The organism is Leptolyngbya sp. 7M, from assembly GCF_018128485.1.
Window position 1 is genome coordinate 2,152,501 of sequence record NZ_CP070897.1, and the last position, 57,671, is coordinate 2,210,171.

A 57,671-nucleotide genomic window follows, 5' to 3' on the forward strand; every position below is an offset into this window, starting at 1 on the left:
GCATTTTATGGCTGGTTGGCAACTGAACGCCTACGGGCGATGGCGGTTTCCGAGCGTTCGCGGAGTTTGATCGATCAAAAACTTGAAACGCTCCGACGATCCGGCGCCGATCCGTCTGTTCGTAAAAGATCGCTTCATTCAGCGATCCGATTGGTGGCTGATCCCACCGCCCGAAAGCCCTTTCTGGATGAACTTGCAAACATTTATTCGTCGCAAACGGAAACAAAGTTAGCAGCCCGCCTGTCTCAGGTCCCAAAAGGAAGAGCGGAGCTTCGCGATTCAGGAAAGCGATCACGGTCGGGGGGCAGCCGGATGTCTGCTGCCGATGAACTCTTGTTTTTGGGTCTGTACGATGAGGCTGCACACGAATTGGAAGCTGAGGGGCGACTGAAGGATCCGGCAGAAGCGGCGGCGGTATATCTGCGGGGTGGCTGGAGCAGCAGGGCGATCCGCTATGCAGAACCAGCCTTCAAGCTCACAGCTGACCATCAGATCGAACTGATACCTCAAAACGTCCGCGAAATGCTTTATCCGATAGCATTCCGCGACGAGCTTTTGCTACATACAGCGGAAAGAAGTGTTGATCCGCGCTTCCTGCTCGCAATAATGCGGCAGGAATCCCGGTTCGATCCCACGGTCAAATCCGTGGCGGCAGCAAGAGGGCTGATGCAGTTTATTCCTGACACGTCCGAACGTATCGCCCGCGATCTTAGGATCACTCGGTTTCGCCAGGATGACCTCTTCGATCCGAACATTGCGATAATGTTCGGTTCCGAATACGTCTCACAGATCTTCCGTATCTATCCCAACCAACCTTCGGCCGTTGCGGCAAGCTACAATGGCGGCGAAGACAATATGCAGCGTTGGATGGGCAGGGCAAAAGTAAGCGAACCGGAGCGATATGTTCCGGAAATAATGTATGCGCAAACAAAGGATTACGTATTGAAAGTGATTTCGGCATATCGCGTATATCTTGAACTTTATGACGAACAACTCAGGCCGAAATAGTTGAATGGTTATGATACTTTGAACGGGCCGATATTTTTCGAGATAATAGAAGCAAATCTGGTTTTCTCGGAACCTGAAAGTTCCGCTTTTTTATGCAATTTCGTTTACTTCTTCTTGTAGCCTTGCTTTGTTTGGCTATTTCTGCCTGCTCGTCCGGTCATGATCACGCGTCGGAATCGCCCGATGCTGCTCGGTATGAACTCCGTGGCCGCGTTATCAGTGTCGATCGAGCCACGAAAACCGCTCAGATCGAACACGAAGAAATCCCGGGCTTTATGCCGCGGATGACGATGGATTTCAAGATAAACGAGGATTGGCTCTGGGATGACCTGCTTCCGGGTGTTGAGATCCAGGGAACGCTCGTTTATGACAAGAACGCACCAGACCCTATGCGGCTTGAAAGGGTTGCTATCTCGGCCGCTCCGAACCCTAACTTGCCACAGCCTGAGCCCAAAACACCTCGGCAAATAGGACAAGAGCCTCCAGATATACCGCTTACCAATCAAGATGGAAAGCGTATCTCATTCAAGGATTTCCGCGGCAAGACGCTGGCCGTTACCTTTATCTATCGCGAGTGTCCGCTTCCAGAGTATTGCATTAAGATGTCGCAAAATTTCTCTGATGCTGCAATGAAGATCGCCGCCAGCGAAGAATATCGAAAAGACCTGCGCTTGCTCAGTATCTCCTTCGATCCGGCGAGGGATACGCCAGCGAAACTTAGGGAATATGGGTTGGGATATTTAGGCAATCCGGAGAAACCAGACTTCACTGTTTGGCAGATCGCGGTCGGACCTGACAAGGACGTGAGAAAGATCGCTGACTTCTTCGGTCTGAAGTATGAGGTGGATGTAGAGGACAAAACGCAATTTACTCATTCTCTGGTAACCGCAATAATCGGGCCCGACGGTAAGGTGACCCGAATGCTCCCGGGAAATCGATGGTCGCCCGATCAACTTTTGATCGATATGCGGCAAGCAGCCGATACCAACCAGGCAAAGGAATAAAATATAAGTAGGCTTAAGTCAGTGAGCTAGGTATTTCTATCCGGGATCGGTCGATCAAGACCGATCTTTTTATTCGCTGAATAAACGATCTCTCCCGCGACCATTGTGCATACAACGTCCCGCGCATTCGAAGAGAAAATGATCGCGGCCTCAACGTCATTGATTGGCTTTTGTGCAACATTGTCCAGCGATATCACGGTGATATCAGCAAACTTCCCGGGTGTAAGAGAGCCGATCTCCGATGCCATTCCAACTGCTCCAGCCCCGCCGAGCGTTGCGGCATAAAGTCCATCCCGTGCCGTCAAGAATCTTACCGGGTCCTGCATATTCCGGGCTGACAATACGGCGAATCTTGATTCTTCGATCAGGTCGCAAGTGTTATTGCTGGCAACAGAATCGCTTCCGAGCCCCGTCACGATGCCATTTTCCAGGAACTTCGCAAATGGAGCCGTTCCATGGCCGAATTTGGCATTCGATCTGGGACAATGGGCGATCGCAGAGCCATTGGAGGAGATACGGATCAGGTCTTCGTCCGTAACCCTAACACAGTGAGCCAGCAATGGCCTTGCTGAAAGGACTCCGAGCCGTTCTAAGTATTGTACGGGCGAGCAGAGCGGACTGTTCCATTCCACGCCGAACTGCTCATATACTTCAGTAAAAAACCCCTGGCCTTCGATGAATAGCTCCATCTCGCTTTTTGATTCCGCAACGTGGATAGAAAGCGGAATGCGGTTGATGATCGAATACTGTGCTATCAACTCAAATAGCTTGGAGCTTACTGTGTAAGGCGAATGAGGAGAAAGGCCCACATGCACCAGCGAAGAAGCACCGCCGTAAAGCTTCTCGAATTTCTCCGCCAAAGCCTTCATATCCGTCTCAGCGGTACGGTTGTCCGGCGAGAACTCGGTTTCCTGGAATACAATACCGCGAAGCCCGGAGCGAGCGAGTCCGCGCACTGCTGCATCGCCGAATCGCGCGATATCGGCGAAAAATGTAACACCGGCCTGTGCCCCTTCAATGGCTCCATTGTAGGCGGCATTCTCAAGATCTTCCGGCGTCATTTCGGCCCTAAGCGAATTCAGTTTCAAAAGCCATCCCCGGAAATCGTGCTCGTCGCGGTCCAGAGCTCCGCGTAAACTTGTAAGCTCAAGGTGCGAGTGGCAATTTACAAAACCGGGCAGGATCGCGGCCGTTCCAAAGTCCGTCACCGGGACACCCGGAAAACTTGAGACGAAAGATTCACGCTTGCCGACTGCTACGATCCGGCCGTCGTCAATGGCGATCACGCCATCCCGGATCGGTCCGGTGTCTATGGGCAGGAGGTATTCGGCAGCTAAAAGTTTCATCTTGTTGACCGCATAAGCGTAGCTGTGCGGTAGCGATCTAAGATAGAGGAAACATAGGCACGTGTTGATGATATTCCGATGCGATCGATGAATTCGGATTCCTTCAGCTCGAAAGTGTTGGCATCCCGGGTCCATTCCTCAACGCGGCTAGGACCCGCGTTATACGCAGCGAGGGTCATCGCCGTTTCTGCCGGACGATTTCTGTAGCGTTCACGGAGTTTTTCAAGATACCAACAGCCGATCTGGATATTCCTTTCCGGATCGCTTAGAAACCTCACAACGTCTGCCTCTATCTCTCTTTCAAATTGGCTAAGACCTGTTTCTTTCGCCCATTCGCGCGCGACAAGCGGCGTTACCTGCATCAAACCTACCTCGCCCACATCTCCGATCGACCCCGAACGGAAGTATGTTTCTTCGTAGATCACACTCCATACGAGCCGATCATCTATGTTGTAGATGCGTGCGTGACGAATTATCAGATCGTCGTAACGGTGTTCCCAATAATCGCGGAAAAAATGGTATCCCGCGGCCGAGACGACCGCCGCGATCAACAATATTGAGACAAGGTATCTGGCCAAGATCTATTAAAGTGTCCGATCGATGATCTCAAGAAACAGGCTCGCTTCCATCTTCGGGCTTGACTCTTCGACCAACCTAGAACGGGCTAAACAGGAGCAATTAAACGGATGGCTCTTCAGCCTGACTTTCTGCGTGAACTTTTATTCTCACTAACCTTATGCTCTTCGGACACCTGGTATTTCGACCTGGCCGGATCGTTCCGTCCGGAACGGACCAATTCGACAAAAAGATCGGTATCAAAGTCTGCCTCGCGCGCCATTTCCTGTCGAATATCGATCAAAACCTCCAGGAATTTCGAACGTCTGTACACATTGTTAAGTTTATCGCCGAGCGAACTGAAAAGAAATAAGGCACGGCCGAAAACGCAGCAACACGGCCGTGGAGCTTCTACATCAATCGTGAACAAGAAATTCCGGTGTGATTATCGCCGGTGAGAAAAATCCGGCAGCGGTATTGAAAAGCCGGATGCGGGCCTGCTTCCTTACATTCGCGAGATGGCCAAAATTCCACGTTACGAAGTAATCGATCTTGTGAAAAGAGGCTATAGCCACGTGCACGGCATCAGCAAGGAATCGCCGATGAAAGATCCCACGGGAAATGTAGCCTTCGGCGAGTATGCCGACCTCTTCGGAAAGTTCGAGTTCGTTAAAATTCGTGATCAGTTTTAGATATCCCGTCCTATGCGGTTCCTCGATCCGTTCAAGTTCGCGTCTAACCAACGTCGAAGAATAGGCATCATATTCGGCAAGTTCCCGCTCGAACCAGCGTATGGTAAGGTCGCGCCGGAAAGTATCACTGTTGTCCAGATAAGCTCCGATAACAGAGGTCTCAAGATAAACACTTAGTTTCATTGATGATCAATCAAGCGGATCGGATGTTACCGGCGTTTCCACGGTTATCGGCTCAAAATGGATACGTGCGTTCCTGAAATCGAATATCAGCTTGTAGCTCCGCAGGAAATTACCTCCGAGAATGCCGGCCTGTTCAAATCCAGAGGCCTCATTTATAAGACCAAGGTCGAGAGCAACTGCAGAAATATCCATTCGCGAATGGTTGCCAAACGAAAGTTTTGGAAGCAGGAAAGAGCGGACGTCTTCGGTTATGCCCGCCGCGCCAATAACCCGCATTCGCTCCGGCATTTCTTTTGACCGTATGGCCTCAACCTCGGCCAGATCCGTGGAGATGACCGAAATGCTTGCACCGGTATCTACAATAAAATTCAGCGGAGTATCAACGCCGTCGACCGTAACCAGCTAATACAAACGACTGAGCCTGCTCGCCGCTCATACATGCCTGGAATTACAGGTTTTAAGGTATTGTAGACGCCCTTTAGATTCGTTTCGATCACGGCATCCCAGTCTTCGATTGTCAATTTTGGGAAAAAGTTGTCACGGGTGATGCCAGCATTGGCAACCACGCCATAAATCGAACCTAGCTTTTGCTCTACCGTTTCGGCCACCTGTGCCATTGCAGTCGGATCAGTGACATCCGCTTGCAATGCTAAACTATTGTCCTCAATCATAGGTTGACTGCGGCAGGTGTAAGCAACTTGAGCACCCAAGTCTTTGAGCAGTTTGGTAATCGCTGCTCCAATTCCTCGATTGCCACCCGTGACCAAAATAACTTTGTTCTCTAATCCGAGGATTTTCATTGGTTATTGCTGAGTTTGTTTCTTCAAGGAAAATTACTTACGCCAATCGCTCGATTGCAATTGCAGTTCCACCGCCACTGCCATGACAAACGGCAGCCAATCCAAGCTGCTTGTCTTCTCCCTGGAGGGCATTGACCAGCGTAACCAAAATGCGTGCTCCAGATGCTCCAATTGGATGCCCCAAGGCAATTGCTCCACCATAGACATTTAACTTGCTGTAGGGCACTCCCAAAACTCGGTTGAACAGGACATTGCTGAGGGCAAATGCTTCGTTGTTCTCAAACAGGTCAAAGTCAGTAACTCGCATATTCAGTTTGTCCAACAGTTTTTTCACGGCATGAATGGGAACCTCTGGATATCGCCAATTTTCTCCACCCGCCCAAGATCCTTTGACAATTCGAGCGATCGGGTTTAAACCATGTTCTTCCACCGCCTTTGCACTCGCTAAGACAAGAGCGGCGGCACCATCCGAGATCTGGCTACTGTTACCAGCCGTAAACACTCCATCTGATTTGAATACTGGTTTGAGTTCAGCCAACTTCTCCCGTGTAGTATCAGGACGAATTCCTTCATCTTTTTCTACAAGCTGCACTCCTTTTTTCGTTTTAATCTCAATTGGCGCAATCTCTCTGGCAAGTAGTCGTTGCTGAGTTGCTAAACTAGCCCGCTCCTGAGAATACAAAGCGACCTCATCTAATTCATCCCGACTTACACCATAGGCGGATGCTAAACGTTCAGCTTGATCGCCCATCTTTTCGGACGTGATCGGATCGGAAAGACCGTCACAGACCAGCAGATCGATGAGCGGTTCAGACGGATTCATCAACAGTTTGCAGCCCCATCGGACGCGGTGCGATAGCATTAACCCGGTCTGGGACATGGATTCTACACCGCCTGCTAGAACGATGTCGGCTTCTCCCGCTGCGATTGCCGTTGCCGCGCTCATCACACTCATCATGCCAGACGAACATACCATATCCACAGCGTATCCATTTGCAGTTTCAGGAAGCCCAGCCTTGAATGCAGCCTGACGTGGCAGTAATTGCCCATGGCCAGATCGAAGCACATTACCAAAAACATATAGGTCGATAGATTCACCAGATAGCCCTGCCTTTTCTAAAGCAGCGCGCATGGATGTTGCGCCCAAATCTACCGGGGAGAGATCCGCCAAAAGCCCTCCAAATCGACCAATAGGTGTGCGTACTGCTGAGACAATATAAACTTGTTGCATCCTCTCACTCCTTATTAATGAAGTTCCGATTAGTTGGATAAAGTCAACTTGTACAAATTCTCATCCTGCAATGCTTCGCATACAAATTCTCATCCTGCAATGCTTCGCACTATGACTAACTAGAGGATCTCACAGCAATTATGCATCCGGCCTGCTGGCGGAAGATGCTCGCGCTACAGATTTATCAAATGGCTTGGTTAACTTACTGTTTTGTGTTCAATCGTTTTTCGTGAGCATTAGTAAAAAAATACTTAATTTTGTATGGATCACGTTCCTTTATATCTTACTTTCAAAAACTTCTGAGCTTGTTGCTTTCCGTCCTCAATCAGCCGATTGATAAATTGAGAAGTACGATCTAGTTTGCTTTCATAGTTCAAAACTTTCTGCAACTCAGGAGACATTTCAATAAGCTAAAACTAGGACTGCTCTGCCCTTGTCGCTAAAAACTGCCTTGCTTGCTTCTTCCCATCCTCAATCAGGTAGTTAATTCGAGCAGGATTGCGATCTAGCTTACTTGCGTAATTGAGAGATTTCTGCAAATCAGAGGACATTTCGATGAACGGAATATAGTAAGGTTTGTCGGGCTTTTCCACAAAAGAACGGGGAATTTTGATTGGTGCTGCAATTCCCAATCCCTGAAGATATGCCTGCGTGAAACCTCCTTGCAAGACAATGTTATTGAGTCGTTCAATGCTGAGGAGACTTTGGAATAACGATACATTCCCTTCCAGTTCATTACGACGATCTAAAATATCATCCACGGCAGTCGGAATCGTTTCTCTGCGAGTTGGATTCAACTTAATCACCCAAATTTCCTCGGGAATATTTGCAACACCCACATCTTCGGGATCAATCAACTCGGTGATCGGCGGATTGTCTGAAAAAATACCATCCCAATAGGCATCTTCGCCAATTTCAACCGCTGGAAAAATGTTAGGAATAGCGCAAGAAGCCAAGATATGTTCAACTTTAATCGGTTCATGTGAAGAATTAAACATCCATAATTTACCAGTCAGAATATTACTTGCACCCAAGAGCAAGATAGGAGCTTCTGGCTGCAAACCCCAAGCAGCGACTTCCTTGAAGTCTATGTGCGTCTCCAGCAACTCCCGAAAGTCGGTAAATCGCCTCCGCAGACCGATCGTTGCAAATGACAGCCACTGCTTCGCAATTGTGGACGAGGGGCTAGTATTGAAGACTGGCAATAGCCCTTTGTTTGTAAATTCAAGCGTTGTGATCAGAACGTCGTTAAACAGGCGTTCTTGCGGGGTTTGAGCTGTATTATCGCTCCAAAAATCGACTAGCTGCTTAACCGGATCTTTACCTTTCTTGAGCGCGTACCAAACTAAAGTTGCACATAGTGCACCCCCTGATGTCCCGCTGAGGCTAACGATATTGTACTTATCCTGGATACCACTCTCGAACAGGGCTTGAAGCGCCCCGCTAGTAAAGGCAGCGTGACTGCCGCCACCCTGACAGGCGATTGCGATCTTAGTCTTCATGAACAATGCTTCACTTCTGGAATCAATGCCAACTATAGTGGGTCTGGGACCGAATTAAATGTCGCTACCGCAACAAGAAGCCTCAACAATCAAAATAAATGAGGCTACAACTAGTATCAAAGCAGGTGATGAAATTGTTACAGAAAACACAAAAATAGGGAAATACTATGAATACTCCCAAGCGAACGTTATCCCAGCAGCTAAAGCTAGCCTAAGCCATAAAGATATGAAAGTGATATGAAAATGATTGTTAATCACGTAATACCAATTACATGTGAAGCTGCATAGAATTTACCCCACCGCCTACGGCACCTCCCCTTACCAAGGGGAGGTTGGGAGGGGTCTGATAATAAGCCGCTTCACAAAAAATTGGTATAAGTTCGATAGAAAGCTTTTGATACTCTATCTTCAAGGAGTGAAAAGTAAAGGAATTCGACTGATGCTTTGATTGGTATATTATTTCAGTTAGTGTATTGTTGAAGCATGTCTTCCCCCATCTAGCCAGCCAGAGAACTTCTGTAGAACTTTTCGTGAAGGAATGACCGATGGAAGAAGCAAACTTTTCAGAAGGCATTGTTAAGCCCTGGATTGAACTCAATAACCTCTGCTGGAATTTTGTATATGAGACTACGTTCAGCACCTTTGCCCAAATTCCTTTCCTAGGCTTAAACCGAGATTTTAACCATCAACTCATGCAGGTGATTGACGCATGGGTAAGACTCTATCCAACTAGTATCAACTATCAATTAGTGTTGACTGAGATTCAACTGACGGCCTTCGAAGAGTTGCTCCGCGAGTTGACAGCTTCAGCAATGAAAGGAGAACCCATCAGAGACTGGACTCAATTACAGCAACTCTGGAGTAGTATTGCAGATCGGGTGTTCGAAAAAACCTTTTGCTCAGAAATCAATCTCAAAATTAGAGGGCAGTTTTTGAATAACCTCAATCATTTCCAACGTTCTCAGCAGCAGATCCTGGAAAGGTGGATGAAGCTGATGCATCTGCCTAGCCGCAGTGAAATTGACGAAGTGCACAAAAATATCTACGACCTGCGTAAAGAAGTGAAGCGCCTGAAGCAGGCTCTAGCTCAGCATGAGGAGCTATCGAGCACCTATGCCCCCCATCTCTCTAATCCTCTTTAAACGACCAGAAATCATGTTGCCATTTTTTATGAGACCAGCTCAGTGGCAGGATGCTGTCGTCAATTACACCATCAAGTCCACTGAGACTGCTAAAAAAGTAATTGCAGGAATAGACAATTTCAGCCACTTGCGTGAGGCGGACATTGAGATTGGTATCACTCCTAAACAGGCGGTTTACCGTGAGGATAAGCTTGTTTTGTATCGGTTCCAGCCCCTAGTGGAGCAACCTTTGCCGATTCCTCTCCTAATTGTCTATGCGCTGGTGAATCGGCCCTGGATGGTTGACCTGCAAACCGATCGTTCCCTAGTCGCTAGCCTGCTCCGGTTAGGGTTAGATGTTTACTTGATCGATTGGGGTTATCCCACGCGGGCCGACCGTTGGTTGACGCTAGACGACTACATCAATGGCTATATTAACAACTGCGTAGACTTTATTTGTAAGCAGCATCGTCTGAACCAAATCAACCTGCTGGGCATATGTCAGGGCGGCACCTTCAGCCTCTGTTATAGTGCCATCTACCCAGAGAAAGTGAAAAACTTGACCGTGATGGTGACACCGGTCGATTTTCACCGCCCCGATGCGCTTTTGAATATGCAGGGAGGATGTACGATAGGAACAGAAGCTTTAGATATTGATTTAATGGTAGACACTTTGGGCAATATTTCCGGTGACTATCTCAACCTTGATTTTCTAATGCTCAAACCCTGGCAGCTAGGCGTTCAAAAGTACCTAGATTTACTAGAAATCATCGATAACAGAGATAAGCTGCTCAACTTTCTGCGCATGGAAAAGTGGATTTTTGACAGTCCCGATCAGGCAGGTGAAGCGTACCGACAGTTTCTCAAGGATTTTTATCAGGGCAATAAGCTAATCAGGGGTGAAATCGTCCTGGGAGACAAACTAGTTAACCTGAGCAACATCAGAATGCCAGTTTTGAATCTATACGCCGACAAAGACCATCTGGTAACTCCAGCCTCTTCTCTGTTCAAAAGTTCCCCTGAACCGTTTCCATTCTGAGACCTGTTTCGCTTTGGAGCTTCTTCATTTTCAGCACCGTTGGGCCGTTCTGCGACGCCGTCGTCGCTCTCAGGCTTTTCCGCGGCAATATCCGGAAGCTTTTCTTCATTTTCAGAACCTTCAACCGCGGCCTTTTCATTCCGCGATCTTCGAGGCGATGTTGTTTTCGTAGCCATTTGATTGTCGGTCAATACCGAAATGTTAGTGTTTATTGGTTATCCTACGCTTTACAGCTTCAAACCATTCGAACCGCTAATTCAGCGCGTGTCTGTTTTGAAAGTCGAAAGGTGGAGAAAAATTAGTATGGAAATTTGTAGTATTACAAAGACATCCCTTTGAGTTTCCTCAAAGAACCCTCGAGCTTTTTAGGGATAATTTCTTTTTACACCAAATCGGGAAGGAAAGCAACAAGAAAATCAGAAATTTTCTACTGCCTCATTTATTACACTCCATAGATTCTCGCGCCCTTTTCCGGTCTCTGACGAATATGCTATGACTTTCCCGCCGGCCAACATTCGCCCGGCTTCGTTGAGACTTTTGTTCAGCTTGTTAGCAGAAAGCTTGTCGGACTTCGTAGCCGTAGTGATAAATGGTTTTCCGTTATAAACAAGCCACTCGTGCAGATCCAGATCAAGTTTTGTCGGCGGATGTCTTGCATCGATCAAGTGTACCGCAAGCACCAATTCCGCACGGCCGGCCAAATATTCTTCCGCCATTCTCCCCCAGTTGGCCCTCATCGTTTTCGGGACCTTGGCGTAGCCGTAGCCCGGCAGGTCCGCGAACACGATCGAGTCATTGACCAAAAAGAAATTTATGCTTTGCGTTCGCCCCGGCGTTGACGATGTCCGTGCGAGGCCCTTCCGTAAAAGTAAAGAATTCAATAAGGATGATTTGCCAACATTCGAACGTCCCAGAAAGGCAATCTCCGGCAGTCCCAATTCGGGCCAATGCCCCCGTTCGAACGAGCTTTTTATGAATTCAGCCGACTTGATCTTCACCGGCACTAATGCTGCTCCGTCCCTAGCGGCAGGTCAGAGGCCGGAGATTCAAATTCAAGAAGCGGCGTATGAGAAAGGCCGTCGCTTACTGTATTAGTTTCAAGGGAGAAAGAAAGAACCTCATCGATCGAATCGACAAATCTTATCGCAAGGTCATCACGCACTTCTTCAGGGATATCTGCTATATCCTTTTCATTGTCTTTGGAAAGTATTATCTCCTTTAACCCGAAGCGATGTGCGGCAAGCAATTTTTCTTTAACTCCGCCGATCGGCAGCACCTTGCCGCGAAGTGTTATCTCGCCCGTCATTGCTACACTGTGTTTTGCCGGTGTCTGTGTAAGAGCGGAAACCATTGCCGTTGCAATTGTAATACCTGCGCTCGGCCCGTCTTTCGGGATCGCTCCCTCGGGCACGTGGATGTGAAGATCGTTCTCCTTGAAGAGCCTCTGATCGATGTTCAATTGATCTGCCCGCGACCGCACGCAGGTAAGGGCAGCTTTCGCAGATTCCTGCATAACCTCGCCCAATTTACCGGTCAGCGTGATATCACCCTTACCGGCAACCAGAGTCGCTTCCACCTGAAGCACATCTCCGCCCACCTCCGTCCAGGCGAGTCCATTGACCAAACCGACCTCGCTTTTACGGGCAATGTCTTGCTTTCTGAAACGGATGGTGCCCAACAGTTCCCTTACTTTCTCGGCATCAACGACCACTTTAAAGTCCGCACGGTCCTCGGTTACCACATATCGTCGAGCGACTTTGCGGAAACATGATCCTATCTCACGTTCAAGGTTGCGAACTCCAGCCTCCCGCGTGTAATGACGGATCGTCTCAAGTACGCCGTCATCCGTGAATTGAACCATTCCTAGTTCTAGTCCGCTCTGCTCGCATTGTTTTGGTATCAAATGGCGCTTTGCGATCTCCAGCTTTTCGCGCTCCGTATATCCCGAAAGATGTAGTATCTCCAGTCGATCTTGAAGGGCGGGCGGTATCGTATGCAGCACGTTCGCCGTAGCGATGAAAAAAACGTTTGAAAGATCGTAATCAACGTCCAAATAGTGGTCCCGAAATGTATGATTCTGTTCGGGGTCGAGCACTTCGAGCAACGCCGCGGACGGATCGCCACGGAAATCGCGGCCGAGCTTGTCCACCTCGTCTAACAGTATCACCGGATTGATCGTCCCGGCACGTTTCATTAGTTGAACGATCTGTCCGGGAAGCGCCCCGATATAGGTCCGCCGATGACCGCGGATCTCTGCCTCGTCGTGTACCCCGCCTAAGGCAAGCCGCATGAACTTTCGACCTGTAGCGTTCGCGATAGATTTGCCGAGGCTTGTCTTACCTACGCCCGGTGCTCCAACAAAGCAAAGGATCGTCCCCTTCGGATTCTTGACCAACTGTCGGACCGCAAGAAATTCAAGGATCCGCTCCTTTATCTTTTCGAGTCCGTAGTGATCTGAATTGAGTGTGGCCTCAGCCTTATTCAGGTCTTCTATCTCCTCGGAACGCTGTGTCCATGGCACATTTATAAGCCAATCAAGATAAGTTCGTGAGACCGTGCTCTCCGCGGACATCGGCGGCATCGCTTCAAGACGAGCAAATTCCTGCATTGCCTTATCTCGTGCTTCAGCGGTCATTCCGGCCTCTTCGATCTTTTTCTTTAGCTCTTCGAGCTCCGCCTTCTCATCTTTTCGGCCGAGTTCCTTATGTATCGCTTTTATTTGTTCATTCAAATAGTATTCGCGCTGATGCTTGTCCATCTGTTTTTTGGTGCGCGAATGAATAGTACGATCCAACTGGCGTTTTTCGATCTCATGTTCAAGGATCTCGGCGAGCTTTTGGAGACGCTCCGCGACCGAGAATGTTTCCAGAAGATCCTGTTTTTCTTCCACCCCGATCCTGAGATGAGACGACATAGAATCTGCGATCTGAGCCGCCGATATACCACGAAGGCTTGCGTGCAGCGCATCGGTATAAGCATCTGGCGAAACTCGAAGAAATTGTTCGACGAGACCGTGCAACCGTTGCAACAAGCCGTCTGTTCTATATCCAGATTCATCGACAGACGTTACTTTGCGAACATAAGCAAAGAACATCCCATCGGCATCTTTCTCTACCCGTACACAGCTTCCCCGTTCGCGCCCCTCAACAACCACCTTGATCTGGCCATTCTCTTGCCGCTGGGCCTGCAAGATCCGTCCCAAGGTCCCAACGGTGTATATCTCATCAGATTTGGGTTCATCGACGGTCGCATCGTGCTGCGTGGCGAGGAAGATATCCCGCTCTCCGGTCATTGCCTCCTCAAGTGCACGCACACTGCTTGGTCGGCCGATCTTGAATGCGACCTTTGTGAACGGAAAGATCACAACATCGCGGATCGGAACCATTGGATAGCGTTTTATGTCCGATGGCATCTGGTCTGAGAATTCCTGCATAATCTTGGGGTTAAATGCAACAATACGAAAATTCGGCGAATGAATTTATTTATGCAAAATAACAATTTAAATGCAATACCCTTGTCATGCGGGTATGGCAGAGACGATGCGACAAAACATTTGCGCAGAGTAAATGTCCAATCTTAAGAATATTCTAGATTTTCGGCAGAATGTTCTGGATCTTCGGCGCGATAATCTATAAAAAGCCGCACTGGCAATACCCAACAAACCCATTTGGTTTGCATTGCAGTACTGAACTGAACGCACTTTACGCCGCTTCTTCCATTGGCCGGACCAGGTCGAAAACCGGAGCACGACGCTCGATCATCTCGCGGGTAATGACAAGCTCTTTGACACGCTTTTCAGAGGGAAGGACATACATCGATTCAAGCAAAACCTCTTCCAATATCATCATTAGGCCCCGGGCTCCAACCTTACGCTGATGAGCCTGATGGGCAACGGCTTTCAAGGCATCATCTGTAAATCTTAGACTTATGTTGTCAAACTCAAACTTTCGTTGATATTGCCGGACCAAAGCGTTCTTTGGCTTAGTAAGAATTGTGATAAGCGCCTCTTCGTCCAGCGGCTGCAGAGTGCTGATAACAGGCAAACGGCCGACAAACTCAGGGATCAGACCATAGTGGATCAGGTCTTCGGGCTCGAGCTTTCCGATAAGTTCATCCTGACGCTGTTTGCTCGTCTTGACATCCGCCTGAAAACCAAGCGATTTATTTCTGAAGCGTTTCTCAATGACCTTTTCGAGCCCAATAAATGCGCCGCCGCAAATAAAAAGGATATTCGTTGTGTCAAGTTGGGTGAATTCTTGTTGTGGATGTTTTCGCCCGCCTGCAGATGGAATGTTGGCGATCGTACCCTCAAGTATCTTCAGTAATGCCTGTTGAACGCCCTCACCGGAAACATCACGCGTGATCGAGGGGTTGTCATCTTTACGGCAAATCTTATCTATCTCGTCAATGTAGATGATCCCCTGCTGAGCCTTTTCAACATCATTGCCTGCCGATTGAAGCAGCCGCAAAAGAATATTTTCCACATCCTCGCCGACATAACCGGCCTCCGTCAAGCTCGTGGCATCAACTATGCAGAACGGGACGCTCAAAATGCGTGCGAGCGTTTGGGCAAGCAGTGTCTTTCCCGTTCCCGTCGGACCGATCAAAAGAACGTTTGATTTTTGAAGCTCGACGTCCGAGCGTCGCTTCGCTAATTCGAGACGTTTGTAGTGCTGATAGACCGCCACAGACAGTCTTTTCTTAGATTCCTCCTGCCCGATCACATACTCATCGAGATGTTTCTTTATATCCTGCGGTTTGGGAAGACTTACACGAGATGACTGACTCTCCTGCTGATCGTCGTCGTTAATTATCTCATTGCAAATATCAATGCACTCATTACAGACATATACGCCGGGGCCGGCGATCAGTTTCTTCACGTCATTCTGTGATTTTCCGCAGAATGAGCAACAAAGAAGTTCATCTGGTCGTCTGAAATTTGCCATAATTTTCGTTCAAAGTCAGGCGATAGCGATAAAGCTCACTGTCCGCCCGATCAACACCGATCCATCTATTTCTCGCGGTGTTCGATCACCTCATCGATCAGCCCATATTCCTTTGCCTGTACCGGCGAAAGTATCCGGTCGCGTTCGACATCTTTTTCGACCTGTTCAAAGCTCTGGCCGCTATGGTTGGCGATTATGCGAGACGTCATCTCGCGCATACGAAGGATCTCCTCAGCCATGATGCGAACATCGGTGTGGTTGCATAAAACGCTAATTGACCTTGATTAGCGTCTTGCGCAACGGAATCGATCAGCTCATTTAATGCACTGGGTACAACGCCGTTAATAGATTGTTCCTTGATAGATTGTTGTTGCTGCATACTCATGATTGAACTCCTTGATTAATGAAAATGAAACAATTAAACTAGAATCATTTGGTTGAGGGGCACGAATACGGTGACGCTATTTTCATCAGCATTTACTTTAGGAAAACTGGGCTGCAATTGCTGAGATTTTGGCAAATCCTTCTCTGCTTAACGCTTGCACGCTCTCGACAAAATTGGGATGGGTCATACCAGAGCCTAGAAATACCTTTTGGTAGGATTTTTCCTGAATCTGCTGGATTTCGTGGCGTACTGACTTGCAGTCAGAGGAATCAGTTGTGGTTAAGTTCCGTCCGATGGCTCGCTCCAAGCTGATCAGATCAAGCTGTACCTGGGTCTTCAACCCCTCATTCAGGTATTGAATAATGGCGATATAGTCATCAATTGCCGCTGCGATGGCTGCTGCATCTAGAGTGCGGGCTAAATCTTGCACCATTAGTGTATCGAGACGGGCATGTTGAGCTTCTTCTTGCCAATGATGTTTCAACAAACTGCAAAACTGGGGATCGAGCGATTCGCCCTGATGGTTTCGCACGCTATCCAGGAAGTGTCGCTGTGTCATCCATTCAATATGTAGCGTGACTAATGCCACTCCCAACGGGCTATGCTGTAGGACAAAATCCGCAATCGCTGATGCCGGTCCAATTACTTCACAGGTATGCCCAAATCCGGCTGCAAACGCCGCTGCAAACTGGCGAAACAAATGAATGTGCTTGCTCTCTTCTTCAGCAAAACCGAGGTAAGCCTGGGTCGCTTCAATGTTGGCAGACCCAAGCGATTGCACATGCTCTACGACCAAAGGCAGAATGAACTCCTCAACCAAACCAAACAGATGTAGATAGCTATTAGCTCGGATATGGTTCAAAGCCAGTTGCTCATTAGCTGTTAAGCAAGTAATTGCGCCGGTATGGGCCAGTGCTTCCGGCAAAAAAGGTTTGCTAAAATCCAATGATTTATCAGCACCGATCAAATCTTCTACTCGCCAATTGATCTTAGCCGCATCCTTCAGAATTGCTGCATAGCTATACTTCGCTATTGCTGTAGCTGACATAATTCTCCTCTAAACATATACTGGCTTGCAGTCAGAAAAATCAGAAACATTTTTGTATACGTTCCTACAAAAGAGTAAGTACTGGATTGACCAGTGATGCCCAAGCAACCGGCAGGCAAGCTTTGCAGATCGCCTCAACATGGCGATGATCGGTACCACAGCAGCCGCCTAGCACAGTCAGATGGGGGAATTTGGCCCGTAACTCTCGATACTGATCGCCGAATTCTGCTGGGTTGCCGTCGTCTAGGGTTTCCGACTCGTTGAGTTCGGCATGGCTTTTGGCGGATGCATTGGCGCGCAGGCCGCGAATTCTTTCAGTCCAAGCTTCACCCGGTACTAGCGTAGTGGCAAAATGCGTAGGATGGGCACAGTTGATCATATAGTAGGCCGGGAACTGGTTCGTGGCTTGTTCCACTTGCTCAATCGCTGCCTTTAAGGTCTGTCCCGTGGGTAATTTGCCATCGGTTTCCACGGTAAAGGAAATGACGACGGGCATACCAACCGATTGAGCGGCACGAGCAATGCCAATCGCTTCTTCTATGTAATTCATGGTAATCGCCGTCACCAGATCAGCGTCGGCATCCCGGAATGTTTCAATTTGGGGGCGGTGATACTCTGCGGCGGCTTCTGCGGTCATCGCTTCTGCGGGAATGTATCCATCACCTCGGGGACCAAGGCAGCCACTAATCACCATCCGACTCTGTTCAGTTTCATAGTCCTGGCGAATTTCGTGCAAAAGGGCAATGGCTTTGTGATTCAGCTCAGCCAAGGCAGTGCTGGAGTAGCCTAGTTTTGTACCCCAATCTGGGTTGGCTCGCCAGGTTGCACTCTCTAAAACCAACCCCACTTGATAGTTTCTAGCCAAGCTAGCATAGGTGCGAAAGTAGGTTTTCAACGCTTGATAACCGCCCTCATGCCTCAACAAATCGAAGGCGGCGAAATCAGGTAAATCCAAACCTTCGCGAAAGATCAGCGTCGTTTCAATTCCACCGTCTGTGAGAAATAGATCGCTCGATAATTGGGGCAAATTATTTCTGTATTGCAACATGGTCGTTCTCCTGCGATGCAGCTTTACGTATCTGCACCTACGGTAACGACAGCAGCGATCCGAAACCGTTCCGAAACCGATCCACAACCTGGAGCAGAGCCAACCCAAAAAACAGAACTCACGGCTCTGACTGTTCAATCGCCTGAGCTATAAACCGCAAATTTTCGGAGGATAGTTCGCAGCCAGGAATAGCCGGGTTGGGGTCGGGAGCTATTCCACAACCAGGTTCGGTTGTTGGCCCCCAGTTTGAGTATTGAACTGATCTCCCCGCAGCAATCTCAACAAAGGGACTAATAGAGTCTAAATTTCCACGCATCATTTCGAAATAGGTAAAAACTGCCAATGCACAGTCTTGATAGTAGGTAATGCCAGCAAGTCGGTTGTTTCCTAAATCCATAGTTTCAACAAGCTTGACAGGGATCTCTAGCCCGCAGGCTTTATTATGGTTTGTAGTAAAAACAGTAGGTTTATCCTCAAACGGCTCATCATGTGCAACTGCAAATTGCGCTAATTCTGAAGCAGTCATTCCTTGACGAGAAGAGACTTGAGTGGGGGAGTCATTAGAAGCGGTTGTTACAACTCCACAACTGCTGATGATTAAACCAATCAGTAGGATAGAGGACTTAAGCATTGTCATTGCCTCCTTAATTTTCGATGCCTTACTATCTTAATTAACGAGCTGAGAATTCTTGTGTTCTACCTTTCAACCACTCTTCGTTCAAAATCTTGTGACTCAAAGCTCTCATAGTCACTTTGAGTCACAGTTACTGTTTAACCTCTTCAGTTACAACCTTGTAGCTGATGGTTGTCTTTCAATTATGTACTAACCCGTCAAGCATCAATTTATAAGTTACATTACAAAGACGATTCTGAGTGTTAGCCTGATAGACTGTCAAATCGCTTGCTTACGACAGTTCTAGAGGCATTGGCGATAGCTTGCCGTCAGGTATAGCGGCTTCTCGCAGAGTCACTGCTGTGACACAAACGATGACGCACCCTACACGATTCATGGTAGGCTGATTCCCTACTCGCAATGTTCCCCTCTATGCATTTTCCTGCTTCAAACTCATTTTGGCTCCCGCGTTTCAATCAAACCCGCAAACTAAAGTGGTTTGGTTTACAGACTCTGTTAGGATTTGTCTGCACTATATCCCTCCCCCTTCCTGGTCAAGCGGCAGAAACCGTTCATTTTAGCTATGGTCTGTTTGAGCGCTCGGTTGCGGTTGCTTCCCTCGAAGCCTATGCCGAAGATGGCACCGTTCATTCCGATCTCGCCTTTTTCCTGGGGTTTCTCACACCTGAAGTGCGAGAAGAGTTCCGCACAGCCCTCAGAACCTCTCATCAGCTCAGCCCGGTCGTGGTTTCCCAGAGCTTTTATGAACCAATGGGAGAAAAAGCGCTAGGCTATGTGGGCAACCTGATCCAAACCGGCAAACGTCAAAACGGTCTACAGGCCCTGCGATCGGCTCTGATTTTGGCAGCAGCTCAACCCGGCGGTTTTACCCTGATCGATGTATTGCGACAGTTTCCAACTCAGGGTATGCGGATTGACCTGCGAGTAGCGCTGAATGCATTACGACAGGGCGAAGCGTTTTTTCAGGAAACGAACGCGGTAATTACCGGAATTGAGCAACTGGCCCGGCAGAGTGAATCAGCATCAGCGATTGAACCGACAGATATTCCAGATCTCCGTCAACCTGGAGGAGTTCAATTTTCCAAACAGACTCTGATTCTAGAAGACAAACGCCGCAATCGCACCTATCCGGTTGATCTGTATTTACCACAAACCTCTAGTTCGGTTCCAGCCTCAGTACCAGTGATTGTGTTATCCCATGGGTTGGGATCGAGCCGAGCCGATTTTGCTGATGTTGCTGAACATATTGCCAGCTATGGCTTTGCCGTTGCTCTGCCCGAACATATTGGCAGCAATCATGATTTGCAGCAGGCGGTTTTAGCTGGAAGAGCTTCTGAGATATTCCACGTCAGGGAATTTATTGATCGTCCGCTTGATATCAGGTTTTTGCTCGACCAGTTGGAGCAACGCAATCAATCCGAGTGGCAGGGACGCTTAAATCTAGAGCAGGTTGCCGCCGCTGGCCATTCGTTTGGGGGCTATACGGTCTTGGTCCTAGGGGGAGCCACCGTCGATTTTGCCCATCTCCGCCAAGATTGCCAACAGGATAGTTTTATTGATTTTCTCAATCCTTCTCTGCTGTTGCAATGCCGAGCGCTAGAGCTAGAATCTTCTTCCACGGCAGTCCAGCAGCTCACCCAGGGGTTGCAAGATGAGCGGATCAATTTCATTATTGCCTTCAACCCAGTTAACGCCAGCATTTTTGGGCCGCAAGGGTTAAGCCAAGTACAAATTCCGGTCGTGATTGGCGCGAGTGGTTATGATCCGGCTGCCCCGATTGTGCCGGAACAAGCCCATTCCTTTACCTGGCTGACCGCTCCTGAAAAATATTTGCTGTTAGCCAGAGGCGGAGCGCATATTCCTCAGTTGACGGCTATGATCAATCGGATTCTGTCTCCATCGCTAGACCCCCAACAGCTTGAAGAAGAGATTACGCTGTTTCGTAGCAATGTGAGAGCGTTACTGCTAGCGTTCTTGCAGCTCTATCTGGCAGATCGAACCGAATATGAGCGGTATCTAGAGCCATTCAACATCCAAACATTAGGTGATCCACCCTTTCAGTTCAGTTTAATTCGTTCGCTCAGTGCAGAACAATTAACGCAGATGTTAGAAAAATAATGGAGAAGATTGAAGTATTAACTTCTCCCAAACCAATCGTTCCCTACCCGGCTTGCCAGAATTTCAGCAACAGCTTGAAGATACCCTTCCTGTTGCGCGCCTTACCAGTGAAGCAGCAAAGCGTGAAATTCCTGTAGTGCCAATCTCTGAAACCAGGGCGAACGATGGGACTCGAACCCACGAATGGCGGAACCACAATCCCCGCGCCCGCGTTGACAAATATTTCACCAAGCCTTTCGCCGACCTGATCTGGAAATATTCGCAGTCCGTTTCCGCGGAAGAAACCGGGTTCGATGCCGATCCGCTTTACAATGCCCAGGACCTGAAGCTAAAGAATTTCGCCGTCGGCCGCGCGGATGTAAAAGGCGAGTCGGCCACTGTGCCGGTTACGTTCACTAATTTTGGTGAAAGGGTATCGATAAACTACAAGCTGAGATCGATCAATAATGTGTGGAAGATCGACGACATTATGTACTCACCAAAGGATGGGCTTGCAGCTTGGCTCAAAGAACGAATCGGCGCTTCAACCAAAGCAAAAGCAAGCCCCGGCGAATTCGAAGGAAGATACAATGTCGGTGATACGACCTGCACGGTCGAATTCAAAAACAAAGGCTATGCCGTCCGCTGGGCAAAAGGCAGCGGCGAAGAATACTTCTCATTTATGGGCGGAACCACATTTGCGTCTTCGACTGTTGAATCAGAAGCCAATAGATTTGTTTTCGACGATGAAAATTATAACTTCGGTACCTTTTTCCGCGCCGACGGAAAGACCTTTCCAGTTTCGCGTTCGCGATAATTACTCCCATTCGATCGTGCCGGGCGGTTTTGAGGTAATGTCGTAAACGACGCGGTTTACGCCGCGGACCTCCGACGTAATGCGTGACGAGACGGCCGCAAGAAGATCGTGCGAGAGGCGTGCCCAATCGGCGGTCATACCGTCAGTCGATGTAACTGCTCGAAGTGCAACGGTCTTTTCATACGTTCGAAAATCGCCCATAACACCGACCGACTGTATTGGAAGCAACACCGCAAATGCTTGCCACACATCCTCATATAAATCGAAATTGTGTAACTCTTCGATAAAGATCTTATCTGCTTTTTGCAGCAGCTCTACCTTTTCCGGCGTGATGTCGCCGAGAATGCGAACACCAAGACCCGGTCCGGGAAACGGATGTCGCCCTAAGATCTCTTCAGGGATACCGAGGTCTTTCCCGATCAGCCGCACTTCGTCTTTGAACAATTCACGAAGCGGTTCGATCAGCTTCAGGTTCATCTTTTCCGGCAGCCCGCCGACATTGTGATGCGTTTTTATCGTAACGGATGCTCCGCGAACCGAAACAGATTCGATAACGTCGGGATAAAGAGTGCCCTGCACGAGCCAGTTCGCGTCCTTGATCTTGTCGGCTTCTGCCTGAAATACGTCAATGAATTTCGCTCCGATAGCTTTGCGCTTCTTCTCCGGATCGCTGACGCCTTCGAGCACCATATAGAAATCCTGCGATGCGTCCACGCCGATCACGTTCAGGTGAAGATTGTCTTTGTAAACCTGCAGCGTGTCTTCGAATTCGCGGTATCGCAACAGGCCGTTGTTGACGAAAATACACGTTTGGCGGTCGCCGATAGCTTCGTGGACAAGCACCGCCGCAACGGTCGAATCAACACCGCCGGACAGTCCGCAGATCACGCGGTCGGTCTCGCCGACGATCGCACGTATTTTTTCTATTTCTTCCTTTATGAAACCAGACGGTGTCCAGTCGCCCGAGCAGCCGCAAATATTGAAGAGAAAATTCCGCAAAATCTCTTTGCCGAGCGGCGTATGGGAAACCTCCGGATGAAACTGTACACAATAGATCCTGCGCTCGTCATTTTCCATCGCAGTTACGACATCACCCGTAGTCGCGGTCTTATGAAATCCCGGCGGCAGATCGGTTACGTGGTCCCCGTGGCTCATCCAAACGTCCAGATCAAAGGGCAATTCATCAAACAGCCGGGTTTTGCCGCTAAGTACCTTTAGCTTGGCGTGTCCGTATTCTCGGCGTGCGGCCGGTGCGCTCTTGCCGCCAAGATCGATCGCAACAAGCTGCATTCCGTAGCATATGCCCAGGATCGGTGTATTTACCTTGTCGTAGAATCTTTCTTCAACGCGCGGCGCATCTTCGTCAGTAACAGATGATGGCCCGCCCGATAGAATGACGCCTTTGGGACGCTTTGCGGCGATGGCGTCAGCCGACAGATGAAATGGATGTATCTCGCAGTAAACACCCTGTTCGCGAACACGCCGTGCGATCAGCTGAGTATATTGCGAGCCAAAGTCGAGGATCAATATTGTTTCGTGCTGCAAAATTTCGCTCCGGTTCGTAGGTAAAGAGCGATTATACGTTAAAGCCGGAACCGTTTGAAAAACCGCGGATGCGATCAACAATTGCCGCCGTGTTTCTTGGTGAATTTATATGCATCAGCGATGATCTTTTCGAGCACGCCGAGATCCACGTCATCGAGCTTGTTGATATAAAGACACGACACGCTGGTCTTATGCTTACCAAGTTTGGCAAGAAGCTCGGGCTGTTTTGGCGATCGGCAGATCACGTACAGCGTCAGATTTTGCTTCCGAGGCGAGAAAGCCACCGTCATCCAATCCATTTCGCGGCCGTCCGGGTATCGATAGATGCTATCACCAAAACCGATGATCGCCGGGCCCCACATCTTAGGCTCCTCGCCCGTGACGCATTTGAACATCTCAAGAAGCGAATAACCGTCCTGCCGGCGCCTTTCATTCTCAATAGAATCAAGAAATTCGTTAACGCTTGCTTCAGTTTTCTTTGTTTGCAATTCGTTTTTCGCCATAGATCAGGTAGTTTCCATTTGTTCTTTCAGAAAGTCTTTTACGACCATTGTCGCTTTGCAGTCGTCCTCATTGTATTCAAGTACACGGTCAAGAAAAGCCACGTCGCCGGTATTCAGAAAATCGTTGTACCACTGAATGGAAAGGGCCCCTGACGGCGTTTCATCGCGCCAGTTGAATCCAAGATACTGGGCAATAGACTTGATGCCATAGCTGCCAAGCGGCCATTCGGTGTTCTTCGATACGACATCATAAAGATCTATGCAGTTTGGGTGGGCAAATATCGCTTCGAGTTCGTCTTCGGCTATGACGTCGGGAAACTTTTTCCTCAGCCTGCGGTAGCAGGTTCTTTCATACGGAGAGTAATAATAGATGGCCGTATCTGCCGGTTCGTAAGAATGAATGAAATCGAGAGCCTCTTCAAAAACGCGCCGCTCGGCCTCCGGTGAAGCCTCGCGTGCGGTAAAATGGACGAAGCGCTCTCCAGCCTGATCACGCACCCAAAATCCGTGCAGGTAAACCAGGTCCTGTGTGGGGTCAGACTCAAGATCAAAGAACAACTCGTTCGACACCCCAGGGAAATCAAAGCGTGAACGCATCATCGGCTTCCCGTTTTCTTTAAGCAGCCGGGCCCGAATGACAAGTTTTTCAAGCGTTGAAGAGCCGATCCCTTTTAGAAACTCTCTATCAGTCTTCTTTCTTTCGGCAAGGTGCCCAACGTCGAGCCTCAAGACATCCTCGACCCGTGTCGTTCCGAGATCACGGCGGAAGGCATCGCGAACGGCGCGGCCAATACAGAAAAGCTGCGTCAGGTCATCGTTCTCTAAGACCCATTTCTTACACGAACCCTTCCAACCGCAATCGCCGCAGGATGAACAATTGGCAGGATCGTTCTGCGCTTCATTCTTTATCAGTGCAACGGCGTCTTTCCGCAAACGCTCATAAAGCTGAAAGAACGTTTCGGGCGTGCGCGGACCCTGCGGAGCGTCAAGTAGGTATTCGACACGCTCCCCGGTAGCATCTATGACGTAGCCTTTTTTCGAGCTGTGCAATCCGCGCCGCATCAGAATCTCGCAGTATAGGGCAAGCTGAACAGCATAGTGCTTTTTGGGCTTGCCGTTCGCATCATCATCTGAGCCGGTCTCCGCCGAACCAGATTTGATATCGATCGGGAGATACTCGCTCCCGTCCCAATACAAAAGATCTGGTATGCCAAACAGATCACCGTGCGCCAGAATGCCCTGATAGATATACTTGGCTCGATCTGAGAGCGCGGAGTTTGTCATTGCGATCCTCTCTTCCTGCGTTCCCGTACTGCAATCGACATAGGCATCGGCGAAATTCGCGATGATATCGGCTTCATGCTGAACACCGCGCTCCCATAACAGTTTCAGAAAGGGGTTGTCCTGCTCTACGAATTCTGCTCGAGGGCCGTTGGCGTCGCGCCAGACCTTATGCGGGCAGCGAAGATGATCATAAAGGATCGATGGAGTGATTACGGCCAGGAGTTTTCCTCAACGAAAGCAAATTTCGGGTATTTTAAGGCAACCTTTGCCGCAGACAAAGCACGGGCAGAAAACTTGACAATAATGGCCTAAATTCCTAATCTTTAAGTTCGCCGAGAGGCGAGCGATATTCCGCAGTAGCTCAATGGCAGAGCATTCGGCTGTTAACCGAAGGGTTGTAGGTTCGAGCCCTACCTGCGGAGCCAGTTTCTGGGAAGGGCGCTTTGACAAAAGCGCCCTTTCTTTTTTCACAAGGCCGATGTTCGTTGTTTACATCCGCAGAATCCCGAGGGTCGGTTTTACATCGGTCACACAGAAGACCTCGAAAAACACAGCGCACCACAACCGAACCGATTCTTTTGACGGTCATTTCACCCACACGAACGGGCCATGGCAGATAGTGTGGAGCGAGCCGCCGTATCCGCGGGCTTCCGTTCGGGCGCGCATATATTCATCGGCCTTGGCGGCTACGTCAGCGGTCTGGGCGCCGGCTGCGCCGCCGATGAACAAACAAAGAGCAATAATGGCAAAGGTTTTATTTTAGCGATGTTCATTAGCATGTCCTACGAGAAGTACGCTTCTCTGTTCCGGAAAAGTTATCTTTTCTCTTTCCGATAGCAGCTTTCCGCTCCGCCGTCATTGATGCAGAGAAGTTCCGCCCCGTACTCATCCGTTCTCAGTTCAAACTCCACAGCCTTGCGGGTCGGCACTTTTGTCTGCTGACGGTTACTGTTCGGCGAGCATGAGTTGCCGTTTCGCCAAAAGTCGCGCGAAGGGGTCAGGAGTATCGTATTGCCGTCAACCCGGTATTTGCCGGTTATCTGATTGAACAGTGTCGTCGTGCAGTTATACATCGTCGATTCCATATAGCCGCCGAATTCATAGCTTCCGTTCGCCAAAAACTTGTATGTAAAGACGCTGCTCCGGCCCGGTTTGGTGGCACCAGTAACGCGGTTCTGGTATTCGATCACACCAACACTGCCGTTTTTCCATTCGCCGACAATTTCGGGGTTCTGGCCAAAAGTAATCTCCTAAACTCCTAGTTTCAGACCTGTGATCTCAAATTTGAAATTACTATCCTAACTACTTGCCCCCTTAACTTTTGCGATGATCTCCTCAGCAACATTGCGTGGAGCTTCGGCGTAACGCTCGAAATGCATACTGGATGTTGCGCGCCCTTGAGTGGCCGAACGCAAGTCAGTCGTGTAACCAAACATTTCGGATAGCGGAACAAATGCCGTAACCACCGACACATTTCCCGGACGCGGCTCCATTTTTTCGATCTGTCCACGACGGCGGTTAAGATCACCATTGACCGCACCCATATACTCTTCGGGTGTTACGACCTCAACCTTCATTATTGGCTCGAGCAAGATCGGCTTTGCCTTCTTTACCGCATCCTGGAAAGCCAAGCTTCCCGCGATGTGGAACGAACGTTCGTCCGAATCGACCTCGTGATATGATCCAAAGACCAGTTTTGCCTTGATATCAACAAGCTCGTATCCCGCAAGGAATCCACGACGCATCGCATCCTGAATCCCCTCCGAAACTGGCTTAATGAACTGACGCGGGATAGCACCGCCCGTGATAAGGTCTTCAAAAACGAAGCCCTCACCCGGTGCTGGCTCGATCTCAAGCTCAACATGTCCGAACTGGCCGCGGCCTCCGGACTGTTTCTTGAAGATCTCTTTACCGGGAGCCGGGGCCGTTATCGTCTCACGATAAGCAACCTGCGGCTTACCAACATTCGCCTCAACGCCGAACTCCCGTTTCATACGATCCACGATGATCTCAAGATGGAGCTCTCCCATCCCGGCGATGATCGTTTGTCCCGTCTCGTGATCAGTAGAAACTTGGAAAGAAGGGTCTTCCTGCGCAAGGCGATTAAGAGCTACGCCCATCTTGTCCTGATCGGCACGGGTCTTCGGCTCTACAGCCACACGGACAACCGGATCCGGAAACTCCATTGATTCCAGAATGATCTGTTTAGTCTCATCCGAAATAGTGTCGCCGGTCGTAACATTCTTCATTCCACCGATAGCAACTATCTCGCCGGCGCTTGCCTTTTCAAGGTCCTCGCGCTTGTTAGCGTGCATCAGCATCAACCGGCCGACGCGCTCTTTTGAATTCTTGATGGTGTTGTAAACGTATGAACCGGAAGTGACGGTGCCGGAGTAAATGCGGACGAATGCGAGCTGCCCGAGGTGCTTGTCAGCCATCAGCTTGAACACAAGCCCCGAGAACGGCTCCTTCGGATCGGCCGCTCTGGTCTCAACCGCATCGGTTTTCGGGTTTGTCCCTTCAACCGCAGGGATATCGAGTGGGCTCGGCAAATAATCAACCACCGCATCGAGCAGTGTCTGAACACCCTTATTCTTGAATGCCGAACCTGTAACTACGGGAACGATCTTTAGTGCGATAGTACCCTTCCGGAGAGCCTTTCGTATCTCATCTTCAGATATCTCTTCGCCTTCCAGATATTTGACCATCAGGTCGTCATCTATTGCAGATACTGCCTCGACCAGCTTTTCACGCCATTCCTGAGCCTTATCAACAAGATCGGCAGGAATATCTACGGTCTCAAATTGGGCCCCCTTAGTCTCGTCTTTCCAGACAAGTCCTTTCATTGCAATAAGATCGACGACCCCTTTAAGCTGATCCTCTTCACCGATCGGTATCTGGAGGGCAACTGCGTTCGCACCAAGCCTGTTCAATATTGAATTGAAACTCCTTTCAAACGACGCTCCGGCACGGTCTAGCTTGTTGATAAAGCATATCCGCGGCACGCCGTATTTATCGGCCTGACGCCATACGGTCTCAGACTGCGGCTCAACACCCGCAACACCGTCAAAAACCGCAACGGCCCCGTCAAGTACACGAAGTGAACGTTCAACTTCCATCGTGAAATCGACGTGGCCGGGCGTATCAATTATGTTGATGCGGTGTTCGACGTTATTACGCTTCCAGAAACATGTGGTGGCAGCAGAGGTGATGGTGATACCGCGCTCTTGTTCCTGCTCCATCCAGTCCATCGTTGCAGTGCCTTCATGCACTTCGCCGATCTTGTGCGAAACACCGGTATAGAACAGCACGCGCTCTGTCGTCGTGGTCTTGCCCGCGTCGATGTGAGCCATGATGCCGATGTTTCTGTATTTGTCTAAACTAATATTCGACATAAAACCTGGTCTTTGGCTTTCGGTCATCGCCACTCGAACAGCAAGAGCGAATGACCCAAGACCGTCTTAAAACCTATAATGAGCGAACGCCTTGTTCGCCTCTGCCATACGATGGACGTCGTCCTTCTTTTTGACTGCTCCGCCGCGTCCCGATGTTGAATCCAGCAACTCGCCGACAAGGCGATCGGTCATTGTTTTCTCGCTCCTGCTGCGAGCGTTACCAACGATCCACCTGATCGCCAGCGTATTCCTGCGATCCTTACTGACCTCAAGCGGCACCTGATAAGTCGCGCCGCCGATACGCCGTGACTTCACTTCGAGCGTCGGGGCAACGGCTTCGACCGCCTTTTTGAAAACTTTAAGCGGCTCTTCACCGGTCTTTTCGGCGATCTTGTCCATAGCACTATAAAAGATGGACTCGGCGACCGACTTTTTACCTTGCCACATCAGCCCGTTGATAAACTTAGTTACCAGCGTGCTTCCGTAGATCGGATCCGGTAATATCTCTCGTTTTTCTGCAACTCTTCTTCGTGCCATATCTTTCGATCTTTGAACTCACGTAAAAAATCTGAGCTCTGCGTTCTGACCAATTTATTTCGCCCCTTTCGGCCTCTTTGCCCCGTATTTTGAGCGTCCCTGATTCCTGTTCGCCACGCCTGAAGCATCGAGCGTACCGCGAATGACATGATATCGAACACCCGGCAAGTCTTTCACACGGCCGCCGCGGATCAACACTATAGAGTGCTCCTGCAGGTTGTGGCCGATACCCGGAATGTATGTCGTTACCTCGATCTGATTCGTCAAGCGCACACGCGCCACCTTACGAAGAGCCGAATTCGGCTTTTTCGGTGTTTGCGTATAAACACGCGTGCAGACGCCGCGTTTCTGCGGATTAGACTGCAGTGCAGGGCTGGCCGTTTTATATTTGACTTGTTCGCGGCCCTTTCGAACCAATTGATTTATTGTCGGCATAATCTCAATCCGCGGCATCTCTAAATTCCGCGTCCCTATTTAAAAGGCAAAAGGAAACTCTTACCTGACTCTTGCTCGGAACCTGTCCGGCAGTTAGCTCAAGCAGCAATCTTGCTGAATGAATTTGCGATAGTTATGTATCCAAAGAAAGCTTTTCTTTGCTGTAGCGTGGTAGATGAAGAAACCTTTTGGCAATTTCAATGCATCGGCATTAAATTACACAGGGCGTTTTGTATTCTCCGGGCACCGTTGGTTCGATGCCCTTTACGCTACAATTACTGATTCAGCTTTCAAACCTCTGTTAGTGAAGCCGTTACCAAACTTCATAAAACAGCCAGACCGCAAAAGTCCGAAACTAAAGATAGTATGATTTTGCATTTTCTGTGTCAAGTAAAGATCGTGAGTTATCAGGATATTTCCCAAATTCTCTCACCCAGCCAGTGAAATAGCCTTCGCTGTTTCCGCATATGGAGGATTTCCGCATATACTCGGAAATAGTTATCCCAATGAGAGAGAAAGTAAGAGTAGCAAGCGGACAGGGGTTTTGGGGCGATCTTTTGACGGCTCCGGTCGATCAGGTTCGCAATGGGCCAATAGATTATCTGATGCTGGATTATCTGGCCGAAGTTACGATGTCGATCGTCCAAAAACAGCGGCAGCGCGATCCGAATGCAGGCTATGCGCGAGACTTCGTTTCGCTTATGCGCGAGATATTACCGGATTGTATCGAGAAAAATATCAAAGTAGTTTCGAACGCAGGCGGTGTAAATGTTAAAGGCTGCGCGGCCGCCATAAAGGATATTGCCTCTGAACTCGGATTTTCCGGCAAACTAAAGATAGGGGTCATTACCGGTGACGACATACTCGGACGACTTGACGAATTTATCAGCAATGGCGTCGAGATCAAGAATATGGACACCGGCGAATCGCTGGCTGCGATCCGCGATAAAGTCCAATCTGCGAATGTTTATCTCGGCGCAGCAGGTTTGGTAGAGGCTCTTGGAAAGGGAGCCCAGATCGTGGTAGGCGGACGGCTTACAGACACCGGTCTTACTTTGGCCCCGCTGATGCACGAATTCGGCTGGAAATTTGATCAATGGGATATGCTGTCCGCAGGCACGATCGCAGGCCATATTATTGAATGCGGTGCGCAATCCAGCGGTGGTAATTGTCAATATGATTGGGAAAACATTCCTGACCTTGCCAACGTCGGTTTCCCTATTGTCGAAGCTTCCCCCGACGGCAGCTTCATCATCACCAAGCACGATAGTACCGGCGGCCGTATCAATATTCAGTCGATCAAAGAGCAACTTCTCTACGAAATGGGCGATCCGCACGAGTATATAACTCCTGACGTAATAGCCGATTTCACAACGATTCAGCTTGAGGAAGCCGGTGAGAACCGTGTTCGAGTTCACGGGATAAAGGGTAAACCAAACACTGAATTTTATAAGGTCTCTGTTGCTTACTCCGGCGGGTGGAAAGCGGTTGGCACCCTTGTTTATTCCTGGCCCGACGCCTTCAAAAAGGCCAAGGCAGCAGAGCTCATCTTACGTGAGCGATTAGATCGGCTGGGTCTAAGATTCGATGTTATCCTTACTGAATTCGTCGGAGTAAATGCCACACACGGTCATCTGGCTGGAGAGCCTTCGGCGGACATCCCTGAGGTACAATTGCGCATCGGTGTTCGGGGCCAGAGTAAGGCCGATGTTGAACGCTTTACCAAAGAGATCGCCCCTTTGATCTTGACCGGCCCCCCAGCCGTAACCGGCTTTGCCGGCGGACGGCCAAAGGTCGAAGAAATAATGGCATACTTCCCGGCCTTGATACCAAAACACCTGATCGAAACAAAAGTAGAGATCGTCGATACATAGGTCGTTCGTGTCCAAAGATACTGGTGGCGCGATAGGTCCTCAGACGAGAATGGTCAGGACATCCGATGGTATTTTTAGTTCCTGCCTTTTTCTTGAATGCTTTACGTCTTGAACTTAAAGGTATAAAGTCTTTTCTTTACGTTTCAGTATTTCCAAAATGGAATCTTAGAGTCCCAGAACTGATCGGAATTGTTTTTGCGGATACACCCCTTAGCCTGACTGCATCCTATTTTGAATATGACAATACCCCACCCCAGCCGGGCGTGATCAACAATCAGGTCAGGCAATTCGGCACTCCCGGTGTTGACTTAGCTTTTGGAACGGCGGCTGATACATTTGGCAATGGCTTTTTATCTGGAGCAACCACAGGGGCTTTAGCAGGCCCCAATCAAGGCTCTTACGATGCTTGGATTGCGAAGTATGATGGAAATGGCAACCGTAGCTGGATTCGTCAGTTGGGGACTCCACAGCAAGATGTTGCAACCAGAGTCGCAACGGATTCACTCGGAAATTCCTACGTAACAGGATTTACGCTTGGAAACTTAGGCGGACAGAACGCCGGTTTAGAGGATGGATTCTTGGCAAAATACAGCCCTAGCGGTGATCTCCTTTGGGTTCGCCAGTATGGAACAGCATCGCTAGATAACAGCCTAGATGTTGCAGTGGATCGTTCCAGCAATAGTGTTTATGTGACTGGGTTCACCATCGGGGCACTGGGTGGTCCCAATGCTTCGCCAATCCCCGTTACCGATGATTCCTATATTGCCAAGTTTGATAGTAATGGCAATGTGGTCTGGATTCGCCAATTTGGTACAACCGCCTTTGATGAAGCATACAGCGTTACAACCGATCAACAGGGCAATGTGTTTGCAACTGGCTGGACACAGGGCAATCTAGGCGGAACCAATGCCGGTCTTTATGATATTTGGCTGACTAAATACGATAGTGCCGGAAATCGCCAATGGATTCGTCAATTTGGGACACCTGAGTATGAGTTTCCCTGGAAGGCTGTTGTCGATGGGGAAAATAATGTCTATGTTACAGGTTGGACGCTAGGTAGATTGGGAAGTAATAGCTTTGGTTCATATGATGCGTTTCTCGCCAAATATGACAATAACGGTAACCGGATTTGGATCAAACAGTTCGGTACAGCTGGTGACGATGCCGCTTTTGGCTTATCGGTCGATAGCTCAAACAACCTATTTGTGGCTGGTTTTACAGATAGAAGCTTTGGTGGAACCAATGCCGGTCAAGAAGATGCCTGGTATGCGAAGTTTGACAAGAACGGCAATCAACTTTGGGTGAAGCAGTTTGGTAGCCCTGACATCGACCGTGCCAGAGGCGGCATAGCCGTCAATAATCAGGGTAAGATTTTTGTTAGTGGGCTGACTGAAGGGGTGCTAGGAGGGCCAAATGCAAGATCATTTGACGCCTTTCTTCTGATTGACCAAGACACCAACAGTGCTTCACCTGCTCGTACTACCGCCACTAGAGCCGCACAGTTGGCTGGCCGCGACCCAGTATCAGGTATTCAAAATGGATCTCCTCTGACTGGTTCTAGCGTCAATCAAACCATCCAAGCTGTAAAACAAAATATAGCATCTAGCCGTAGCCAGGCCATTGGCACCGCAAATTCCTTCCTGACAGCAGCAGGGTTTCTTCCATCTACACAAAATATTGTCAGTGGCTTATTAGGGCAGCAAAACAATCATTCACCACTTGGGTTAGATATCAATTCATTCGTACCTGCTCTCTCGACGCAGCCATTTGCCGCTAACGCGCTTTAGAGGAATATTACGTTTTACTATTTGGCGATTGTGAGGAGTTCGCTTCAAAGTAAATTCCTCACATTGTTTGCTTAATTAAAAGCCGCAATCCGAATGCTGCCATTTACTATGCACTGGCAGGCTAAACGGGCATCCACATGATTAGGTGCAAGCACATCTAGTAGTTCTCTCTCGGCAGGTGTAACAGGTGATAAATTCTCTAAACCGCTTGATATTCTAATTAAACAAGTTCCACAGGCAGCTTCGCGGCAACCAAAGAAAATTGGCGTTGGATGGTCATCGCAAATCTGCATCAGACTGCAATGAGGTTTGCTTTGAATTGTGATCTCTTGCTCCTCAAAGCAAATGTCTATACAATTCATTGTTAATTACCTCAAGGTACTTTCAGCGTGTGAGTCAAGCTACAATGATTGCGTTAACTTCTTAAAATCTCGAATATTATTTGAAATAGCCTGTTCGATTGCTCCACCTGCCGCCATTCGGTGCATCTCTCGATTACTCGGCCAAAGGTAGTCAAGGCCATCGAGAAATTTTTGAATGTCTCTCTGTAGATGTTGATGGTATTTAGCTGATACATGAAAGCCGTCATGCTCTTGGCAGAAGCATTTCTGCATCCACTCCAGGGCTTCTGTTTGGTCCATACTGAAAAGACGAGAGCGCAGCAATTTATAAATCCAGCTCATAATAAAATCACCATCACCTGCTGTTGCACCAGGTATAACGCCAGATAGGCTTTTCAACACATTGTGCTGAAGCATATGAATCATTAAATTAGCGATGAACTTCTCGTAGGCAGAGGGTTGAGGAAAATCCTTATAGATCTCATGGGAAATCAATTGGGATGTTGTAGTATGGAAAGACTCATCTAGGAGATGATAACGAGAAACCGCTGTTGGAGCCGGAATGAATTCTCCCTTCTGTTCAAGTTGCTTAAAGTACTGTGAGTACGAGTATTCTTTGTTCTTAAGATGCAGATTGCCGACACCACGGGCCGCATAGTATTGACTGGCTAGAAAAGGAGAGTCACTCAGGTTGATCTTGAGAAGATTCATAATTAGCGGCTGGGCTGCTCGGCCTGCAATTCCTTTATGAATTGCTTGATCTTTCCCAATCCGATTACCTTTAGCAGGTAATGTATGGTAAAAAACTGGTTCATCTAGCAGTGCCTTCTCAGTTATATATCCAATCGTATGAAACGCATCAACATGATACCGCTCCTGCGATGTTTCTACATCCAGAGTATGGCAGAGCACCCCGTACTCACTAAATGGAAAGAACGCATTAGAGGTAATTTGATTGAATAGTATGGTGTTTGCTTCGGTTGCGGCAGTTGCATAATAGAACTGGACCCAGTAGAGATGATTCAATGCTTTCTTCTGAGCAACGGAAGCCTGCTGATACAATGGACTTCCGTATAAAATTGAAAGCTCCGGATTGCTCCAATAATATTCTGAATTGCTTTCATAATCGAAAGCTTTATAAAGCTCCTCCATGCGTTCCGTGTAATCGGACTCAAGATTGCGCCTGTAGTTCAACTCCATTAACTTCAAATTCTTATGGCCGTAATTGACTCCATTATTTAAGTTAGAGGGTTGAACGACCTTTTTTTCAAGCGGTTTGTGAGTCTTTAGCATTGTGTTTGTAAGGTTTTCTTAGATGATTTGTGGGTAAAAAAAGCTTTTGTATCAAACCGAGCGAAACAGGTGGATCTGCTTGAACAGCCAAGTCAGACTTGGGCGCTTATAGGGAGCTAACTTCACTGCAACTTGTTGACCCGAACCTGGTGGCATCCCAAGATAAATTGGTTTTCGTGGTGTCAGACCTGCTTCTCTCTGCCATTTAGCAATATCCTCATAGGTCCAGCTACCCGCATCGCTTGTCATAGCAAAAAATAAATCCCACAGGCGTCCCGGCTGATCATTTGCATTCAGGGGGAGAATTGAACCTTGCACAACAAGGTAACCACCAGGGCGAAGTGCTCGTTTGAGGCGATGGAACAATTCCCGATTGGTATCAGCGTCAAAGTGGTGAATGACATTGGAAATCAAAATCAGATCGTAGGTTTCAACACCAAAGTCTTCAGTTAATGCGTTGCCTGCTTTATAAACAACTCGATCACCCATTCCCTCTTCAGCTAGTATTGGTGAAGCATACTCGATAGCCTCCGGTAATTCTAAGATTGTTGCCTGAAGGCTAGGATAACGACGACATAGCATAACGGAATAAAAGCCGTGAGCACCACCAATATCTAGCATTTTGCGAGCACCTGGCGGTACCGGCGTGCAGCGTGCCACCCTTGCACCCGAAATGCTAGCTAGCGATCGCATTCCCATCTGATATTGTTCCCACTGTTGATCTGACATTTCCTGATGGATTTGTACAGCCTTTCCGGTGCGAACAAAGTCTTCCAGTTGATTAAGCCAATCCCAGGCCAACGAGCGACCAACCACATAATTGCGTAAGGAATGATTAGTATTCAACAGCCACCTGCGAGCAACAATGCCTAATCGATAGCATTCTTTGTCCTTCTTAAGATAGCCAGAATAAGCCAACGCATTCAGCAGCTTTCGCAATGGTTCTGGATGAAGGTTACAGTGAGCTGCAATCTCGTCTATTGTCAAAGGAGAGGATGAAAGTGCATCAAACACCCCAAGTTGAACTGCTACTTGAATCGCCCTGACAAAGATCATACTTGCCTGAGTATCCAAAATGGGTCTTGGCACATAGCCAACTTTTAAGGCTATTGATTCAAGGAGATTTTCTGGAGTAGCACCAACCTTCATTGCGTTATCCTCTGTCCTACAATCAATTTATGTTAGACACAAGTTCTTCTGGTTCAATTTTTAGACCATAGGCTGCGAAAACAAAATCCAAATCGTTGGCAATCTGCTGCTTAGTTAAACCAAACTGTTCAATATCCATAACAGCATGAGTCCGTCGATAACTACCCTGTAGTTTAGATTGTTCTAGTACGGCATTTTGTAACTTCCTACTGCAACTAAGACCTGTAAATGCAACAATGTTCTCAAATGTCCCATATAGGTCAGAATGCAATGAATCATATCGAACTACCATAATCCGATCGGCTGGAATATCCTGATCTTTTTGGCACTGGTAGAAATAGCGATAGAGATCAACATTGTAACAATATCTACGCTGATAATAGCGCATTAATTTGGCAGTTGGAATAGTTTCGATACCCCATTGATTATCAAAAATATTGCGATGAAGCGAGAGATGAGATGGAATAGTTTCATAGGGTGAACGTACTAAATAGACAAATTTGGCATCGGGAAACTCTTCCATTAGGGTTTTGATGCGGTGGATCGAGTAATTGGGTTTAGCAATGATTTGAGATTTTCCAGTATAGAGAATCTGGCGTTGTAAACAAGCTTTGAAGAATTTGACAGAATTTTTGCGACGAGCAACAGGCTGCTGATCGTGAAAGCGGATTTCAGGATGCTCCTGATCGTCAAATCCTAAGGGTGTAGCAAACAAAGCAAACTGAGTATCGAGCTTGTGTAAAAACAATAGGACCGGCTAAGATCCGAGCCGATGGGTTCGTTGGAATTTCCAAGAAGGTAAAGGGCGTCCGTCTCGCCTTTTACCTTTTTCGTTGTATCAGAATGCTTTTTCGCCTAACCGATGTCAGAAAGTCATATGGAGGGAGAGAGATCCTTCGAGGAGCGTCGTTCCAGGTTAATCCGGGCGAACGGATCGGTCTTGTTGGAAGAAATGGGGCCGGGAAAACGACCATATTCAAGATCTTGACCGGTGCAGAAAGTATAGATTCAGGCGAGGTTGTGAGAATAAATGGTCTGCGGCTTGGGCTTCTCGATCAGCACGTCGATTTCGGAACGGGCGAAAATGTACATACATCTGCACTCTCAGCGTTTAAGGAGATCCATGATATCGAAGCCGAAATGCGCAGCCTTGAGAAGCAGATGGAGACTGATCATTCAAAGCATATACTCGATCGCTACGCTGACCTTCAAATCGCGTTTGAACAATCCGATGGATTTACTTATGCCGCAAAAGCTGAGTCGATCCTTTTGGGGTTAGGCTTCGAAAGGAAACACTGGTCGCTTGATACCGGAATTCTTTCCGGAGGGCAAAAGAACCGATTGGGAATGGCTCGGTTGCTTTTGTCCGGGGCTGATGTATTGCTTCTGGATGAGCCAACAAACCATCTCGACGTTGATGCCGTGGAATGGCTTGAGGAGTTCTTGCAGACTTATGACGGGGCTTACGTTGTAATAAGCCATGATCGCTATTTTCTCGACCGTACGACCGACCGCATAGTCGAGCTTGAGAACGGAAAGGCGGTCAATTACAAAGGAAACTATTCCAAGTATGTTGTTGAGCGTGAGATCAGGCGCGAACAGCAAATGCGGGAATACGAAAACCAGCGATCGCTTATCGAAAAAACAGAAGAATTCATCCGGCGCAATATTGAGGGGCAAAAGACGAAGCAGGCGAAATCTCGCAGGAATATGCTCGAACGCCTGGAGCGTGTAGAAGCAGTTTCTGCTGAGAAGCACGGCGGCAGTTTCGGATTAAAACAGGTCGAGCGGACCGGGAATAACGTCCTTGTGCTCGAGGATCTATCTGTTGGCTACGGCGAAAGGATCCTAGCGTCGAATATTAATATCTCAGTTCATCGAGGCGAAGTACTGGGCATTATAGGTGCAAATGGAACCGGAAAAACAACTTTACTGAAAACCTTACTTGGGCAGATCAGGGAGGTGACGGGTGAGGTTCGTTGGGGGACGAAGGTAAACATCGGATATTATGCGCAGAATCTTGACGAACTTTATCAGGCAAATGAGGTGATCCAGGAACTTCGCCGCGTTGCTCCCAACGCCGATAATGGAGACCTTCGCTCCTTCCTTGCCCGATTTTTGTTTTTTGGTGACGATGTTTTCAAGCGTGTTGGCGACCTCTCCGGCGGTGAGAAAGGAAGGCTAGCGTTGGCTAAACTTATCTATTCTCGCAAGAATGTTCTGATACTTGATGAGCCGACAAACCATCTTGACATACCAGCGCGCGAAGCTCTGGAGGACGCATTAGCCGAGTATGACGGCACAATAATCACTGTTAGCCATGATCGGTTTTTTCTCGACAAGATCTCTACGCAAATACTCTCATTCGAGAAGGACGGAAAGATTGAGAATTATCCAGGCAATTATACGGATTTCCACACTTGGAGAAATGCACGGCGGCGCGAAGTCGATCCAAGGACCGATGATCGGCTGAACGAAACAATTGAAGACGTCGTTTTCGATGCCACAGCGAAAGGGTTAAGTAAGAATCAGCGAGAGCGACTGGAGAGACAGATTTCTGCAATTGAAGAAAAGATCGCAAAAGCCGAAAGTCTTGCCGCCGAGATCTCTGAAAAAATGGCCGATCCTAAACTCGTTGCTGATTACACGTTATTCGAAAAGGTAACGCGCGAGTATCGCGAAAATGAGAAGCAGATCAAGAGTCTCTATGAAGAATGGGAAATACTTTCAAGTGAGCTGACCTAATACTTTGTTCATGAAAAAAAGAACCGTGCGTAGCCAAGCAGATCGCATCTGATAAGTTCGGCATTCGCTATAGCACCCGAGATATTGAATGAAAGGTCAGTGAACGTACTGCCGGCAAGCTCTGATCTAATGCTGTCGAACTCACTGCTATCACAACGACAAAGCCGCTCGTCGTGTCAACGAAGCCGAAATTGTGAAAATCGTTGGTGTTCATATTGATATTTGCTTGAGTGGAAAGCGACCCATTTGAAACGAAAACTCCGGATAAGCCAATTCCTGGACGAAATGTCCGACGAGAGATGGAATTATTGTTTATGTTATTTATCGAAGCTCTGGTCGGAGTGTTGCTGGAGGGCAAAATGATGATCCCGTTCGCTTCGCAAATGTCCCATTTTGCCTGCCGGAGATCACGTTGTTCGAGACATTGAAATCTTCGTATTGCGGACAAATATGCTGCTCTGTCCTGCATAGCCCGCATTAATCGCCGAAAAGCACTCCGTGCCGCCGTTAGTTATCGTGTTCGCAGTTTTCACGATTGGAATTGGACCGAAGGGGAAGTTGATTTCCTGACAGCGATCGAGCTTGACCCTAACAATTCTCTTGCAAGACAGTGGTACGCCAGTAACTTGATGGTACGTTCAAGGTTCGTCCTGGCGGAAACACAGCTTAAGCGGGCCCTTGATCTTGACCCGATATCGGTCTCTATCCTCGTGGACATCGGTCAACTTTATTATTATCAGCGTCACTATGACATTGCGGAGAAATATCTCTTGCAAGCTATTTCATTGCAGGGAGATCGCCTCGACGTACACGCATTACTAAGAATTAATCGAGCGGCCAAACAAAGAGATGAGCGGCTGGCGAGAGGAGAATCAACGTTTGGTGAAGACGAGATTGCGATGGCTCGTGATTGGGATGATATTATCGCAGCCCTAAAGAGGCAGAACAGTGAAGGCTATGAAGGGATCAGCGAGTATATCAGGCTTGTAGCTGCAAAGGCTGCTAGCAATGGGGACCGAGAGACAGCTCTCGCCAAATTTCGTGAACTGGCAGCCATGCGTAATTTTATGCTTCCATTCCAGATGATGGAGCCGCTTTTTGATCTCGTTCGCGACGATCCGGAATTTAGCGAGATTCGTCGTACTATGAATCTTTAAGGTTGGCGAACACCTCATCAATTTACGATTCAAGCCGATAATTTGGTGCTTCTTTGGTGATGATCACGTCGTGGACGTGTGACTCGCGGAGTCCGGCAGATGTTATCCGGACAAAGCGTGCATTTTTCTGAAGTTCCTCTATCGTGCGGCAGCCTGTGTAGCCCATACCTGCCCGTAAACCTCCTACAAGCTGGGTAACCATGTCCTGGACCGAACCTTTATATGCTACACGGCCCTCGATGCCCTCCGGAACGAACTTAGAATCAGCTTTAGTGAGTTCTTGTGCATAGCGGTCGCTGGAGCCTTTTTTCATCGCACCTATTGAGCCCATTCCCCGATAGGTCTTGAAATTACGGCCCTGAAATAGGATCACCTCGCCCGGAGCTTCTTCAGTGCCTGCAAATAGTGACCCGATCATCACGCTGTCTGCCCCGGCGGCAATTGCTTTTGCAACATCACCTGAAAACTTGATTCCTCCATCTGCGATTATCGGTACTCCCGAACCCTCGGCCGCCTTTACAGCCTCGGCAATTGCCATTATCTGAGGTACACCGGCACCGGTTACGACCCGGGTCGTGCAGATGGAACCCGGCCCGATGCCGATCTTCACAGCATCAACGCCGGCGGAGATAAGTTGTTTTGTACCCTCGGCGGTCGCAACGTTTCCGGCGACAAGCTGAACTTCTGAAAATCGTGATTTTATCGCCTTTATGGCATCGATCACACGGGAGCTGTGTCCGTGGGCGGTGTCGATCACGATCGCGTCCACGCGTGATTGCAGGAGCTCGGCAGCGCGCTCTAGAAAATCTCCCGTGGCCCCAATCGCCGCCGCACAGCGAAGCCTTCCTAGGTTGTCTTTGGCCGCATTTGGGAACTTTATAGCCTTTTGAATGTCCTTGACAGTTATCAATCCTTTGAGATGGCCGTCATCGTCAACAACCAGGAGCTTTTCTATGCGGTGCTTTTGCAGTTTTACTTTTGCCTCGTCCAGTGTGGTGCCGACCGGCACTGTAACCAGCGGCTGCGGGGTCATCACCTCAGATACAGGTATGTCATAGCGGGTCTCGAAACGAAGGTCACGGTTTGTGATGATGCCGACAAGAAAACCATTTTCGTCAATGACGGGAACGCCGCTTATCTTGTAGCGTTCCATTATGTTCAACGCCTCCGATACAAGGGCGTTATCTTGGATCGTTACTGGATCGACGATCATGCCTGATTCACTTCTTTTTACCTTATCAACCTCTTCGGCTTGCTCGTCGATCGTGAAGTTTTTGTGAATTACGCCGATTCCGCCTTGCTGAGCAAGAGCGATCGCGAGAGCTGCCTCGGTAACGGTGTCCATTGCCGATGAGCATAAAGGGATATTTAACTCGATCCCACGCGAGAAGCGAGTTGTTGTATCTACCTCCCCCGGCAGTATTTCAGAATATGCCGGCACTAGTAGAACGTCATCAAATGTCAGGCCCTCTTTGACTGTTTCGATATTCATATCAAGATTGATCAGATCTGTTCCGCAAACAAACAAACGAAAAATGCCCGCACTTCAATGCGGGCACCGGGGAATCAAGTGATCTCCTTTTTGTTATGCTCTTCCAAACGACAGTTTACTAGGTATCTTATATATGATTCAAATTCATTAAGGTCGATTAGTTGGCGCAGCGTTGCCAACGACAATCGGTGTCCGGGTCGGCGACGGGCGCGGCGTTGGCGTCCGTTGAGGCGAAGGCCTAGGTGTTGCGGCCTGACTTTTATTGACATTTGTTTCTGCCGATACCTCCGGACTGCGCAACTGTGTCGGAGTGGCCATTGGCGTTGGCGATTGTGTCGCTGTCTTAATTTCCTCCGGCGGAGCGAAAGTGCCCGACTCCCATATTCTTGCTAAATTACCTTTGTCTAGCGTGATGTTGATAGTGTTGCCGCGAGGCGGCGCAGGAGGCGCAGCAGCAGGCTGACGGGTTAAGGTCTGCGGTGGATATAGCCTTTGATGTGTCGGAGTTCGTGCCGGGACGGTTCCGCGTCGGCTATCGCGTGGGCGAATTTGACCGCGGACAGGCATTCGAGATCCGGTCCGCTCCGAAAGAAACTCCGCCAACCAACGAACTGACCACGCTCGGTTTTTCAACATATGTGGGTGCAGGCAATGACGAGGAGGGCATCGACATATTCGTTGATTCCTCAAATAACGTCTTCGTCGCCGGCAGCACAAGCAGCACAAGCAGCTCTGATGCTTTCCCAACGGTGCCCGGTTCGTATGATACCTCAGGAAGCGGCTGGGACGGATTCATTTTCAAAATGAATCCGACCGGTTCGGGGTTGATCTACTCCACATTTATTGGCGGAAGCGGCACGGAGTTTCTTGCCGACATGAAGGTCGATACCGCCGGAAATGTTTACGTGACCGGGAGAACAAATTCGAGCGATTTCCCGTTCTTTGCCGGATTTGATGCTACCTATAACGGCGGAGCTTTGGATGGGTTCGTGACAAAACTGAATCCTGCCGGTTCGGCTTTGGTATTTTCAACCTATCTTGGCGGCTCGTCAGACGATCGGGCATGGGGCATTGCTATTGATGGATCGGATAACGTATATGTTTCAGGATTCACCTTCAGCAGCAATTTTCCCGTAACCGCCACCGCTTTTGATATGACCGCGAACGGCTCGTGGGATGCTTTTCTGACCAAGTTCAATTCTTCAGGGGCAACATTAGCCTATTCAACATACTTCGGCGGTTCGGGGGGCGAAGACGGAAATGTGAAAGTCGCTGTTGATTCTGCAGGCAATGCTTATATTGCGGGAGCAGGCACGTCAGATTCGCCGAGTTTTCCGGTAACTGCAGGAGTAATTCAGCCCGCAAGAGCCGGATCATATGATCTTTATATTGCAAAGATCGACACTAATGTGAGCGGTCCGTCGGGGTTGATATATTCGACCTTTCTCGGCGGCACAGGTTTTGAGAATACCGGTCCCGGCAAGATCAGAGTGAATGCCGCCGGCGAGGCCCATCTGAACGGCTACACTCAATCGGCCGGTTTCCCGACCACCGCGGGTGCGTACGATACGAGTCATAACGGCGGTGAGGATGCCGTCGTCATCAAACTCAATTCCACCGCAACAGGCCTGCTTTACTCAACTTTCCTCGGCAGCGGCGGCAATGAGCAAAGCTCCGGTCTATTCATAACGCCCACCGGAGAGGTGTTCGTTACCGGATTCACGACATCGCCCGCTTTCCCGGTTACGTCCGGTGCTTACGATACGACGCACGGCGGCAGCGGCGATGTGTTTGTTGCGAAAGTTGATGTTACCGGCACTCTAACGGGCAGTGCTTCTCTGATGTACTCCACTTTTCTCGGTGCAGGCAGCGAGGAGGCGGGCTTCGGGATCTTTGCTACGGCTGCTGAGGTGGCTTACGTGACCGGCTACTCTAGAGGCGCCGACTATCCGACCACCCCTGGTGCCTTCGACACGACGTGGAACGGAGTAAATGATGTTTTTGTTACGAGAATGCAGTTGGCTGCTAGCTCGGCGCAGGTCAGCATTGGAGGAAGAGTTCTCGATGAGAACGGCTACGGCGTGCCGGGGGCGATCGTTACGCTGACGCAAGCCAATGGCACCACACTCACCTACCGCACAAATAGCTTTGGTTATTACCGTTTTCCCGAAATTCCGGCCGGTCAAACGGTAGTCGTCTCGGTGCTTGCAAAAGGCAGGCAATACAATTCCCAGTTCGTTTTGGTCAATGAGGATCTGACTGACCTGAATTTTTTCCCGGTCTCGTCCGGATGAAAGACATTAAGAAATGGTCCCGGTGTTAAGAGTGATGTTGGCCGCGAGGGAACTGGGATTACGGGAGATGGAGTGCAGCGGCGACCACGCTAACTGCGCGCTCAAACAGCGGAAAGACGACAACATATACGCTCGAAAAACGCAATCACCCGCGAACGGCCGACCCAATGCTGATAGTCGATGGGGATGCGTTTGTTACCTACTATCAAAAACGTCCATGGTGACATTCAAGAACAGAGTTTCAAAGTGATTTATTTAGGAGAACTTATGAAAAGGATAATTTGGTTTAGCTTTTTTTTCCCGATATTTCTCTTCGTTGTCTCGGCATTCAATGCGTTCGCTGCAACGCTGACGGTCAATGCATCAGGGAACCCTCTCGCTTGCGACTCAGTGTTGAGTTTTTCTGAGGCGATCCGCATCGGGCTAGGGACCGATATCAATCAGAGCCGTTCCGTTTTGACGAACGGCGAGAGAAATCTGGTATCTGGAGCATCGTTCGCAGCTGCGGGAATTGCATGCGACGGAAGCGCAGGTTGGATTGTGGTCTCCGGCGCCGGAAGAGATTTTGCTGACGATATTCTGATTGCAAATAACAGCGCCACCGCCTCCCCGACGATTTTGGGTCAAAACGACGATATAAATGGGCTGAAGCCAAATGGCACAAAGCTGGTGTTGAATGGCAGTGGGGCCCAGGCAGGGACTCATTGTATTCGGATGAATAATGAGTCGGGCTCACAGATAAGAAATATGGTGCTTGAAAACTGTCCGGGAGCAGCCATCTGGGCGCAGGCTGCGCTCGGCGCAATTTTCGAAGGACTTGAGATACGTAACAACGGCGAGGGAATTAGCCTTGGTTACAACAGCACTGTGAATAAAAACTCCCGAAATGTCAGGATCGGCGGAACAGAGCCTCAACATCGCAACCTTATTTATTCCAACGTAGGTGACGGCATATCAATCTCAGCCGCTCCAAATTCCGATAGATTCCCGGGAATGGGTATAAACATTCTCAACAATTATATTGGTACCCAGACCGGGACCGCTGACAATGGAAATAATGGAAACGGCATCTATTTGAACCATGCTTTTGGAGTGATAATCGGCGATTCAACCGGTGCAACGCGCAACATCATCAGCGGAAACAACAATGACGGCATTAAAATTGTCGGTGAAAAAGCCGTTTCCAATGAGATCTTCGGCAATTTTATCGGTACTGATTCGGGAAGCGGTGCAGCTCTTGGAAATTCGCAAAGCGGTATTGCGCTTTTGGAAGGCGCCGGGTTTGCAGCCGATTTTATCAGCCAAGGTCCGAACCGAATCGGCAAACCGGGTTTTCCAAATGTCATCAGTGCAAATGGCACCTATGGGATCTTTATTGCAAACAACAACACATCGAATAACTGGATCTACAGCAATACGATAGGGGCAAATATCGGTGGAAATATGGATCTGGGCAATAACCTGGACGGCATTTTGGTCGGCGGCGGCACATTTGACAACCGCATCGGCGGCACAGGAACAAGTGAAGGCAACCTGATAGCATTTAACCGGCGCGGGATCTTTTCCGACGGCGGCATGCGGAATTCCTTCCGCCGCAACCGCATTTTTTCCAACGATCAACTTGGCATAGACCTTGCCCCCGTCGGTGTTACACCAAACGACACGGGCGACGGCGACACCGGACCGAACGGTTTGCTGAACTATCCGGTCATCACTTACGTCAACGCGCAAAACAGCATTGTCAATATTCAAGGCACATACAACAGCGCACCGAATCAAACCTACACGCTCGAATTTTTTGGCAATACGGCAGTTGACTCAACCGGCTTCGGCGAAGGCCGAAATTTTCTCGGACAAGTAATCGTTACGACCGATGGAAGCGGAAATGCGAGCTTCAATGCAGAATTTACGGTCAATATCTCAAACACCGGAACTTGGGTAACCGCGACTGCGACCGATTCAAATAACAATACTTCCGAGTTTTCGCAAGCGATGAATATCTGTGCCATTGTTCGTGCAAACCCGGTAGGTTTCATAGCAGCGGCAAGCGGCGGTTCAAGCAGTTTTACGGTTATTCAATCGGTCGGATGCGGCGGTTATACGCCCGTGCCGAATGTTTCGTGGCTGAATGTTACGAGTACGGTTGGCAGCACCGTTAATTTCACCGTAGCGGCTAATTCCGGCGCACAACGCAGCGGCGCGATCGTGGTTAATTACAACAACGGACAATTTGCGACCGCAGTTAATTTCAACGTAACGCAGCTTGCCAACAACTGCACATACGGTATAAGCCCGACAAGCATAACTTTTACGAGCAACGGCGGAACAGGCTCAATCAATTTGACAACTCCCGCCGGCTGCACTTGGACCGCAACAAGCAATGCTCCTTGGGTAACCATTACGGGAGGCTCAAGCGGCTCGGGCAACGGAACAATCAGCTATTCGGTTCAAGCGAATAACGGTCCCGCTCGGAGCGCAACGATCACCGCGGGCGGACAGACATTTACTATAAATCAGGCTTCCGGTTGCACATATTCGCTCGACGCCACAAGCCAAAACTTTTCTGCAAACGGAGGGTTCGGAATATTTACCGTTACCACTTCGAACAGTGCTTGTTCGTGGACGGCAACAAACAATGCCTCTTGGATAACCTTTATCGGCAGTCCAAGCGGTACTGGCACCGGAACAGTGAGCTATGCCGTTCAAACAAACCCTGGTCAGGCAAGAAGTTCTACGATTACGGTTGGCGGTCAAACATTGATAGTTAACCAATCCGGCGCCGCGCCGCAGAATCGTGCCCCGTTCGATTTTGATGGGGACGGGAAGACAGATGTGTCCATCTTCCGGCCTGCGGTAACGGGAGGCGAGTGGTGGTGGAGGCGGTCGTCTGACGGCGGTTTCCCGGCGGTTCCGTTCGGCAATCCGACGGACATCATCGCACCGGGAGATTTCACGGGTGACGGGAAGATGGACCTGACGATCTGGCGGCCTTCGACGGGGTTCTGGTTCATCGTCCGGAGCGAGGACAATTCGTTCTTTGGTTTCCCGTTCGGGGCGAACGGCGACATACCGGCGACGGGAGATTACGATGGCGACGGGAAGGCGGATGCGGCTGTCTATCGTCCATCGGTCGGGCAGTGGTTCATCCAGCGTTCGTCTGACGGGCAGGTCCAGACGGTACAGTTCGGCTTGGCTGGCGATCAGCCCGTGGCGGCCGATTATGACGGGGACGGCAAGACGGATGTCGCCATCTTCCCGCGCCAAGATTGCATCCGGCGTAAGTATTCTTATTCTTGCAGCAGCAAGCTCGATCGCGAGCGGAAGCCCATCAAGTTGAGAACAAATGCTAACAATGGTTGCAACATTCTCACCTGTTAATCCGAACGACGGTTTCACAGCTTTTGCCCTTGTTTCGAATAACCGTATCGCCTCGTTATTTCTGATCTCGGATAGTGATGTTTGTGCCGAATCGGGAAGAGAGAGGGGCGGCACGGGAAATTCTGTTCCGAACGCTAGGCGTAAAAGGGTTCGGCTTGTGATCAGTATCTTCAGGCTTTCTGTTGATTCAAGCAGGGCGGCGATGCGATCTGATGCGGCAATGACCTGCTCGAAATTGTCAAGTATCAGAAGCAGCTCTCGGGTCTTAAGATATTCGATAAGGTTGTCAAATACAGGACGGCTTCCGCCATCATCAATCCCCAACGGTTTCGCAATTGCGGGCACCACTAGTTCAGGGTCAGTGATCGAAGAGAGTTCAATGAAATAGACCCCGTCCTGGAAATCCGCAAGCACTTCTTCCGCCACCGACCGGGCAAGCTTTGTCTTCCCGGTGCCGCCAACTCCGGTTAGGGTCAAAAGCCTCGTTTCCGCTTGCTGTAGAAGCCGAATGATCTCTGTAATTTCACGTTCTCGACCTATGATCGGACTAAGCACCCGCGAAAGATTGTTAGGTCGCAGATTTCTAGAGCGAATTTCCGCTCCGGTTATTGCGCGTGGGGCGAATTCGGTAGTTGCATTTGCGAAATATTGCGTCCGTTCTTCGGTGCTTTTTCGGCCATTATCTTCCGTCTCGAGCATAAGAGCTGTATCGATCTCGGTTTTGAAAGTCCGCAGATCATTCAAAAGCTCTGCAGCTGATGTATATCTTTCGCTGGGTTTCTTTTCAAGAGTTTTCTCTATGATCGCAATGAAACCTTCTTGAACGGATTCATTCAGTTCCTTTATTGCCGGCAAATTCGCCGTTAATATCTGTGCGAGCGTATCCGCCACTGTCTCACCGGAAAATGGCAACCGGCCGGTAACGGCTTCAAACATTGAGACACCAAGACTCCATATATCTGTTCTCGGGTCAAGATCAAGTCCTCTTGCCTGCTCAGGAGACATATATGGAGCTGTCCCGAGTATCATTCCCGGACGGGTAACCGAATTAATAGGAACGCCGCCAGGAGGCAATTCAACCTGTTTCGCCAGACCGAAATCGAGGAGTTTGGCACGTCCCCGGGAGCTAATAATGATGTTTGAAGGCTTTACATCGCGATGCACAAGGCCAAGTTGGTGTGCCTCGTGAAGTGCGTCGGCCACCTGGATGGCTATATCTGTTACTTCACGTGTGTTTCGCTGGCTTTGGGCTATCATCGATGAGAGGGATTCGCCCTCGACGAACTCCATTGCGATATACGGTGACGGCCCTTCGGATACAATGTCGTAGATGATGCAAATGTTTGGATGGTTCAATGATGATGCGCTTCGCGCTTCGCGAATGAATCGCTCTAAATGGTCGCCGTTCGAGGCAAACTCAGGTGCGAGGAATTTAAGCGCGGCCATACGACCAAGGCGCGAATCCTCAGCAAGATAGACAGTACCCATACCTCCGGTCCCCAGAACCGAAAGCACTTTATATTGAGCAATTTGGGAGCCGATATCGACCATTTTCAAAAGGCTATAGGATTATAGCATCAGTTCGTTGATGCGTGGTTAATTCTAATGTAAAGATTACTTGAGTAGCAGAAATGCTCATTGCTGAGATCAACACTGAAACTGAATAATGCTGGAGGGCGTAAAACAATAAAACTTGTCGGGGCATACGACGTCTGATACGATTAGAGAAATTCTAGATATTTAAGGAGTCGATTATTCATTATGAAGCACAGATTTCCGATAGCTTTTGCTTTTCTCGCATCTGTTTTGTTGTTTGCGAACACGACCGCCGAAGCCGGTGGGATCGAGATAGGCTCAAAACTTGAAAATTTCAAGATGATGGGCACCGATGGAAAGGAGCATTCATTCAACGATCTAAAAGGAAAGAACGGCGCTGTTATAATATTCCTTTCTGCTCAATGTCCTGTTGTAAAGGCTTATATCTCTCGTATTGATGAGATCGCTGCCGAATACAAAACGAAAGGTATAAACTTTATAGGTATCAATTCGAATAATCGACAGGCAGAATCGCTCGAATGGGTTACGTCGGATGCGGCCGAGAATTTCAAGTTCCCGATGCTTATTGATACCGACAATAAGCTTGCTGATCAATTTGGTGCGACCGTTACGCCGGAGGTGTTCTTCTTCGATGCGGACAATACTTTGCTCTATCATGGGGCAATAGATAATGACCGCTCTGGAAGAAATATTCAGGAAAAATATCTCCGCACTGCATTTGATTCCGCACTTTCGGGCAAACCGATCGAAAAATCCAAAACCAATGCCTTTGGCTGTACGATCAAGCGTGTAGGAATGGAGGGCAAGCCTGCCAACTAAATGTTTAGTGTAACCAATTTTGTTAGATTAAAAGCCATCTCATTGGGATGGCTTTTCGTTCTGCTTTCAGCTTCTGTTCTTAATGGACAGACAATAACTGATTCTAAAGATACAAGATCTCTCCATTCAACCGTTCCGAATGTGGTCAAGATCGATGAAAAACAGTTTGCTGAACTTCTCAAACCTAATGGCAAGCCCTTGCTCATTAATTTTTGGGCGACCTGGTGCACTCCATGCCGAGAAGAATTTCCCGATCTGGTAAAGATCGATGCCGAGTACAAAGACAAGATCGATTTCATTACCATTTCACTCGATTTTGAAGAAGAATTGACCACCGGCGTGCCTAAATTTCTCGCGGAGATGAAGGCAACAATGCCCTCATACTTGCTAATAACTCCGGATGAAACTGCTGCGATCTCAATGGTATCTAAGGATTGGGCCGGTGGGTTGCCGTTCACCGTTCTTTTCAAGGCCGATGGGTCGATCGCTTATTCACGCCAGGGTATTGTCAAACATTCCGTTCTTCAAGGCGAGATAGACAAGCTGTTAAAAAACTGAGAACTGACCTTGCGGTGAATCCGTAGAAATGCTTATTGACCAAACAATCAGGCCTTGATAGTATCATAGCTGCAACAATCAATTATAGGAGCAACACATGTTTAGGAAAATAGAAGATTTCAATAATTTGTGGAAATACGAAACTGAGATGACTTCAAAGATACTTGGCGCATTAAGCGATACGTCGCTTGGGCAAAAGGTAACAGAGGACGGCCGCTCGCTCGGCTTTCTCGGCTGGCACATCACTCAGACGCTTGGCGAGATGCTTGGACTGGTAGGCTTAGAGATCGAGGCTCCATCTTTCGAGCAGGAATGTCCTGTATCAGCCGGAGAGATAGTTTTGGCATACGATAAAGCAGCGGCCTCGGTTACGGATGCAGTCAAGGGAAATTGGACCGATGAAACACTCCTGCAGACCGACGAGATGTATGGCGAGACCTGGTCACGCGGCCTTACACTATTCTATTTGATCGCACATCAGGCACATCATCGCGGGCAGATGACTATACTGATGCGGCAGGCTGGCCTAACCGTTCCAGGTGTTTACGGCCCGGCAAAAGAAGAATGGGCCGCAATGGGGGCACCTGCAATGCAGTAGTTTTTGACTGCTGAACTATACAATAAAGAGGCACTAATAAGAGTTTATCGGCATCGGTTTGAAAAAACCGGTCTGACCGCATAAACTCTTTTGTTTATTTTAGGCTCTGATATTTCAGCAATTTGTACCAAGATGAGCGCTATAACATCTGAAATTATTGCTCAGCACGGACTTTCAACTGAGGAATACGAAAAGATCTTGTCAATAATGGGTCGCGAGCCCAATCTGACCGAGCTTGGTGTGTTCAGCGTAATGTGGTCGGAACATTGCTCGTACAAATCCTCGCGGGTTCATCTGAAAAGGTTGCCTACGGCTGGCCCGAGGGTTATCGTCCCGCCGGGGGAAAACGCCGGGGTTGTCGATATTGGTGATGGTTGGTGCGTTGCGTTCAAGGTTGAGTCACATAACCACCCGAGCTTCATAGAGCCGTTTCAAGGGGCGGCAACTGGAGTTGGTGGTATTCTGCGCGATGTTTTCACTATGGGCGCCCGCCCTGTAGCGGCAATGAACTCGCTTCGTTTTGGACCGCTCGAGGACCCTAAACACGGTAAGCGCAATAGATCGATCCTCAAAGGATGCGTCGAAGGCATCGGCCATTACGGCAATTGTTTCGGTGTGCCGACTGTTGGTGGCGAGGTAGTGTTTGACGAGAGTTACAGCCTTAACCCTTTGGTCAATGCCTTTGCTCTAGGAATTGTCCGTAGAGATCAGATCTTTTTTGGCAAGGCATCCGGTATTGGCAATCCGGTGCTTTACGTCGGTGCAAAGACTGGCCGCGACGGAATTCACGGAGCAACGATGGCTTCGGCCGAGTTTGACGATGAGGCACTTGAAAAGCGCCCGACCGTTCAGGTCGGCGATCCGTTCCTTGAAAAACTCTTGCTTGAGGCCTGTCTGGAAGCAATGCGTTCCGGAGCGATCGAAGGGATACAAGATATGGGAGCGGCTGGGTTAACCAGTTCGTCAGTCGAGATGGCTGCACGGGCGGGGACCGGGCTGGAACTTGATCTTACGCTTGTACCGCAGCGTGAGACCGGGATGACCGCTTACGAGATGATGCTCTCCGAATCTCAGGAGCGTATGCTCATCGTCGCTCGAAAAGGCCGCGAAAAAGAGGTCGTTGAGATCTTTAATAAATGGGATCTTGATGCCGTAGTGATCGGAAAGGTCGTGGAAGGTGATCGGCTAAAGATACTCCACAACGGAGTACTTGAGGCTGATCTTCCTGTTAAGGCCTTGACCGATGAGGCTCCGAAATATGAAAGACCGATGTCTGAGCAGGTCAAGATTGTGCAAGATCAAAGGCCGAGCCCCTCCGATGATCGGTCAACTTTTCAGCTCGGGACTCGCGACCTGGGACAAGTTCTGAGACAGCTGCTGGCCTCGCCAAACATTGCGTCGAAACATTGGGTTTATGAGCAATATCCTGACGATCAGGCGGGGGATTATTTGTCGAAAAACTGCTGTAACAAAAAGACCGATGCCAAGAGCATATACAAGCAGCAAAGTGCGGTCATTTGTCCAGTTCAGCACCATCCATGTAACCAGTACGGTAAAACCGATAAGCAGTGCCTGGATCGCGGATGATAATGCGAAACGAAACCGCGGACGGTCTTCGAGAATGGTCCTAAGAAGCTGGGTCGAACGTGCATTCAATGTGTCATCCGATTCGGATGACAATCGGCGGAGACTAAGATCTGAAAGGAACGAAAAGGCAAGATCCACCGATGCCAGAAAAACCATTGCGATCAGGATCAGAACTCCAACAAGGATCTCAATGCCCATAGTTTCCGCAAGTATGCATCAGTAAGTGAGTATATTTCAATACAGTGCAAGTACTAAAATCAGTAACGCATCAATATCATTCGGGGGCGTTTTTCCACGCACGTCCGTCGCGTGATAGCAGTTCGTCAGAGATCGCCGGACCCCAAGTTCCTGCCGGATAGTTCGGAAAATCTCGCGGCGGTACCGCCGACCATATATCCAATACCGGCGAAACTATCGACCAGCTTGTTTCGACCATATCTGCACGCTGAAAAAGCGTCGCATCACCGATCATACAATCGAATAAGAGCCTTTCGTAGCCGGTCGATAGCTGCTCGCCGAAATGATCTACATAATTGAAATCCATATCCACGGCTCCCATTCTTACAAGCGGACCGGGTATCTTTGCCCCGAAATGTAATGTGATGCCCTCATCCGGTTGAATGTGGATCTCGATACGATTTGTCGTAAGCCGCTCGATAGGCGTTTCCCGAAAAAGCACGAATGGAGCTTTCTTGAATTGGATAATGATGCTTGAATGGCGGGTCGGCATCCGTTTCCCGGTACGAATGTAAAAAGGAACATCAGCCCACCGCCAATTGTCTATTGAAAGCTTTAGCGCCGCGAAAGTCTCGGTTTGCGAATTCGGATCGACGCTTTCCTCGCCGCGATAACCGGGAACACGCTCGCCACCGATCTCGCCCTGATCATATTGCCCGCGAATGGCGTCTCGGAGAGCAACTTCCGGCGAGAAAGGCTTTATTGCCTGCAAAACCTTTACCTGTTCGTCGCGTACGGCATCGGCCTCGAATGAGACAGGCGGCTCCATCGCTGTCAAAGTTACGAGCTGGAATATGTGGTTTGGGACCATATCCCGCAATGCTCCCGCTGTATCGTAGTATCCTCCGCGTCCTTCGACACCAAGTTTCTCCGCGACCGTTATTTGAATGTGATCGACATAGTTACGGTTCCAGATCGGCTCCCAGATACTATTGCCGAATCGGAAGACTAGGAGATTCTGAACAGTCTCTTTTCCAAGATAATGGTCGATACGGTAGATCTGGCGTTCCTTTAGGATCCTCAAAAGATGGGCGTTCAGCTTTTTTGCAGAATCAAGATCGTGCCCGAACGGTTTTTCAAAAATGAACCTTCGCCAGTTTCCGTTCTCTTCATTCCCTAAGCCATTCTTTACAACCTTTTGCGCTACATTCGCGAAAAGGTCCGGCGGTATCGCCATATAGAAGAAGAAATTCTCCGGTATCTTGTGTTTTGTGCAAACGTCGCGGAGCATATCCTTGATGTCGGAGAACAATTTTTTGTCGTCGTCAAAATCGCCACCCGTGTAGTAAGTTCGCGAACAGAACCATTTCGCTTTTTCCTCATCACCATTCTCCCCTGCAAACTTCTTCAGATCCTCGACCATCTGGTCGCGAAAATCCTCAGACAGCATTTCCTGTCGTCCAACCCCGACTATCGCGAAATTCTCGGAAAGATGCCCATCCTTCGCAAGATTAAAAAGTGCGGGGAACAGTTTGCGTTTGGTGAGATCGCCAGTCGCGCCAAAGATCACCATTATGCACGGCTCGGCGGTTTTGAGTGTTTCAGACATCGATCCCGAGTTTATCACGCAGTTCGAGTTCACGAGCATTCATCTGGCCACTGTCCGTCTCGTGGTCGTAGCCGCAAAGGTGAAGTGCACCGTGGAGTATCAGTTGCTTTATTTCCGTTTCTAGGCCGAGTTTGTTCTCTTCTGATTGTCGCTTTGCCTGTTCGGCTGAGATCACGATGTCGCCGAGAAAATTCTCTTTATGCGTTTCAAACTCGTCAGCTTCGTGTGGGAACGAGAGCACATCGGTGGTCGAATCTTTTCCTCGGAATAGCTTATTCAATTCCGCCATTCTCCGATCGGAAATAAACGCGACCGAAAACGTCCGACCTTCAGTCTCAACAACCGCCGCCCGCACATCGTCAACGAAAGCAGCAAACGCCCTAGCATTCAGTTTGACTTTTCTCTGAAGGTTAATGATCACGGCTTTCAGGTTGATTAGTTGCCGCGCCTGTGGAGTGTTCTTCGTAAGCCTTCACGATCATTTGCACAAGTTTGTGACGGACGACATCCTTTTCGCTGAAGTAAATAAAGTCGATCATATCTATATCCTTCAGCACTTCTTCGGCCTCTTTCAGGCCCGATCGCTGTCCGCGCGGCAGGTCGATCTGAGTCTTGTCCCCAGTAACGACCACCTTTGAGCCAAAACCGATGCGTGTCAGGAACATCTTCATCTGTTCCCTCGTGGGGTTCTGTGCCTCATCGAGAATAATGAAAGCATCTGATAGCGTACGCCCTCGCATAAAAGCCAGCGGAGCGATCTCAATGATGCGCTTTTCGAGCATCTTTGTTACCTTTTCCGCATCGACCAGATCGAACAGCGCATCATATAAAGGCCGCAGGTAAGGATCGACCTTTTCCTGAAGATCTCCTGGAAGGAATCCAAGGCGCTCACCTGCTTCGACCGCCGGCCGAGTTAGGATTATCCGCGAGACCCGCTTCTTGAAGAGTGCGTCAACGGCCATCGCAACAGCCAAGAAGCTTTTCCCGGTGCCCGCAACACCGATCCCGAACACCAGGTCGTTATTTGCGATCGCATCAAGGTATTTCCTTTGATTCGCGGTCTTTGGGGCAACGGTCTTCTTGCCGGAAGGATTGAATCGGTTCCTCTGAAAATGGTCACGCAGTGAGTAGGCTCGGTCCTCGGCGATCTGCTTGAATGCGTCCTTTAATTCCTTATCGGAAAACTTGCTGCCTTCATCAAAAAGTTCACCGAAATCGCGCAAGATAGCTTCAACGGTTTCGATGTCGCGCGGATCTCCATCGATCAACAGCTCATTACCGCGTGCGCCGATCGAAACATCCAGTAGCGATTCCAGATACTTTATGTTCTGATCTTGTACACCGAAGAGCATATTAAGGCCCTGCGGCGGAAGTTCGAGTTTTTTGAGGTTTCCCAAATGCGATACGTCCTAGAAGCAGAAAATTGCGATACAAACCGAACTTAACCGAACGCAGCGGTGTGTGTCAATCCGGTTTCAGGCAACCGATGGAGCTTGGACGGAATCGTATTGGCACACACTTTGCGACAGTAATTCCTGACAAGGTTTAACGTATGATTTCGATCCACAGATCGATCTATAACAAGGAGGGAAGTATGCTGGGAATAAAATTATCTAAGACAGATCTGGTCCGTGAAAAGCTGGAAGTTCCGGTTGCCGATATGAATGCTGGTCAGGCGGAACGGGATGTTCGCATTGCACGCCGTCTTTCAGGCAGCGGACTTGTCCGCGAGAACGCTCTGTTTACAAAAGCAACCTCGATATATTCACGTGCCCGTCGGCGTGAATTCACTCGTTCTTCATCGATAATCTAATAAGTTACAGATGAATTTTCAGGGATGTGATTGTGCTCCGTTAAGCTTGAGCAGTCACATCCTTGAATCTATACGTAAGAGGATCGCAACATTCTTTACTCGCTGGAACAAGAAAAAAGCAAAGGAAAACGGCGAATTGAAATTTCGCCGTGAGGGTATAGTTCTATCTTTTATTGGTGGCCAGGGACGGAATCGAACCGCCGACACGCGGATTTTCAGTCCGCTGCTCTACCAACTGAGCTACCTGGCCGTGATGTGGCCGCCCTCAATGGGCGAATTTTCTACTTTACGACCGAGCATCATTGATGTCAAATGAGGCGGTGCGGCAAGACCCTGTCTGAGAGTAACGTTAAGTTGAGAATGTTGACAAAGCGGGAGGCATCGCTATAATCGGCGTTTAGTGGCTGATAATATTGGCCGCACATACTTTGAAAATTATTGCCTGCCCGTGCCGGTTTGAACGCCGTCGCTGTCCTCCGGAGACGCAACCTTCAACCCGGCACAGCCATTTTAAATTCGATCTCAAATCGAGGTATTGATGAAAAAAGTCATAGGTTTATCATTTCTTCTCTCCTTTTCGTTCGTGTTATTAGCTGCGTGCGGAGCATCAGTTGAGACAAACTCGAATATGCAGAATGGCGCCGGCTTAGGTCCGATCAATATAAACGGCGCAAATCTGCCGCCCGGTATTTCAAATGCACCTGTGATCTACAATAGTAAGGATTCCAATGGGGCAAATGTGGTCATTCCAGGAGCGACGCCGACGCCCGGTATCCCCGATCCAGCTAATGTGAACGTAAAGATCAAACCGGGTGCGACACCGACCCCGGGAATACCTTCACCAGAAGAACTTCGCCGCCAACTGCAGCGTGGAGTTAACGCAGCTCCGGCGGGTAACGTCGTTACTGGGCAAGCCGCAAATGTGACCTCTACGACCAGACAGGACGCAAATGCAAACGGCCCGCGAACCGTTCGCAAGCCGTAGTATTAAATGAGATAGATTATGGATGCTGCTCCGTGGGTTTATGCCGGTGCAGCCTCTGCTTTAGCGAATCCAAGAGAGACTTTAACGTCGTTCTCTATCTGGCCACGAAGATCTGTGTTCTCTTTGAGCATAGCTTTGACATTCTCACGGCCCTGCCCTAGCCGTTCGCTATTGTAAGAGAACCAAGCCCCACTCTTTTCTACGATGTTTCTAGCTACGGCAAGATCGATCAAGTCGCCTTCACGACTTATACCTTCGCCGTACATTATGTCGAACTCGCATTCACGGAATGGCGGGGCTGACGCGATGAAGGTTAAATTCACGCACAAGGAATTCTCGAACAACCCCGAACGCCAGTATGAAAATTGGGCAACGCCCAGAGCGGCGGTCGCCCTTCTGAAGGAATTGCACGAATATCCTGAAGATAATAACGGTGAGATCGTCGCCCCGCCGCGGATACTTTCGTCAGAGGATGTCAAATTTCTTCGTCGCCTGATGACTGAGACGCCGACCGGCCCGAATCGCCTCAAAGGCGAATTGCCAAAAGGTGTCGTTGTGATCCATAAGACCGGTACTTCAGGCACGGTGGATGGTAAAACCGCAGCGACGAAGGATATAGGCCTTATTCAGCTCCCGGATGGACGATATTTTGCTATCGCCGTCTTTGTTGGTGATTCCACTGCCGACGAACAGACGCGCGAAGCCGTCATTGCCCGCATTGCCAAAGCTGTCTGGGATGATTGGAAAGAATAGCTTTCTCGCTGGTTATTTAAGCTGTTCTATCTGAACAAAGGCGTGACCGAACGGATCGGACACGCCTTTTAGGTTTACGGAACAGTTCCCCGAAAGACATCTGATCAATCCTCGTCATCGTGAGCACGAACACGGCCGGCGGCAACGGCTTCGTCGATGACCTTTTGGGCAAGATTATGCGGGAGTGGGTCGTAATGCGAGAACTGCATATGGTAAGAACCGCGTGCCTGCGTTACTGAATTGAGCTTCGACTGATAATCGAGCATTTCGGAGAGCGGCACTTTCGCCTTGATCACCTGCTGTTTACCACGCATCTCCATCCCGCCTACCCGGCCGCGCCGTGAATTCAGATCGCCCATTATGTCGCCGGAAACTTCCTGCGGAGTGAAGACCTCTACATCCATTATTGGTTCGAGTAATGTTGGCCGTGCTTTTTCCATTGCGGCCCGATACGCCTTGCGTCCGGCAGCTTTGAACGAGTGTTCATCTGAATCTACCGTGTGGTAGCTGCCATCTATCAGCGTTACGCGAAAATCGACCATTGGATAGC

General features: G+C 49.1%; 55 protein-coding genes, 2 tRNA genes and 2 pseudogenes (1 of these 59 running past the window's edge). 23 read left to right on the top strand and 36 right to left on the bottom strand.

The features are described 5' to 3' along the window. Window positions 1-15: 15 nt before the first annotated feature. Together JVX88_RS10260 and JVX88_RS10265 are read left to right on the top strand one after the other, a co-directional pair. Window positions 16-1,008: a lytic transglycosylase domain-containing protein gene (locus JVX88_RS10260; protein WP_211627217.1), complete on the top strand. Its 993-nt coding sequence runs from the start codon at window positions 16-18 to the stop codon at window positions 1,006-1,008. A 92-nt stretch (window positions 1,009-1,100) separates the two neighbouring features. After that, window positions 1,101-2,012 (top strand): SCO family protein, encoded by a 912-nt coding sequence (locus JVX88_RS10265; protein ID WP_211627218.1) that lies wholly within the window; start codon window positions 1,101-1,103, stop codon window positions 2,010-2,012. A 26-nt stretch (window positions 2,013-2,038) separates the two neighbouring features. On the opposite strand, the gene JVX88_RS10270 is transcribed toward JVX88_RS10265, so the two are convergent. From JVX88_RS10270 to JVX88_RS10305, 8 genes are all read right to left on the bottom strand, one after another. Then, window positions 2,039-3,358: an amidohydrolase family protein gene (locus JVX88_RS10270; RefSeq protein WP_211627219.1), complete on the bottom strand. Its 1,320-nt coding sequence runs from the start codon at window positions 3,356-3,358 to the stop codon at window positions 2,039-2,041. Further along, a complete protein-coding gene (locus JVX88_RS10275) occupies window positions 3,355-3,936 on the bottom strand; it encodes a lytic transglycosylase domain-containing protein (RefSeq protein WP_211627220.1) in 582 nt (193 codons plus the stop codon). The genes JVX88_RS10270 and JVX88_RS10275 overlap by 4 nt, the downstream gene beginning before the upstream one ends. A 116-nt stretch (window positions 3,937-4,052) precedes the next feature. Next, window positions 4,053-4,247 (bottom strand): hypothetical protein, encoded by a 195-nt coding sequence (locus JVX88_RS10280; RefSeq protein WP_211627221.1) that lies wholly within the window; start codon window positions 4,245-4,247, stop codon window positions 4,053-4,055. A gap of 82 nt (window positions 4,248-4,329) precedes the next feature. Further along, on the bottom strand, window positions 4,330-4,788 hold the full coding sequence (locus tag JVX88_RS10285; protein ID WP_211627222.1) for a hypothetical protein: 459 nt from the start codon (window positions 4,786-4,788) through the stop codon (window positions 4,330-4,332). 6 nt (window positions 4,789-4,794) lie between these two features. Continuing rightward, complete coding sequence (locus JVX88_RS10290; RefSeq protein ID WP_211628647.1) at window positions 4,795-5,190, bottom strand: retropepsin-like aspartic protease; 396 nt, start codon at window positions 5,188-5,190, stop codon at window positions 4,795-4,797. Continuing rightward, entirely contained in the window at window positions 5,157-5,588 is a 432-nt protein-coding gene (locus tag JVX88_RS10295) for an SDR family NAD(P)-dependent oxidoreductase (RefSeq protein WP_211627223.1), read from the bottom strand. The genes JVX88_RS10290 and JVX88_RS10295 overlap by 34 nt, the downstream gene beginning before the upstream one ends. A 37-nt stretch (window positions 5,589-5,625) precedes the next feature. Beyond that, on the bottom strand, window positions 5,626-6,819 hold the full coding sequence (locus JVX88_RS10300) for a thiolase family protein (RefSeq protein ID WP_211627224.1): 1,194 nt from the start codon (window positions 6,817-6,819) through the stop codon (window positions 5,626-5,628). 416 nt (window positions 6,820-7,235) lie between these two features. Beyond that, the gene (locus tag JVX88_RS10305) at window positions 7,236-8,321 is read right to left on the bottom strand and encodes a patatin-like phospholipase family protein (RefSeq protein ID WP_211627225.1); all 1,086 of its coding nucleotides are present in this window, start codon (window positions 8,319-8,321) and stop codon (window positions 7,236-7,238) included. A 58-nt stretch (window positions 8,322-8,379) separates the two neighbouring features. Here JVX88_RS10305 and JVX88_RS10310 point away from each other — a divergent pair, with 58 nt between their 5' ends. From JVX88_RS10310 to phaC, 3 genes are all read left to right on the top strand, one after another. Further along, window positions 8,380-8,562, top strand: a complete 183-nt coding sequence (locus JVX88_RS10310) for a hypothetical protein (RefSeq protein WP_211627226.1) — start codon at window positions 8,380-8,382, stop codon at window positions 8,560-8,562. Window positions 8,563-8,866: 304 nt separating this feature from the next. Then, window positions 8,867-9,463, top strand: a complete 597-nt coding sequence (locus tag JVX88_RS10315; protein ID WP_211627227.1) for a poly(R)-hydroxyalkanoic acid synthase subunit PhaE — start codon at window positions 8,867-8,869, stop codon at window positions 9,461-9,463. A 28-nt stretch (window positions 9,464-9,491) separates the two neighbouring features. After that, window positions 9,492-10,481: a class III poly(R)-hydroxyalkanoic acid synthase subunit PhaC gene (gene phaC, locus JVX88_RS10320; protein WP_263975488.1), complete on the top strand. Its 990-nt coding sequence runs from the start codon at window positions 9,492-9,494 to the stop codon at window positions 10,479-10,481. A gap of 416 nt (window positions 10,482-10,897) precedes the next feature. Here the strand turns inward: phaC and yihA are convergent, their stop codons facing one another. The 7 genes from yihA to JVX88_RS10355 all read right to left on the bottom strand — a co-directional run bounded on the left by yihA (window position 10,898) and on the right by JVX88_RS10355 (window position 18,539). After that, window positions 10,898-11,485 carry a ribosome biogenesis GTP-binding protein YihA/YsxC gene (yihA, locus tag JVX88_RS10325; protein WP_211627229.1) on the bottom strand — a complete coding sequence of 196 codons (588 nt, stop codon included), beginning with the start codon at window positions 11,483-11,485 and terminating at the stop codon, window positions 10,898-10,900. Further along, entirely contained in the window at window positions 11,485-13,893 is a 2,409-nt protein-coding gene (gene lon / locus JVX88_RS10330) for an endopeptidase La (protein WP_211627230.1), read from the bottom strand. Before lon ends, yihA begins: the two co-directional genes overlap by 1 nt. Before the next feature lie 289 nt (window positions 13,894-14,182). After that, entirely contained in the window at window positions 14,183-15,427 is a 1,245-nt protein-coding gene (gene clpX / locus JVX88_RS10335) for an ATP-dependent Clp protease ATP-binding subunit ClpX (protein WP_211627231.1), read from the bottom strand. Between the two features lie 65 nt (window positions 15,428-15,492). Continuing rightward, window positions 15,493-15,702: an ATP-dependent Clp protease proteolytic subunit gene (locus JVX88_RS10340; RefSeq protein ID WP_225931525.1), complete on the bottom strand. Its 210-nt coding sequence runs from the start codon at window positions 15,700-15,702 to the stop codon at window positions 15,493-15,495. Between the two features lie 207 nt (window positions 15,703-15,909). Next, on the bottom strand, window positions 15,910-16,860 hold the full coding sequence (locus tag JVX88_RS10345) for a hypothetical protein (RefSeq protein WP_211627233.1): 951 nt from the start codon (window positions 16,858-16,860) through the stop codon (window positions 15,910-15,912). A gap of 64 nt (window positions 16,861-16,924) precedes the next feature. Further along, on the bottom strand, window positions 16,925-17,908 hold the full coding sequence (locus tag JVX88_RS10350) for a homocysteine S-methyltransferase family protein (protein WP_211627234.1): 984 nt from the start codon (window positions 17,906-17,908) through the stop codon (window positions 16,925-16,927). A gap of 118 nt (window positions 17,909-18,026) precedes the next feature. Next, window positions 18,027-18,539 carry a hypothetical protein gene (locus JVX88_RS10355; RefSeq protein ID WP_211627235.1) on the bottom strand — a complete coding sequence of 171 codons (513 nt, stop codon included), beginning with the start codon at window positions 18,537-18,539 and terminating at the stop codon, window positions 18,027-18,029. A 414-nt stretch (window positions 18,540-18,953) separates the two neighbouring features. Here JVX88_RS10355 and JVX88_RS10360 point away from each other — a divergent pair, with 414 nt between their 5' ends. After that, the gene (locus JVX88_RS10360; protein WP_211627236.1) at window positions 18,954-20,660 is read left to right on the top strand and encodes an alpha/beta hydrolase; all 1,707 of its coding nucleotides are present in this window, start codon (window positions 18,954-18,956) and stop codon (window positions 20,658-20,660) included. 52 nt (window positions 20,661-20,712) lie between these two features. Then, window positions 20,713-21,456, top strand: coding sequence for a DUF3828 domain-containing protein (locus tag JVX88_RS10365; protein ID WP_211627237.1), 744 nt, complete (start codon window positions 20,713-20,715; stop codon window positions 21,454-21,456). Here the strand turns inward: JVX88_RS10365 and guaA are convergent, their stop codons facing one another. The 3 genes from guaA to JVX88_RS10380 form a co-directional block, all read right to left on the bottom strand. After that, window positions 21,457-23,004, bottom strand: coding sequence for a glutamine-hydrolyzing GMP synthase (gene guaA / locus JVX88_RS10370; protein ID WP_211628648.1), 1,548 nt, complete (start codon window positions 23,002-23,004; stop codon window positions 21,457-21,459). 71 nt (window positions 23,005-23,075) lie between these two features. Continuing rightward, complete coding sequence (locus JVX88_RS10375) at window positions 23,076-23,504, bottom strand: DUF1801 domain-containing protein (protein WP_211627238.1); 429 nt, start codon at window positions 23,502-23,504, stop codon at window positions 23,076-23,078. 3 nt (window positions 23,505-23,507) lie between these two features. Next, window positions 23,508-25,007 (bottom strand): TM0106 family RecB-like putative nuclease, encoded by a 1,500-nt coding sequence (locus tag JVX88_RS10380; protein WP_211628649.1) that lies wholly within the window; start codon window positions 25,005-25,007, stop codon window positions 23,508-23,510. A 131-nt stretch (window positions 25,008-25,138) separates the two neighbouring features. Between JVX88_RS10380 and JVX88_RS10385 the strand changes: the two genes are divergently transcribed. Together JVX88_RS10385 and JVX88_RS10390 are read left to right on the top strand one after the other, a co-directional pair. Further along, window positions 25,139-25,213 (top strand) — tRNA-Asn (locus JVX88_RS10385). Window positions 25,214-25,397: 184 nt separating this feature from the next. Then, window positions 25,398-25,625: a hypothetical protein gene (locus JVX88_RS10390; RefSeq protein ID WP_211627239.1), complete on the top strand. Its 228-nt coding sequence runs from the start codon at window positions 25,398-25,400 to the stop codon at window positions 25,623-25,625. Here JVX88_RS10390 and JVX88_RS10395 read toward each other — a convergent pair. The 4 genes from JVX88_RS10395 to rpsL all read right to left on the bottom strand — a co-directional run bounded on the left by JVX88_RS10395 (window position 25,604) and on the right by rpsL (window position 29,155). Beyond that, window positions 25,604-25,978, bottom strand: a complete 375-nt coding sequence (locus tag JVX88_RS10395) for a hypothetical protein (protein ID WP_211627240.1) — start codon at window positions 25,976-25,978, stop codon at window positions 25,604-25,606. The genes JVX88_RS10390 and JVX88_RS10395 overlap by 22 nt on opposite strands. Window positions 25,979-26,086: 108 nt before the next feature. After that, window positions 26,087-28,183, bottom strand: coding sequence for an elongation factor G (gene fusA / locus JVX88_RS10400; protein ID WP_211627241.1), 2,097 nt, complete (start codon window positions 28,181-28,183; stop codon window positions 26,087-26,089). A 66-nt stretch (window positions 28,184-28,249) separates the two neighbouring features. Further along, on the bottom strand, window positions 28,250-28,720 hold the full coding sequence (gene rpsG / locus JVX88_RS10405; RefSeq protein WP_211627242.1) for a 30S ribosomal protein S7: 471 nt from the start codon (window positions 28,718-28,720) through the stop codon (window positions 28,250-28,252). A 54-nt stretch (window positions 28,721-28,774) separates the two neighbouring features. Continuing rightward, on the bottom strand, window positions 28,775-29,155 hold the full coding sequence (rpsL, locus tag JVX88_RS10410; RefSeq protein ID WP_211628650.1) for a 30S ribosomal protein S12: 381 nt from the start codon (window positions 29,153-29,155) through the stop codon (window positions 28,775-28,777). Window positions 29,156-29,661: 506 nt separating this feature from the next. On the opposite strand from rpsL, the gene JVX88_RS10415 reads away from it, so the two are divergent. Continuing rightward, window positions 29,662-31,029, top strand: coding sequence for an acyclic terpene utilization AtuA family protein (locus JVX88_RS10415; RefSeq protein WP_211627243.1), 1,368 nt, complete (start codon window positions 29,662-29,664; stop codon window positions 31,027-31,029). 65 nt (window positions 31,030-31,094) lie between these two features. After that, window positions 31,095-32,816, top strand: coding sequence for an SBBP repeat-containing protein (locus JVX88_RS10420; protein ID WP_211627244.1), 1,722 nt, complete (start codon window positions 31,095-31,097; stop codon window positions 32,814-32,816). Between the two features lie 71 nt (window positions 32,817-32,887). Here JVX88_RS10420 and JVX88_RS41815 read toward each other — a convergent pair whose 3' ends face one another. From JVX88_RS41815 to JVX88_RS10440, 4 genes are read right to left on the bottom strand one after another with little or no spacing between them, the layout of a single operon-like run. Then, a complete protein-coding gene (locus JVX88_RS41815) occupies window positions 32,888-33,178 on the bottom strand; it encodes a 2Fe-2S iron-sulfur cluster-binding protein (protein ID WP_211627245.1) in 291 nt (96 codons plus the stop codon). A 39-nt stretch (window positions 33,179-33,217) separates the two neighbouring features. Further along, window positions 33,218-34,450, bottom strand: a complete 1,233-nt coding sequence (locus tag JVX88_RS10430; protein ID WP_211627246.1) for a hypothetical protein — start codon at window positions 34,448-34,450, stop codon at window positions 33,218-33,220. Between the two features lie 51 nt (window positions 34,451-34,501). Beyond that, a complete protein-coding gene (locus JVX88_RS10435) occupies window positions 34,502-35,599 on the bottom strand; it encodes a class I SAM-dependent methyltransferase (protein WP_211627247.1) in 1,098 nt (365 codons plus the stop codon). Window positions 35,600-35,621: 22 nt separating this feature from the next. Next, window positions 35,622-36,347, bottom strand: a complete 726-nt coding sequence (locus tag JVX88_RS10440; protein ID WP_211627248.1) for a sulfotransferase family protein — start codon at window positions 36,345-36,347, stop codon at window positions 35,622-35,624. A 95-nt stretch (window positions 36,348-36,442) separates the two neighbouring features. On the opposite strand from JVX88_RS10440, the pseudogene JVX88_RS43975 reads away from it, so the two are divergent. Both JVX88_RS43975 and JVX88_RS10445 read left to right on the top strand, forming a co-directional pair. After that, window positions 36,443-36,943: pseudogene (locus JVX88_RS43975) on the top strand (ATP-binding cassette domain-containing protein); the annotation flags it as partial. 99 nt (window positions 36,944-37,042) lie between these two features. Continuing rightward, entirely contained in the window at window positions 37,043-38,344 is a 1,302-nt protein-coding gene (locus JVX88_RS10445) for an ABC-F family ATP-binding cassette domain-containing protein (RefSeq protein ID WP_410503780.1), read from the top strand. A gap of 67 nt (window positions 38,345-38,411) precedes the next feature. Here the strand turns inward: JVX88_RS10445 and JVX88_RS10450 are convergent, their stop codons facing one another. After that, entirely contained in the window at window positions 38,412-38,813 is a 402-nt protein-coding gene (locus JVX88_RS10450; RefSeq protein WP_211627250.1) for a hypothetical protein, read from the bottom strand. Window positions 38,814-38,973: 160 nt separating this feature from the next. Between JVX88_RS10450 and JVX88_RS10455 the strand changes: the two genes are divergently transcribed. After that, the gene (locus JVX88_RS10455) at window positions 38,974-39,501 is read left to right on the top strand and encodes a hypothetical protein (protein WP_211627251.1); all 528 of its coding nucleotides are present in this window, start codon (window positions 38,974-38,976) and stop codon (window positions 39,499-39,501) included. A 22-nt stretch (window positions 39,502-39,523) separates the two neighbouring features. Here the strand turns inward: JVX88_RS10455 and guaB are convergent, their stop codons facing one another. Both guaB and JVX88_RS10465 read right to left on the bottom strand, forming a co-directional pair. Next, window positions 39,524-40,993, bottom strand: coding sequence for an IMP dehydrogenase (gene guaB / locus JVX88_RS10460; protein WP_211627252.1), 1,470 nt, complete (start codon window positions 40,991-40,993; stop codon window positions 39,524-39,526). Between the two features lie 147 nt (window positions 40,994-41,140). Continuing rightward, entirely contained in the window at window positions 41,141-41,560 is a 420-nt protein-coding gene (locus JVX88_RS10465; protein WP_211627253.1) for a hypothetical protein, read from the bottom strand. Here JVX88_RS10465 and JVX88_RS10470 point away from each other — a divergent pair. Then, on the top strand, window positions 41,533-43,287 hold the full coding sequence (locus JVX88_RS10470) for an SBBP repeat-containing protein (protein ID WP_211627254.1): 1,755 nt from the start codon (window positions 41,533-41,535) through the stop codon (window positions 43,285-43,287). The genes JVX88_RS10465 and JVX88_RS10470 overlap by 28 nt on opposite strands. Before the next feature lie 1,992 nt (window positions 43,288-45,279). Continuing rightward, on the top strand, window positions 45,280-46,665 hold the full coding sequence (locus tag JVX88_RS43980) for a BACON domain-containing protein (RefSeq protein WP_225931529.1): 1,386 nt from the start codon (window positions 45,280-45,282) through the stop codon (window positions 46,663-46,665). Here JVX88_RS43980 and JVX88_RS43985 read toward each other — a convergent pair. Then, window positions 46,648-48,216: pseudogene (locus tag JVX88_RS43985) on the bottom strand (protein kinase domain-containing protein); the annotation flags it as partial. The gene JVX88_RS43980 and the pseudogene JVX88_RS43985 overlap by 18 nt on opposite strands. A gap of 210 nt (window positions 48,217-48,426) precedes the next feature. Here JVX88_RS43985 and JVX88_RS10490 point away from each other — a divergent pair. From JVX88_RS10490 to purL, 4 genes are all read left to right on the top strand, one after another. Continuing rightward, window positions 48,427-49,041: a thioredoxin family protein gene (locus JVX88_RS10490; protein ID WP_211627256.1), complete on the top strand. Its 615-nt coding sequence runs from the start codon at window positions 48,427-48,429 to the stop codon at window positions 49,039-49,041. Continuing rightward, the gene (locus JVX88_RS10495) at window positions 49,042-49,599 is read left to right on the top strand and encodes a TlpA family protein disulfide reductase (protein ID WP_211627257.1); all 558 of its coding nucleotides are present in this window, start codon (window positions 49,042-49,044) and stop codon (window positions 49,597-49,599) included. Window positions 49,600-49,696: 97 nt separating this feature from the next. After that, window positions 49,697-50,197 carry a DinB family protein gene (locus JVX88_RS10500; protein WP_211627258.1) on the top strand — a complete coding sequence of 167 codons (501 nt, stop codon included), beginning with the start codon at window positions 49,697-49,699 and terminating at the stop codon, window positions 50,195-50,197. Between the two features lie 132 nt (window positions 50,198-50,329). Beyond that, window positions 50,330-51,784, top strand: a complete 1,455-nt coding sequence (gene purL, locus JVX88_RS10505; RefSeq protein WP_263975489.1) for a phosphoribosylformylglycinamidine synthase subunit PurL — start codon at window positions 50,330-50,332, stop codon at window positions 51,782-51,784. 274 nt (window positions 51,785-52,058) lie between these two features. On the opposite strand, the gene zwf is transcribed toward purL, so the two are convergent. Genes zwf through JVX88_RS10525 form a run of 3 tightly spaced genes read right to left on the bottom strand, consistent with a single transcriptional unit; the run spans window position 52,059 to window position 54,967 of the window. Further along, window positions 52,059-53,570, bottom strand: a complete 1,512-nt coding sequence (gene zwf, locus JVX88_RS10515) for a glucose-6-phosphate dehydrogenase (RefSeq protein WP_211627260.1) — start codon at window positions 53,568-53,570, stop codon at window positions 52,059-52,061. Continuing rightward, window positions 53,563-53,991 carry an rRNA maturation RNase YbeY gene (ybeY, locus tag JVX88_RS10520; protein ID WP_211627261.1) on the bottom strand — a complete coding sequence of 143 codons (429 nt, stop codon included), beginning with the start codon at window positions 53,989-53,991 and terminating at the stop codon, window positions 53,563-53,565. The genes zwf and ybeY overlap by 8 nt, the downstream gene beginning before the upstream one ends. Then, entirely contained in the window at window positions 53,981-54,967 is a 987-nt protein-coding gene (locus JVX88_RS10525) for a PhoH family protein (protein ID WP_225931379.1), read from the bottom strand. The genes ybeY and JVX88_RS10525 overlap by 11 nt, the downstream gene beginning before the upstream one ends. 197 nt (window positions 54,968-55,164) lie before the next feature. On the opposite strand from JVX88_RS10525, the gene JVX88_RS10530 reads away from it, so the two are divergent. Then, window positions 55,165-55,383 carry a hypothetical protein gene (locus tag JVX88_RS10530; RefSeq protein WP_211627262.1) on the top strand — a complete coding sequence of 73 codons (219 nt, stop codon included), beginning with the start codon at window positions 55,165-55,167 and terminating at the stop codon, window positions 55,381-55,383. A gap of 174 nt (window positions 55,384-55,557) precedes the next feature. Here JVX88_RS10530 and JVX88_RS10535 read toward each other — a convergent pair. Beyond that, window positions 55,558-55,633, bottom strand: a tRNA-Phe gene (locus tag JVX88_RS10535). Between the two features lie 378 nt (window positions 55,634-56,011). Between JVX88_RS10535 and JVX88_RS10540 the strand changes: the two genes are divergently transcribed. Further along, the gene (locus tag JVX88_RS10540; RefSeq protein ID WP_211627263.1) at window positions 56,012-56,368 is read left to right on the top strand and encodes a hypothetical protein; all 357 of its coding nucleotides are present in this window, start codon (window positions 56,012-56,014) and stop codon (window positions 56,366-56,368) included. Window positions 56,369-56,406: 38 nt separating this feature from the next. Here the strand turns inward: JVX88_RS10540 and JVX88_RS10545 are convergent, their stop codons facing one another. Continuing rightward, complete coding sequence (locus tag JVX88_RS10545; protein WP_211627264.1) at window positions 56,407-56,691, bottom strand: hypothetical protein; 285 nt, start codon at window positions 56,689-56,691, stop codon at window positions 56,407-56,409. On the opposite strand from JVX88_RS10545, the gene JVX88_RS10550 reads away from it, so the two are divergent. Further along, complete coding sequence (locus JVX88_RS10550) at window positions 56,675-57,121, top strand: serine hydrolase (protein ID WP_211627265.1); 447 nt, start codon at window positions 56,675-56,677, stop codon at window positions 57,119-57,121. The two genes, JVX88_RS10545 and JVX88_RS10550, sit on opposite strands and share 17 nt — an antisense overlap. A gap of 104 nt (window positions 57,122-57,225) precedes the next feature. Here the strand turns inward: JVX88_RS10550 and fusA (JVX88_RS10555) are convergent, their stop codons facing one another. Continuing rightward, window positions 57,226-57,671 carry the final stretch of an elongation factor G gene (gene fusA / locus JVX88_RS10555; RefSeq protein ID WP_211627266.1) on the bottom strand. Its footprint extends 1,660 nt past the window's final position, so 446 of the gene's 2,106 nt are visible here — the last part of the coding sequence; its start codon lies beyond the right edge, outside the window — the gene reads right to left on this strand; it ends in the stop codon at window positions 57,226-57,228.

Bases quoted from the DNA above. Each gene is read 5' to 3' on its own strand.
- JVX88_RS10265 (WP_211627218.1), top strand. From the start codon at position 1,101: ATGCAATTTCGTTTACTTCTTCTTGTAGCCTTGCTTTGTTTGGCTATT.
- JVX88_RS10270 (WP_211627219.1), bottom strand. From the start codon at position 3,358: ATGAAACTTTTAGCTGCCGAATACCTCCTGCCCATAGACACCGGACCG.
- JVX88_RS10285 (WP_211627222.1), bottom strand. From the start codon at position 4,788: ATGAAACTAAGTGTTTATCTTGAGACCTCTGTTATCGGAGCTTATCTG.
- JVX88_RS10295 (WP_211627223.1), bottom strand. From the start codon at position 5,588: ATGAAAATCCTCGGATTAGAGAACAAAGTTATTTTGGTCACGGGTGGC.
- JVX88_RS10300 (WP_211627224.1), bottom strand. From the start codon at position 6,819: ATGCAACAAGTTTATATTGTCTCAGCAGTACGCACACCTATTGGTCGA.
- JVX88_RS10305 (WP_211627225.1), bottom strand. From the start codon at position 8,321: ATGAAGACTAAGATCGCAATCGCCTGTCAGGGTGGCGGCAGTCACGCT.
- JVX88_RS10310 (WP_211627226.1), top strand. From the start codon at position 8,380: ATGTCGCTACCGCAACAAGAAGCCTCAACAATCAAAATAAATGAGGCT.
- JVX88_RS10315 (WP_211627227.1), top strand. From the start codon at position 8,867: ATGGAAGAAGCAAACTTTTCAGAAGGCATTGTTAAGCCCTGGATTGAA.
- phaC (WP_263975488.1), top strand. From the start codon at position 9,492: ATGAGACCAGCTCAGTGGCAGGATGCTGTCGTCAATTACACCATCAAG.
- lon (WP_211627230.1), bottom strand. From the start codon at position 13,893: ATGCCATCGGACATAAAACGCTATCCAATGGTTCCGATCCGCGATGTT.
- clpX (WP_211627231.1), bottom strand. From the start codon at position 15,427: ATGGCAAATTTCAGACGACCAGATGAACTTCTTTGTTGCTCATTCTGC.
- JVX88_RS10345 (WP_211627233.1), bottom strand. From the start codon at position 16,860: ATGTCAGCTACAGCAATAGCGAAGTATAGCTATGCAGCAATTCTGAAG.
- JVX88_RS10350 (WP_211627234.1), bottom strand. From the start codon at position 17,908: ATGTTGCAATACAGAAATAATTTGCCCCAATTATCGAGCGATCTATTT.
- JVX88_RS10355 (WP_211627235.1), bottom strand. From the start codon at position 18,539: ATGCTTAAGTCCTCTATCCTACTGATTGGTTTAATCATCAGCAGTTGT.
- JVX88_RS10360 (WP_211627236.1), top strand. From the start codon at position 18,954: ATGCATTTTCCTGCTTCAAACTCATTTTGGCTCCCGCGTTTCAATCAA.
- JVX88_RS10375 (WP_211627238.1), bottom strand. From the start codon at position 23,504: ATGGCGAAAAACGAATTGCAAACAAAGAAAACTGAAGCAAGCGTTAAC.
- JVX88_RS10390 (WP_211627239.1), top strand. From the start codon at position 25,398: ATGGCAGATAGTGTGGAGCGAGCCGCCGTATCCGCGGGCTTCCGTTCG.
- fusA (WP_211627241.1), bottom strand. From the start codon at position 28,183: ATGTCGAATATTAGTTTAGACAAATACAGAAACATCGGCATCATGGCT.
- rpsG (WP_211627242.1), bottom strand. From the start codon at position 28,720: ATGGCACGAAGAAGAGTTGCAGAAAAACGAGAGATATTACCGGATCCG.
- rpsL (WP_211628650.1), bottom strand. From the start codon at position 29,155: ATGCCGACAATAAATCAATTGGTTCGAAAGGGCCGCGAACAAGTCAAA.
- JVX88_RS10415 (WP_211627243.1), top strand. From the start codon at position 29,662: ATGAGAGAGAAAGTAAGAGTAGCAAGCGGACAGGGGTTTTGGGGCGAT.
- JVX88_RS10420 (WP_211627244.1), top strand. From the start codon at position 31,095: ATGGTATTTTTAGTTCCTGCCTTTTTCTTGAATGCTTTACGTCTTGAA.
- JVX88_RS41815 (WP_211627245.1), bottom strand. From the start codon at position 33,178: ATGAATTGTATAGACATTTGCTTTGAGGAGCAAGAGATCACAATTCAA.
- JVX88_RS10430 (WP_211627246.1), bottom strand. From the start codon at position 34,450: ATGCTAAAGACTCACAAACCGCTTGAAAAAAAGGTCGTTCAACCCTCT.
- JVX88_RS10435 (WP_211627247.1), bottom strand. From the start codon at position 35,599: ATGAAGGTTGGTGCTACTCCAGAAAATCTCCTTGAATCAATAGCCTTA.
- JVX88_RS10450 (WP_211627250.1), bottom strand. From the start codon at position 38,813: ATGCAGGACAGAGCAGCATATTTGTCCGCAATACGAAGATTTCAATGT.
- JVX88_RS10455 (WP_211627251.1), top strand. From the start codon at position 38,974: ATGGTACGTTCAAGGTTCGTCCTGGCGGAAACACAGCTTAAGCGGGCC.
- guaB (WP_211627252.1), bottom strand. From the start codon at position 40,993: ATGAATATCGAAACAGTCAAAGAGGGCCTGACATTTGATGACGTTCTA.
- JVX88_RS10465 (WP_211627253.1), bottom strand. From the start codon at position 41,560: ATGCCTGTCCGCGGTCAAATTCGCCCACGCGATAGCCGACGCGGAACC.
- JVX88_RS43980 (WP_225931529.1), top strand. From the start codon at position 45,280: ATGAATATCTGTGCCATTGTTCGTGCAAACCCGGTAGGTTTCATAGCA.
- JVX88_RS10490 (WP_211627256.1), top strand. From the start codon at position 48,427: ATGAAGCACAGATTTCCGATAGCTTTTGCTTTTCTCGCATCTGTTTTG.
- JVX88_RS10495 (WP_211627257.1), top strand. From the start codon at position 49,042: ATGTTTAGTGTAACCAATTTTGTTAGATTAAAAGCCATCTCATTGGGA.
- JVX88_RS10500 (WP_211627258.1), top strand. From the start codon at position 49,697: ATGTTTAGGAAAATAGAAGATTTCAATAATTTGTGGAAATACGAAACT.
- purL (WP_263975489.1), top strand. From the start codon at position 50,330: ATGAGCGCTATAACATCTGAAATTATTGCTCAGCACGGACTTTCAACT.
- zwf (WP_211627260.1), bottom strand. From the start codon at position 53,570: ATGTCTGAAACACTCAAAACCGCCGAGCCGTGCATAATGGTGATCTTT.
- JVX88_RS10530 (WP_211627262.1), top strand. From the start codon at position 55,165: ATGCTGGGAATAAAATTATCTAAGACAGATCTGGTCCGTGAAAAGCTG.
- JVX88_RS10540 (WP_211627263.1), top strand. From the start codon at position 56,012: ATGCAGAATGGCGCCGGCTTAGGTCCGATCAATATAAACGGCGCAAAT.
- JVX88_RS10550 (WP_211627265.1), top strand. From the start codon at position 56,675: ATGAAGGTTAAATTCACGCACAAGGAATTCTCGAACAACCCCGAACGC.